Below are 57,032 nucleotides of genomic sequence, written 5' to 3'. Positions count from 1 at the left end.
ACAATGCCGTAATCTCGCGTCATCTCGAAGATCATGGTCACTGCGGTCATGACCGCCCCGGTTCCGCCGCCGACCATCGCCGCCATGCCGACCATCGCGAAGCTGGTGATGTCCGCTGGGCCCGCAAGATGCATCATTTGCATGATAGCCGCGAAAGCCCCGCCAATGGAGGCGCCCATGAACAGGGAAGGTGAGAAAATGCCGCCGGACGAACCTGAACCAAGGCACATGCAGGTGGCAAACAGCTTGGCGATAAACAGTAGCACCAGCAAACCTGCAAAGAAGGCCAGGCTGGCACCGGGGGCAAGCTGGGCAGTAAGCAACGCCTGGATCATCGCGTAGCCCACGCCCTCAACAAAATAATGCCCTGTGAATACCAGGATGCCGTAGATCAGCAGGCCCATCAGCAACATGCCAATGATGTGCCGGACATAGGGATTTCTGATCCGCTCGAACACGACCTCGGAGACGTAAAGCCCCCGAATGAACCCGCCTGACGCCAGACCAGCCAGCCCGCCCAGTGCCGCGAACAGGAACAAATTACCAACTGCATGCAGGTTGGTGCCCAAAGCCGGCAAGGGCGGCACAAAGAATGCTGGCTGACTACCCAGCAGCGCGCGGCCTATGAAGGTTGCGGCACCCGTGGCCAATGCAACCGGCAGGAAGGAGGAGACGCTGATCTCCGGCAGCATGAGTTCGAGTGCGAACATGACCCCGCCAATCGGCGTATTGAAGGTGGCGGCGATGCCCGCCCCTGCACCGGCCGCGACCAGAATAATGCGCTGGAAGGGCGGCATGTCGATGACCTGGCCGAGCGTGGAACCAAAAGCGGAGCCAATTTGGATGATCGGCCCTTCACGCCCCACCGCGGCCCCGGTGCCAATGGCAATGGCTGAGGCCACAGATTTAACCGCCGCGACAACCGGGCGGATGATGCCGTCCTTATAGAAAATCGCATCCATGACTTCCGGCACGCCATGTCCACGGGCTTCGGGCGCGAAATTCACGACCAGGAAAGTCACTATGAGGCCGCCTATGATAGGCACCAGTATAATGCCCGCCCCCCAAGGCGACGGCCCGGTGAACAGGCTGGCATTATAATGAAACGACCAATGGCCGAGAAACGCGAAATTATGGATCAGCCCGATAAGAAGGCGGAACACGACAGCGCCGCCGCCGGTGAAAACACCAAGCCCAAGCGCCAAGGCCGCAAGAAAAGGAAGCGATAACGGTTTGGGTTCATCAAACAGGACATGCGGCGGAGATGGGTCGTTTTCAGGCTTCATTCTGACGTGTCTGCTCTCTCTGGTCTGCGTTATGCTTGTTCCTTATGTAAGGAAATGTCAGCAAACGGCAAACATGTTGACAGAAAAGCAGCGGAATCGCCAGTGGGACAGCCTGCGCCTAAATCTAAAAATATTTTGAAAACAAGGGATTTTAGTGGGAAGTCGGGGCTATTGAAAGCCCTACGAAAAATGGTCGGAGCGGCGGGATTCGAACCCACGACCCCCAGTCCCCCAGACTGATGCGCTACCAGGCTGCGCTACGCTCCGGCCGTGGCGCGAGCCTGTAGCAGCCCCAGGCCGCGCCGCCAAGAGGCAAGATGCATTTAACCGCCACAGAAAACAAAACCGCCGCCCCGTAAGAGCGACGGTGATGGAAAAAACTTTGGCGTTTGGCCAAGTCTAGCCCAGTGTACGGCGCATAGCCTCCAGCGCTGACAAGGTCTCAAATAATAGGCCCCGTAAGCGAATGATTTCATCTTCCAACGCGGTGGGCTGCTCTTCTGGCGCGGGACTCGCGGGCGCCTCTGATTCTCGCGCCGAGGCATCTTGCTGCGACTCGGCTTCGGCGGGCAGGTCTTGGAGCAAGGCTGGTTGTTCCGGAGCCGGGGATTGTTCCGGCTCGGCTTGCGGCGGGTCTGCGACCACCACCGCACTATCACGCAGTAGGCGCTGCACGCCCTTGATGGTATACCCCTGGGTGTATAGCAGGTCCGCGACCCGGCGCAGTAGCGCCACATCCTCGGGCCGGTAATACCGACGCCCGCCACCGCGCTTCAGTGGCCGCACTTGGGGGAATTTGGTCTCCCAAAAGCGCAGCACATGCTGGGGCACGTGCAGTTCATCAGCAACCTCGGAGATGGTGCGGAAAGCATCTGCCGCTTTACGGATACGCGGGCGGCCCACCTCGCCGCTCAACTCAGACGGCGAGCCGTCTTCTAGCTCCGCGTTGTACTCTTCATCCACCATCAGATCCTTCGCTTAGTCAGGCTTTGGGAGCGGGTGTGGTTTCGTCGGCATTTACCGCATCCCGCAGCATCTGGCTCGGCCGAAAAACCAGAACGCGGCGGGGAAGGATGGGAACCTCAACCCCGGTTTTGGGGTTGCGGCCAATGCGGCGGCCTTTCTGTCGGACAGAAAACGTACCAAAACCACTGATTTTAACGGATTTACCAGCTTCAAGCGCATCCGCTATGCGGTTAAGCACGTGTTCTAGCAGATCAGCCGATTCATGCCGCGACAGGCCGACGGTCGCGTAGATCGCCTCGGTAAGCTGTGCACGGGTCAATGTGTTCATTTTTCAAGATTAGCACGGGCGGCTTACGGGTCAACAAGTTACTTGACCGATTCGCTGCAAAATCACCGCGACTCGATGAGTCGCCCTGATTTTAAAAAGAATATCAACTATGACGCACTCATAGGCGCAGCAGTGCGGCCCCCCAGGTGAGACCGCCGCCCAGAGCCTCTAGCAGCAGAAGCTGACCGGGCTTGGTGCGGCCCTCCTCCATCGCGCAGGCAAGGGCCAACGGAATGGAGGCGGCGGAGGTGTTGGCGTGCTTATCCACGGTCACGACCACGCGCTCCGGCGGCAGGCCGAGCTTTTTACCCACGCCATCAATGATGCGGCGATTGGCTTGGTGGGGCACCAGCAGATCAATATCCGACGCGGCGAGATTATTCTCGGCCAGTGCCTCATTGACCGCCCCAGCCAGAAGGTTCACGGCGTGGCGAAAAACCTCACGCCCGTGCATAACCAGATGGCCCGGCTTGTCCTTCTGGCCGACGGCGCCATCCACATAAAGAATGTCAGCCAGAGTGCCGTCCGCGTGCAAATGGGTGGAGAGCAGGCCAGGGCCGGATTTTTCCACCTCACGGGCCTCCAGCAGCACCGCCCCTGCCCCATCGCCAAATAGCACACAGGTGCCACGGTCCTCGAAATTCAGGATGCGGGAATATACTTCTGAACCGATGACCAGAACACTTTTGACCTGCCCAGCCCGCAACACCGCATCTGCAACGGAGAGGCCGTAGATGAAGCCTGAACAGGCGGCGGCAAGATCAAACCCAAAGGCAGACTTGGCCCCCAGCGCTGCCTGGATATGCACAGCTGTGGAGGGAAAAGCCTGATCCGGGGTGGAGGTGGCGACAATAATCGCACCCAGCGCCTCCGGGGCCAGTCCGGCCTGTTCCAACGCCTTGCGCCCAGCTTCTGCGCCCATATAGGCGGCGGTTTCGTGCGAGGCGGCGAAATGGCGCTGCTTGATGCCAGTGCGCTCGGTGATCCATTCATCCGAGGTGTCGACACGCTTGGCCATATCCTCGTTGGTAAGAATTTGCGCGGGCAAATAGGCGCCGATGCCTGTCAGCACGGCTCGTTTGAGGGTCGGCTGATCAGCCATGGCTATGATGCACCGGATCTTCAGAGAGAATGGCGCGGTCCATTTCAGTCAGGGCTTCGGCGATTCTGATGTTGAAATCGTACGTGACCATGTCGGCCGCAACATCCAAGGCGTGCGCGAAGCCTTCGGCATCCGCACCACCATGGGATTTCACCACCACGCCATTTAACCCCAGCAGCACCGCGCCATTATAGCGGCGGGGGTCTAATGTTTCCTTCAGGCGCTTGAGCGCACCACGGGCAAAAAGATAGCCCATTTTAGCGAAAGGCCCCGCGGAAAAAACCTGACGGAGCAGATCCCCAACCAGCTTGAGCGCGCCTTCGCCGGTTTTAAGCGCCACATTGCCCGTGAAACCGTCTGTCACCACCACATCCACCGTACCGGCGGCAATGTCGTGACCTTCCACAAAACCATGGAATTGCGGGGCGATGGGGCTTTCACGCAAGGTGGCGGCGGCGCTGCGCAGCGTGTCGTCGCCCTTACCTTCCTCGGAACCAATATTCAGAAGCCCAAAGCTCGGCGCGGGCAAACCCAGTACGATTCGCGCGAAGATTGTGCCCATGAGGGCGAATTCAACGAGGTTGCGGGCATCGTAAACAACGTTCAGCCCCAGATCGAGCATCACCACATCGCCCTTGGCAGACGGGGTGATGGCGGCCATCGCTGGGCGGTCGATGCCTTTCAGAGTTTTAAGGACAATTTTGGAGAGGGCCAGCAGTGCGCCGGTATTCCCCGCCGAGACCACACCCTGGGCCTCCCCCACGAGGACGGCGTCTATAGCGCGACGCATTGAGGAGTCGCGCAAACGCAATCCCACCGTCGGCTTCATGTCGCCGGTGACGACTTCCGTGCAATGTCGCAACTCATAGCGCCCAATCAACCGCTTGGAAGCAGCCAGGAGCGGCTGGAGACGAGATTCGTCCCCAAAGACCAGAAAGAAGGTACGCGGCTGGCGTTCCGCGGCAATGTTGAGCCCCGCAATAATTGCGTCCGGCGCGTGGTCACCACCCATGGCATCCACTGCCAGTTTACTGCTCTGGCTCATTTCATCCCTATTTTGGGTTTCTCATCACCGCTTTGCGCCAGCCGCCAACGCGGATTTAGACGCGAACGACGCCCTTGGCTTCCTTGCCGGCACCGACAACTTCACGGCCGTCATAATGGCCGCAATGCGCGCACACATGGTGGGGGCGCTTCAGTTCGCCGCAGTTCGAGCACTCGGCGTGCGCGTTGGCGGTGAGCGCATGATGGCTCCGGCGCATGCCCGCACGCGACGGAGAGGTTTTCTTCTTAGGAACGGCCATGACAAAACGCCTTACACAAACAGACTAAGTAAATGGAAGGCGCCGCGTAGCAGAGCCGGGGGTGCATCGCAAGTCATAGCTGCCAATTAGGACATAAAACAGCGTGATAGGCGAAGATATTATGACTTCTTGCCAATGCGCGCCCCCAGCGCGGCAAAGGGGTTGGCGCTGTTGTCCGAAGCGGCTTCGGGCAGGCTGGCGCCGGGTTTGCGCGGATATGGGTCCAACGCCAGGGCAAGTTGCTCGGCCAGGGCGGCGCCGAGGTCTATAATATCGTTCGCATACGGGATCTCATCCGGCGAATCGAGAGACTCGGGGGTGATATCTTCTTCATCCTCGGTTTCGCCGGGAACGTGACGCATTAAGGCCCCGGGCACAAAACGCAACACGGTCTCCTCACGGATTTTGGCATCGAAAGCCTCCAGCGTGACCACGCAGGTTTGGGTCAGCGTCGCGCGCATGGCAAGCTCGGCTCCGATAATGCCAGAGCGTTCATGCTTGAGCTTGAAATGCCCTTCCAACCGGGCCAGGCTAACTAGGCCGAAGCGTTGAGCCAGGGCGTCGCGCTCGGCTTCATTCGCCGCGAGGCGGAATTCCTGCGGTTGAGTCTTTATTTGTCCGGCCTTTACCGGGTGGCTGAATTCTTCGGTCATTCGTGCAATATAGAGCTTGCACATTGACACGTAAGCCCCTGCCATGAGACCCAACCCCGCGAGAGATCGCCTGCAACCCGAGGATTGACGCGTGCGCCTGACCAAGCTGCCCAAAAGCCTGCTGTTCTGTGCCATTTTGGCCTTGCCCGGCTGCGCCGTATTCTCGGACTCGCCGCATTATCGCGGCATCGCCGTGACTGCCAGCGAATTGAAGCAGCTGACCCCCGGCGTTTCGCAACAGGCTGACGTGCAGTCTTTGCTTGGCCCGCCGACCTTTGTGGAGCAGTTCAACCCGAATAACTGGGTTTATGTCGCCCAGGTCACGAGGATGCGCATTGCCCGGACGGAAGGGGTGAGCAGCCAGGACGTGGTTGTGGTGAGCTTTAACAGCAACGGCACCTATAAGTCTTATACCGAGAATACGCTGGCCAACGCCCTGCCCGTAAAGATGGACGGCAAAGAGACACCGGTGCCGGGTGGGACAGCCGGGTTCTTCCAGCAGCTTATTGGCGGCGTGGGCAGCTATAACCCGCTGGGCGTCACCGGCAATAATAGCGCGCTGGGCGGCACCAGCGGCAATATCGGCAGCGGCGGCAGCGGTAGCGGGTTCTGAACCATGCGCCGCCGCCCTCTCCTGCTTAGCGGTCTGGCCGCTTTAACGGCGGGTGGGGCCAAGGCGCAGTCCGTATATGCTGGGCCAAGCAATATTCAGAAACCCGCGTTGGACGACAAAATCGGTGCCGGGTTTTCCCGGCGCGTTATCGCCCGCTGGGGCGGGCTGTTGCAGCCCAATGCACCGCCCTTTACCCCCAACGCGCTGACAGTCAGCCAGGCCAGCAATCAATTTCCCTACGACGCGGTGATCGCCGCGCTTTTGTCTCCGCCTCAAGCGCAAGATGGGATTCCGCGTCTCGTGCTTGTAACCGCCAACCCCACCGCCCCCGCGCGCATGTTGTTTCCCGCTGGAACCGATAATGCCGCCGTGGCCGGGCGCGAGCAGGGCGTGACTGTGGTAAATTTGCAGTATCTCTCAGGACGCTGGGTTACCGTGGTGGGCGGTTACCAGACACGCCGCTTGTCTGACGGCACGCTCTGCCAGCTCTCCGGTCCAGCGGTCGGCCAGGTGGGCAGTACCGTGCAGGGTGTGCTGGCGGTGAATGGCGGCAGCCCTACCCCGTGGGGCAGCGTGTTGCTGGCGGAGGGTGATGCGTCGCACTGGCTTGCGCGCCTTGCCGATCTGGAGTTTGGCTACAGCGCCCCGGAAAACGCTTCCCGCTTTGGCTGGGTGGTGGAGTTCGACCCGCTGGATCCGCTTTCCATCCCCGTGAAGCACACCGCGCTAGGGCGCATTGCCCGCGCCGATGTGCTGGCCACCACCACAAAGGACGGCAGGGCAGTGGTGTTCTTTACCCAGGATAGCAAGGCGGGCATGATGTTTCGCTTTGTCGCGGACGGTACCGCTCTAGATTCTGGCACTATTTCCGTAGCGGTTCTTGGCGGTGATGGGATTGATTGGGTCTCGCTATCAAACGATGTGCCTAGCCTTGTAGGACTGGAAAATACTGGGGTAACGGTTGGGGGCGAGATATTCGACGCGCCGGGCGGGCTGGCGCTGAGTGAAGATGGCGGTAAGCTTTACTTGGCCTGCGGCGGCAATGCCGCCCGCACGGTCACGGATACGTTGAACCCCCGCACGGGGAGTGATGACGGGCATGTGGTGCAATTCACCCTGCCCGGCAGTGACCCTGCGGCGGAGCATTTTCCGGCCAGTCTGGTGCTGATTGCGGGAGACCCAGTCACGGCGCGGGGCACGCAATATGGCCCCGGCAGCCAGGCTTGGCTGCGCAAGCCGCGCAGGCTGGCGATCGATCCCGCTGGCAATCTTTGGATCGGCACCGACCAGCATGGCGACACCACGAAGACGGCGGACGGATTGTTCATGATGCAGACCAGCGGCCCGGCGCAAGGCGCGTTGGCTTATGCGTATCTCGCGCCGATTGGGGCTGCCGCGGGTGGCGCAGCGTTTGATGCCAACACCAAAACCGCCTTTGGGGCGGTGCGGCACCCTGGCGCAACACCAGAGGCGAGCTTTGCCAATCCCGCGACGCGCTGGCCGACCTTACGGCCAGACATGCCGCCGCAGACCACGATTATCAGCCTCACGACATAATCATGATCACGTTGATCCGCGCCGTGCATGGCTCGCCTGAACTGACTGCCTGTTTTGCCATCCGCATGGCCGTGTTTGTGGATGAGCAGAAAGTGCCGGCGGAGGAGGAAATGGACGCGCTGGATGCCGGTGCCTTGCATCTTCTGGCCATATGGAATGGCTCACCCGCCGGTACCGCGCGGGCGGTGGAAAAAACCCCGGGCATTTGGAAAATTGGCCGGGTGGCGGTTGCGGCGGGGTTCCGCGGGCACGGGATTGGCGTGGCACTGATGCGAGGCATCGAAGCAGCGTGCGCTGGCGATGTATTTGTGCTGGATGCACAAACACATGCTGTCGGGTTTTACGAAAAGCTCGGCTATGCGGCGGAAGGGCCGAAATTTCTGGATGCGGGAATTCCGCATTTGTTTATGCGCAAGGACGGGTCAGCCGGATAAGCACCGTGCGAGCAGCATCTGGCAGGGGGGCTGGGCGTTTGTCGAGCCCCAGATGCACCAGTACGGTTTCTGCCTTGGCTACGAGCGTTTCACCCTGGAAAACGGCTTGCTCCAGCCGGATGGAGCTGTTGCCTAGTTTCAGAACGGCAGTGCCGATCTCAACCCGGCCGGGCCAGAGAATTTCAGCGATGAAATCCAGCTCTTGCCTGACGATGACGATGGAACTGCCAGCCTTCCGCCAGCTAGCGCCAAAACCATTTTCCAGAAGCTCGCAACGGCCGGTTTCCAGAAACGTACCGAACACGGCGTTATTGATATGGCCCTGCCGGTCCGTGTCGCCATAGCGCAACTTGTCATACGCATGAACGGGAAAATCTGTGAGCTTCATCACGACTCCGGGATGGTTTTGCCTGGGTTAAGGCGGCCTTCAGGGTCAAGCGCTTGCTTGACCGCGCGCATCAAAGCAAGGTCAGTCTGGGACTTGTGCGCGGCCATGCCAAGCAGGCGAAGCTGGCCGATGCCATGTTCGGCAGAGAAGCTGCCTTGCATCGATATTGCGAGTGATTCGACATCACGGGTGATCGCGGCTTTGTGGTTTGCGATGTCTGCCATGGTCTGGCCCGCAGGCGGGCGGATGTTCACATGAAGATTGCCGTCCCCCACATGGCCAAAGATGTTGGGCCGGAGGCTGGGGTATGTGCGGGCCACCAGATCCTCAACCGCGCGCACCAAGGCGGGAAGACGGCTGAGGGAAACAGCGATGTCGTGCTTGACCGCACCGCCTTCACGTAACTCTCCTTCGGAAATAGCCTCGCGTAGGGCCAGGAAATCCAGCCGCTCACGCTCCGATTGGGCTATGGCTGCGTCCAGCACCCTGCCCTTCTCCAAAGCCTCCATCAGTACGGTTTCGAGCATTTCCCGTGGGTCGCGGGCACCTTCCAGGGCGGAGATTTCCAGCAGCAGATAGGCGGGGGCGATAAAGGGCAAACGGCCATTGGGGGTATGGGCTGCGCCCAGGGACAAAGCGGGCTGGGTGCAGAACTCGCAAAGCGTGAGCGCATTACCTGCCGCGTGCCGTATGGACGTGAAAATCCCAAGCCCTTGTTCAATATTTTCGATGCCCACAAGCGCTGAAGCCCGAGTGGCAACGGGCGGGTAGAGACGCAGCGTGGCGGCGGTGACGAGTCCCAGAGTGCCCTCCGAGCCGATGAAAAGCTGCTTGAGATCGTAGCCGGTATTGTCCTTCCGCAAGCCGGAAAGCCCATGCCAGATGGTGCCGTCTGCCAGCACGACCTCCAGCCCCAGCACCTGGGCGCGCATGTTGCCGTAAGAGAGGACTTGCAGCCCACCTGCATTGGTGGAGATGACACCTCCGATTTCAGCCGTGCCCTCAGCGGCGAGGCTAACGGGGAAAAAACGGTTCGCTTTCACAGCCTCTTGCTGAACGGTGGCGAGGGTTAGCCCGGCCTCAACGGTTATGGTGTCTGACAGCAGATCGACATCCCGTACCGCGCGCAGTCGGGAAAACGAGAGAATGACCTGATCCGGTCCTAAGATTGGCACCGCACCAGCCACCAAGCCGGTATTGCCCCCTTGCGGGACGATGCGCGCGCCATGGGCGGCACACAGCTTCACGGCCTCGGCCACCTGGGCAGTGGTTTTTGGCAAAATCACGGCCAGAGACGGGTTGTTCACCAGACCTCGCCAATCTTGCTCATAACGGGCGCGGTCAGCTTGTTGGGTGAGCACCGCGTTTTCACCAAGCGCAGATTGCAGGGCGTGGATCAGGCTCATTTACGGCAGCCTATTAAAAATCAAGATCGGTGTAGTGCGGCGGCGGAGTCATGCCATTAACGCGGTCAGCGAGAATTGCGCGGAAGCAGGGGCGGGACTTGATCCGGGCGTACCAGTCCTTGGCGGCGGGAGAGACGGACCAGTCGACATCGCCCATGAAATCCAGCGTGGAGAGCATGGCTGCGGCGGTGAAATCCGCGACTGAAAGCGTGGAACCCGCCAGCCAACGGCGATGTTCCGCCAGCCAACCGATATAAAGCAGATGCTGTTTGAGATTGGCATAACCAGCGCGCAAAGCGTTGCCATCCGGGGAGCCAAGCCGGAAGGATTGCTTCAGCGTCTTTTCCCAATACAGGTTACGCACGACCTCATTGTAAAATTTCTCATCGAACCAGGCGACGAGGCGGCGTGTCTCCACACGCTCCGGCTGAGCGCGGCTGAGCAGCGAGGTGTCGGGGTAGGATTCCTCCAGATATTCGCAGATGACCCGCGAATCGGGAATGACGAGACCATTATCCTCGATCAGGGTGGGAACGGTGCAGGCGGGGTTCAGCTCAAGATAGCTATCCTGACGGTCCCAGATTCTTTCTATTCGTAATTCGAAAGGAAGTCGCTTTTCGGCAAGGACCAAGCGGACTTTGCGCGCATAGGGGGAAAGCGGCAGATGATAGAGGATTCGCATGGCCGTGATTATGACATTCAAAAATGGCGGCAAAAAGATACTGCATTTTTGCGGGCAGCCACGCGTTCTGTAAAGCCACCCGCGAAACTTTACGAAAAGCAGCACAAAAATTTACCCCTGGGTTTGTGAACCCAGGGGCGGTTAGGATTAGGCTGATTGTGCTTCCACCGCGTCGTCCAGCGGCACGGCTAGGTACTTCATGTATTCCTTCGGCACGACCTGCCAGAAATGCGGAGCTTCGCGTTCCCAGTCATTCAGCAGCGTGGCAGCGTAAACGCTTTCCGTCTCGGCCACGTGGCGTTCAACCAGATTACGCAGCACCCCCGCCCAATAGGCCGAGTTGACGCGCTGCCAATACAGAGTTTCCTTGTTCATCCGCATCTCGAACTTCTGTGCGCGGTCGTACACAAAAGCCATGCCGCCAGTGAAGCCCGCGCCGAAATTGTCGCCAACTTCACCCAGAACAACCACCGTACCGCCAGTCATATATTCGCAGCCGTTGGAGCCGATACCTTCAACCACTGCGACCGCTCCGGAATTACGGACAGCGAAGCGCTCACCGGCCAAACCGGCTGCAAACAGGGCGCCGGAGGTGGCGCCGTACAGCACTGTGTTGCCGATGATCGCGTTCTCGTTGGTTTTGAGCTTCGAAGACGGCGCGGTGCGCACCACGATGGTGCCGCCTGACAGCCCTTTGCCCACATAGTCGTTGGCATCGCCAAAAACTTCGAGCTTCAGCCCGTTCACGGCAAAGGCACCGAGCGACTGGCCCGCGGAACCGCGCAGGCGCACGGTGACATGGTCCGGCTGCAGCTTCACCTTGCGGTATTTCGCCACGATCTGCGAGCTGAACTTGGTCCCGATGGCGCGGTGCGTGTTGCGGACATTGTACTGCAACTGCATGCGCTCGCCGTTCTTGAAAAAGGGATCGGCATCTTCAATCATTTGCGCGTCCAGGGTTTCGGGAACCTCGTTACGGCCATCACGGGTGCAATAGCGAGCATAGGGGCCAGGGTCGGCCTGGGCGAGAAGTGGGTTGAGATCAAGATCGTCAAGATAATCCGCGCCGCGAGACACCTGATGCAGCAGATCAGTGCGGCCGATAACCTCGTTGAGCGAGCGGAAGCCCAGGGAAGCGAGGATTTCACGCACTTCCTCAGCCACGAAGGAGAACAGGTTGATCACCTTCTCCGGTGTACCGTCAAACTTCTGGCGCAGCGCTTCATCCTGCGTGCACACGCCCACCGGGCAAGTGTTGGAGTGGCATTGTCGGACCATGATGCAACCCATGGCAACCAGGGACGCGGTACCGATGCCGAATTCCTCAGCGCCCAGCATGGCCGCGATGACGACGTCACGGCCGGTCTTCAAACCGCCATCGGTCCGCAACACCACCTGATGACGCAGGCGATTGAGCATGAGCACCTGATGCGATTCGGTAAGCCCCATCTCCCATGGCATGCCCGCATATTTCACCGAACTTTGCGGCGACGCTCCGGTGCCGCCGACATGGCCGGAGATCAGGATCGCATCAGCCTTCGCCTTGGCGACGCCCGCCGCGATGGTGCCGATGCCAGAGCGCGCCACCAACTTCACGCACACCGTGGCGCGCGGGTTGATCTGCTTGAGGTCATAGATGAGCTGCGCCAGATCCTCGATGGAGTAGATATCGTGATGCGGCGGCGGGGAGATCAGTGTGACACCAGGGGTGGAATGACGCAGCTTGGCGATGAGTTCCGTGACCTTGAAGCCAGGAAGCTGACCGCCCTCGCCAGGCTTGGCGCCCTGTGCGACCTTGATCTCGATTTCCTTACAATCATTCAAATATTCTGCCGTGACGCCAAAGCGGCCGGAGGCGATCTGCTTGATCGCGGAGGAGGCGTTGTCACCATTTGGGCGCGGCTCGGAACGTGCCGGGTCTTCACCGCCCTCACCCGAATCAGACCGTGCGCCGATGCGGTTCATGGCGATAGAGAGTGTTTCGTGCGCTTCCGGGCTCAGCGCGCCTAGAGAGATGCCCGGCGCCAGCAAGCGCTTGCGGATCGAGGTGATGCTCTCTACCTCGTCCACCGAGATCGGCTCCAGCCCCTTGGTGCGGAAATCCAGAAGGTCGCGCAGGGCGATCGGCTTCTGCTTGCGCACCATCTCGGAATATTTTTTGAACATCTTATAGGAGCCGGTGCCCACCGCTGTTTGCAGCAGGTGGATGGCATTGTTGTCGAAGGCATGTGCTTCGCCGCTGCGGCGCAGACGGTATAATCCGCCGACATCCAGCGGCACGGCATTGCCGTCCCAGGCTTTCTGATGCAGCTCCAGCACCTTATGCGCGATGCCAGGCAGGCCGATACCGGAAATGCGCGAAGGCATGCCGGGGAAGAACTCACCAACCAGCGCGCGGGACAGGCCGATGGCCTCGAAATTATACCCACCGCGATAGGAGGAGATGACGGAGATGCCGAGCTTGGACATCACCTTGAGCAGCCCCTTATCCACCGCCTTCTTGTAGCGGGCGACGCAATCTTTCAGTGACAGATTGCCGAACAGGCCGCGGGCGTGACGGTCAGCGATAGATTCCTGTGCCAAATAGGCGTTCACCGTTGTGGCGCCGACACCGACCAGCACTGCGAAATAATGCACGTCGAGACACTCGGAGGAACGGACGTTCAGCGAGGTGAAGGTCCGCAGAGACTGGCGCACGAGATGCGTATGAACGGCCCCGGTGGCGAGGATCATGGGGATCGGCGCGCGCTCGGGCGACATGGCTTCATCGGTGAGGATGACATGGGTGCAGCCAGCGCGCACACCCTCCTCAGCCTCACGGCGGATACGCTCAATAGCGCGGCGTAGACCACCCTCCCCGTTCGTGACCTTAAAGGTGGCGTCCACCACGCAGGCGGAAGCCCCCATGGTGCGGCGCATGGCCTCGAACTCAGCGGTAGATAGCACCGGGGATTCGAGCTGAAGCAGGTCACACTGCTCCTCGTTCTCATCGAGCACGTTACCAAGATTGCCAAGACGGGTCTTGAGCGACATCACCCGGGTTTCACGCAGGGAGTCGATGGCCGGGTTGGTGACCTGGCTGAAGCTCTGACGGAAATAATGATGCAGGCCGCGATAACGGTCGGACAGAACCGCGATCGGCGTATCATCGCCCATCGAGCCGGTGGCTTCCTGGGAGCCTTCCACCATCGGGTGCAGGATCAGTTCCATATCCTCAAGCGAGAAGCCAACCGCAAGCTGGTGACGGCGCAGCGCCTCGACATCGAAGCGCACGGGCTCCGGCGCGTCGGTTTTCACGATATGGTCGATGACGGTGATGCGCTTGGTCCAGGCGGCAAAATCCTGCCGGGCGGCCAGCATATCCTTTACTTCGCCGTCATGGTAGAATTTGGCTTCATCGAGATCGACCGCGATGGTCTGGCCTGGGCCAACAGCGCCCTTCTCGACGATGTCTTCTTCCTCAAACTTCACCATGCCGGTTTCGGAGCCGACCACCAGCATCTTGTGCTTGGTGATGGTATAGCGCAGCGGACGCAAGCCGTTACGGTCCAGCCCGGCGATTACGAAGCGGCCATCTGTGGCGGCCACAGCAGCCGGACCGTCCCAGGGTTCCATTACAGCGTTGCAGTACAGAAACAAGTCCTTATGGGCCTGCGGCATCGTCGCGTCATTAGCGATGGAGGGCGGGATCATCAGCGCCTTGGCCATCGGCGCGTCGCGCCCGGCGCGCACCAACAGCTCGAACACATTGTCCAGCGCCGCCGTATCGGACCCGGAGGCTTGCACCACCGGCTTCACATAATCCAGGAACTCATCCAGCCCCTCGGCACCCAGGCGGGTTTCGTGGCTCTGCATCCAGTTAATGTTACCCGCGACGGTGTTGATTTCACCGTTATGGGCCAACATGCGGAACGGCTGTGCAAGCTTCCAGGTAGGGAAGGTGTTGGTGGAATAACGCTGGTGATAAATGGCAAAGCGCGACACAAAGCGCTCATCCAGCAGATCCGGGTAGAATTCCGTCAGGCTCTCGGCCAGGAACATGCCCTTATAAACGATAGACCGGCAGGACAGCGAGCAGAGATAAAGCTCACCCACCTGGGCTTCTATGGCGGCCTTCTCAATCTTGCGGCGGATGATGTAGAGTTCACGCTCGAACTCATCCTCGGAGATGCCGCGCGCGTTCCAGAGCATGATCTGCTCGATCTCGGGACGGGTAGCGTTGGCTTTTTCACCAATGCAATCGACATTGATGGGCACCTGGCGCCAGCCATAGATGCGATAGCCGAAGTTCAAAATCTCGGTTTCGACGATCTGGCGGCAACGCTCCTGCGCGCTAAGGTCAGTCTTGGGCAAGAATACCATGCCCACCGCAATCGGCCCTTCACGCAGACGATCGCCGCCGCGTTTGACCTCCTCCGCGAAGAAATCCTGCGGGATTTCGATGTGAATCCCAGCACCGTCGCCGGTCTTGCCGTCGGCATCCACGGCTCCGCGATGCCAAACAGCCTTCAGCGCGTCGATACCAGCCTGCACCACATCGCGGCGACGCTTGCCATCCAGCGCCGCGACGAGGCCGACGCCGCAGGAATCATGCTCTTGGTCGCGGCTATAAGTGTCACGCAGGGCCTGCGTGTTGGCGTCCCAGGCGGAGAGAAATTCGGGGGCGGTTTCGTTGTTCATCATTGATTACTCCGCGGCCTGCGCCGGACGGGCGGCCTGAAATTGACGATGGATGGCGGCGGCGGCATCGCGTCCGTCGCGGATGGCCCAGACGACGAGGGAGGCGCCGCGCACAATGTCACCCGCGGCGTACACGCCGGACAGAGAGGTTTCAAAGCTGCGAGGATTCACCTTCAACGTACCCCAACCTGTGAGGGTGAGTTCCGGCTCGTTAAAGGCGGTGGGTAGGTCTTCAGGATCATAGCCCAGCGCCTTGATCACGAGATCCGCCTTGAGCGTGAAGGCTGACCCCTCGATCGGTTCGACGGACTGGCGGCCTGAGGCATCTGGCAGGCCCAGATGCATACGAACGGCGCGCACGCCGGTTACGTGCTCATCCCCCAGGAACGACTCAGGCGCGGAAAGCCAAGTGAAGGTGACGCCCTCTTCCTCAGCGTTCTTCACCTCACGCAGGGAGCCCGGCATGTTCTGCTTGTCACGGCGATAAAGGCAGGTAACGGATTTCGCATCCTGGCGGATGGCGGTGCGAACACAATCCATAGCGGTGTCCCCGCCGCCGATGACCACCACATCCTTGCCCGACGCATTCAGAAGGCCTGAATCATAGTCCGGCACCACATCGCCCAAGCTCCTGCGGTTCGAGGTGATGAGGAAATCCAGCGCCTTGACGATACCCGGCAGCCCGGAGCCCGGCCCTCCAATGTCACGCGCATTGTAAACGCCAGTGGCGATCAGCACCGCGTTATGTTTTTCACGCAGCGCGGAGAACGACGTCTCGCCGCCAATATCCGCGCCCAGGACGAACTTCACACCGCCCTCTTCCAGCCACTTCCAGCGGCGCAGCACAATCTCTTTCTCCAGCTTGAAGCCAGGAATGCCATAAATGAGCAGCCCGCCGACGCGGTCATGCCGGTCATAAACCGTTACCTGATAGCCAAAGCTGCGCAGCTTCTCAGCCGCCGCCAAGCCCGCTGGGCCGGCACCGATGATGCCAACGCTCTCAGAGCGCGCCGCGAGCGGGGCGATGGGTTTGACCCAGCCATTCTCGAAAGCAGTGTCCGTGATATAGCGCTCAACCGCGCCGATCGTGACGGACTCAAAACCCTTCTCGATCACGCAATTGCCTTCACACAGCCGGTCCTGCGGGCAGATGCGGCCGCAAATCTCGGGAAATGTGTTGGTTGCGGAGGACAGCTCATACGCTTCCTCAAGTCGCCCCTCGGCTGTGAGCTTCAGCCAGTCCGGGATATTGTTGGAGAGCGGGCAGTGCACCGAGCAGAACGGGATGCCGCATTGCGAGCAGCGGCTGGCTTGCGCGACGGCGGCCTCCGGCACGAAGGATTCATAAATCTCGTCAAAATCCTTCCGGCGCTCCTCGGCCGTGCGCTTTTGGGGCATTTGCTGGGGCAGGGAAATGAATTTCAGCATGCGCTCGGCCATATTTTTCGCCTCGTTCGTAAAGAAGACGCGGAACCGCAAGCGGAACCGCGTACCGGGAGATCACGGATGGGTGTCTTACAGAAATTTTTGGCGGTTGGCCAAGGTTTTTTTTGCAATAGGAATCAAAACGATACCTATTTTATCAAAACCCGTTCCAGAGGCTGAGGTTTATCATCCAATTTTTCCTATAATTAGGTCCGATTTTAATCCTATTCGATAAAAATGTCTGCTTGGCGGCGGCCCGAGATACGATAGCGCGCGAGATATTCCGGCAGCACAAGATCAAGCCGCGTGGGGGCGATGCCCAGCTCCTCCAGCCCCGGCATGCCCGGCGAGACGATATTGTCGGATTCCAGCAAAATGATCTGATCCGCCGTTAGGCCGGAAAAAGGGATCGCTGCCACCAACCGCGCCAGCCCGACCGGCATATCCCAGATGCAGGATTTACGTTCGATGATGGCGAGCATTTGCTCGATCAACGCCTTGAAGCTCTTTTGCTCCGGCCCGCCTAGCTCAAAGATCTTCCCCGCCGCATCAGGCTTCAGCGCCGCCAGGACGGCATCCGCAACGTTCGCGACCCAAACCGGCTGGAACTTGGTCCCGCCATAAACGATGGGCAGAATTGGCATAAGAGACGCCATGCTGGCGAAGCGGTTAAAGAACTGGTCTTCACGCCCAAAGATGATCGAGGGGCGGAGAATCGCCGCTTCAGGGTGCGCGCTTTTAACAGCTCGCTCCCCCTCACCCTTGCTGCGCGCATAAGAAGATGCGCTGGCCGGATTGGCGCCAATGGCCGAGACATGCACAAAACGCGCATGAGCTGCTCGCGCCAGCCTCGCCACCCTACCGGCCCCTTCAGCATGGGTGGCAGCAAAGGCGCCTTTCTGGGATTCCGTAAGAATTCCCGCGAGATTGATGACGATTTCAGCACCTTCAACGGCTCGCGCCACAAGCGCTTCCTCAGAAACCGGCGCGTAAAGCAGAACCACCTGCCCGACCGCGCCCATGGGCTTGAGGAATTTGGCCGATTCTGTGTCCCGCACGGCGGCACGGACAATGTACCCCCGGTCAGCGAGACGCTGCACAACATACCGTCCTAAAAATCCAGAAGCCCCGAAAACTGTAGCAATTCTGCGCTCGAACAGCATGCGATACCCTCTCTTTGTTTCGGTTCAGTTGTACGGCGCAAAAAAAACACGCTCAAGCCATGTTGACGTCCTGTGACGACATCGTTAAACGCCCGTCCACGATGCTTCAGCACCGTGACGGCAGCCCAGACGAAATTCTGGACAGCCCGAAAAAATGGTTAAGCCCAGGTGGCGGAATTGGTAGACGCACTAGCTTCAGGTGCTAGCGCTCGCAAGGGCGTGGAGGTTCGAGTCCTCTCCTGGGCACCATTTTTAATCTTACATGAAAATCAGGCATCACGATGAACCAGATTGAGCTTCATAAGCACGATCTGCCATCGGGTCTCGACTTTGGCCCGGTTGTGGCGGTGGACACCGAAACCATGGGGCTCAACCCGCACCGGGACAGGCTGTGCGTGGTTCAGCTTTCCTCAGGCAATGGGACTGCGCATTTGGTGCAGATCATCCCCGAATCCCTCGGCGGCCAAGGCCGAAATTGCCCAAACCTCAAGGCTTTGCTTGCGAACCCCGACATCACCAAACTGTTTCATTATGCTCGGTTTGACCTCGCGACTCTTTATAACGCGCTGGACGTGGTCACGGCTCCGGTTATCTGCACGAAAATCGCCTCCAAGTTGGTGCGGACCTATACGGACCGGCACGGGCTGAAAGAGCTTTGTCGCGACCTAGCCGGGGTGGAAATTTCAAAGCAGCAGCAGACAAGTGACTGGGGCGCGTTGACGTTAACGCAGGAGCAACTGAATTACGCCGCATCGGACGTGCTGTATCTGCACCGGATCTGGGACAAGTTGTGCACGCTTCTGGAACGCGAGGGACGCATGGAGATTGCTCAGGCTGCTTATGCTTTTTTACCCACACGCGCGAAGCTCGATTTACTTGGCTACGGGGACCCCGACCTTTTTAGCCATTAAAAACAGGTTACATAGGGTTGCGCATATCGTGTTGACCGGCGCTGCGACGCTGTTCATAGGATAAGCTATGATTCGCGCCAATGGACATCATCTCCACGGGCGGTTGTTGGCCTGGCCGGTTTCCGGCTGCCCTGCTCCCGCCTTAATTTCGTGGCAGGAGCACGCCATGGGCTTTCATCTGCTTTTTTCCATGACGCCGTGCGAGGCGTTTGCATGAATCACATGAATCGCGCCCCTCGCCAGTCAGTCCTCGATTCGATCCGTCGCCAGCGGCAGGATGCGCCGGCCGAGCTCGCCCGCCGGAGCCTTCGAGTCACGCTGCTGAAGCGCGCTTTGCCGGTGGCGGCGGTGGCGTTGCTGGTAGCACTAGCGTTGGCCCCCTCATGGCAGAACGGACCGGACGCGAACCGCGTGACCTATCATCTCAGCAAGAGCTCCGGCAGCGAAACCTCTCGCATGCAAGGCGCCACCTATCATGGCCGCGACCAGCAGGGGCAGCCTTATACGTTGACCGCGCAAAGTGCGGTACAGAAAGACGCGAATAATGTTGCCCTCATCGCACCCCAGGGCGATATCACGCTCAAATCCGGCGCGTGGCTGATGCTGAAATCAGCTAACGGCGATTACCACCAGAAAAGTGATAAGCTCGACCTTTCAGGCGGCGTCACGCTTTACCGTAATGACGGCGTGATCGTGACCACCAAGCAGGCATCGGTGGATCTGCATGCTGGGGATGCCTCCAGCACCAATCCCGTACAGGTTACCGGTCCGTTCGGCACCTTGAGCGCACAAAATGGCTTCACCTTGACCGGCCGGGGCAGCCAGATCACTTTCCACGGTCCGGCCACCATGACTTTGACCCAGGTTCAATGAAACTCTTCTTTATTCTGCCGGTCATGCTGTGCGCCGCCGCCCCCGCTTATGCCCAGAGTTTAAACCTTGGCGGCAAGCCAGGAGCTGCGCCTGAGCCGATCCAGATTACCGCCTCGCAAGGCATTAGCTGGTCTCAGGAAGCGCAAACAGTCACTGCCACCGGCAATGCGAAGGCCGTGCGTGGTGATGTAACCGTCACCGCCAACCAGCTTGTGGCACATTATGTGAAAAAAGCCGGAAGCGGGACGCAGACAGGTAAGGACAATGAGAGTTCCAATCCGCTGGACCAAGGCAATGCGCAGCTAACCGAGTTGGATGCCATTGGAAATGTTCATATCTACACCGCCACGGACAATGGCTGGGGTGACCATGCTGTTTACGATGTGGGCAAGCAGGTTTTGGTGCTGACCGGTAAGAACTTGAAGCTCACCACGCCTAAGGACACGGTCACCGCCAAGACATCCATCGAATATTATGCGGGGCAGCATAAAGCCATCGCGCGCGGGGATGCATTGATTGTGGCCAATGATGGGCGTTCCATCGCCGCGGATGTCATTACTGGCTATTTCGCGGACACCAACCAGAATCAAAATACGCCGGACCAGGGCGGTAATCTGAAAAAAGTCGAGGCTGTGGGACATGTGATCATCAAAACCACGACCGACACGGCTACCGGCGACCGGGGCGTTTATCTCCCCGGCACCGGGCAGGCCCGGCTGGGTGGCAATGTGCATATTATTCATGGGCCTAACGAACTGGCGGGTTCCGATGCGCTGGTGAATATGAAAACAGGCGTAGCGACTCTGCTAGCGGGTGCGGGCAAACAGGTTTCCGGCGTCATTCTGCCCGGATCAGGAAAGGCACAATGAGCGCTGTCATGGAAAAAAACACCTCCACGCCAACGCTGGAACAAGGCAGCGGGCTTGTGGCCAAGGGGCTTGGCAAACGCTTCAAGAAGCGCCCGGTGGTGAGAAACGTGTCGCTTTCCGTGCGGCGCGGCGAGGCGGTAGGGCTTCTGGGGCCGAATGGCGCTGGTAAAACCACAACCTTTTACATGATTGTTGGGCTAATCGGGCCTGATTCCGGAACGATTGAACTGGATGGGGTAGAAATTTCCAACCTGCCGATGTACCGGCGCGCACGGCTTGGGATTGGATATCTGCCGCAGGAAGCCAGCGTATTCCGAGGGCTGAACGTTGAGCAGAACATCATGGCGGCGCTGGATATGGTGGAAACCGACCGCGACAAGCGGGAGGAGATGCTGACCGAGTTGCTGGCGGAGTTCGGCATCTCTCATCTGCGCCGCACCCCTGCCCTCGCGCTTTCAGGCGGTGAGCGACGGCGTGTGGAAATTGCCCGCGCCTTGGCGACTGGGCCTAATTATATCCTGCTCGATGAGCCGTTGGCGGGCATTGACCCCATTGCCGTGGGGGAAATTCGCGATCTAGTGGCGCATCTGAAGCATCGTGGTCTGGGAGTGCTGATTACGGATCATAATGTCCGTGAGACGCTGGAGATCATCGACCGGGCGTATATTTTGTATGACGGTCAGGTGCTGATGGAAGGCAACCCGGAAGAAGTGGTCGCACATGAGGATGTACGCCGGGTTTATTTGGGCGAAAAGTTCAGCCTGTAACCAAACAAGCCCACTGCTGCAAAGCACTATGCAGTTTTCGCGCCAAAGCTCTTGGAGCCGGGTAAAAACCGCGCTAGCATTCTGGCATGGCTTTTGCTCCGTCTTACGCGCCGCGTTTGGATCTTCGCCAGTCTCAATCACTGGTGATGACCCCGCAACTGCGTCAGGCGATACAGCTTCTGCAATTCTCCAATATTGAAGCCAGCGCGTTCATTGAAGAAGAATTGCTTAAAAATCCGCTGCTTGAGCAGGATAGCGGCAGCGAAATCGTAACCCCCGTTGAAGAACCGCGGAATGCAGCCGAAACCGCGTTGCCGGAAGATCCGGTCAGCCTCGCGGCGGCGGGAATGCTGCCGGATGCTGCTTCAACCCCACTCGATATAGATACCAGCAATGTCTATGACGCAGGGACAGGGGCGGATGGATATGGCGCTTCTGGTCTTTCAGGTGATTCCGATGATGACTGGAATCCGCTTGAACGGCTGGGGGCTGAGCGCCCCTCTCTGCGTGAACATCTGGAGCAGCAGGCCCGGCTAGCTTTCCCTGAACGGACGGATTTGCTGATCGCCACTGCGATGATCGCGGCGCTTGAACCGTCTGGCCGTTTGGGGGACAGCGCTGAATGCCTCGCGGAGGCGCTGGGCGTGGAATTGTCCCGTGTCGAGGCGGTGCGCGCCATTATGATGCGCTTCGACCCGGTGGGAGTGTTTGCCATCTCCCTTGCGGAATGTCTAGGAGTGCAACTGGCCGAACAAAACCGGCTGGACCCAGCGATGCGGGCGCTGCTGGACCATCTGGAGATGCTTGGCCGCCGCGAAATGCGGGCCTTGCAGGATATTTGTGGGGTGGATGCCGAGGACTTGGCCGATATGATAGCCGAGTTGAAGCGGCTGGACCCGAAACCGGGGGCGCGTTTTGATTCCGAACCTCTGCGCCCGCTGATCCCGGATGTGTTGATGCGCCCTGCCCCGGTTAAGGAAGATGGCGGCAGCGACTGGCTTTTGGAGATTAACCCGGAAACGATGCCGCGCCTGCTGATCCGGCGTGGCTTCCATGCCCGTATACTGGCATCCGCTAACAAGGAAACACGCAGTTTTCTGTCTGAACAACTGCAAGGCGCGACGTGGCTGGTTAAAGCACTTGAATCCCGTGCCCAGACAATTTTGCGCGTCTCAGCCGAGATTGTACGGCGGCAGGATGGATTTTTCCGTCATGGCATCTCGCATCTGCGGCCTTTGACGCTCCGTGACATCGCCGCCGAGGTGGAGTTACACGAGAGCACGGTGAGCCGCGTGACCTCTAACAAATCCATCGCTACGCCAAGAGGGATCTTCGAGCTCAAATTCTTTTTTACCACTGCCTTGGCAGGGGCAAATGGGGAGACGCACTCCGCGGAAATGGTCCGCCACCGGGTGGGTCAGATCATCGCGGCGGAAAATCCGAAAAAAATCCTCTCGGATGATGCAATAGCCGCATTATTACAGAACGAAGGCATAGACATAGCACGGCGGACCGTGGCCAAATACAGAGAAGCGCTGCGCATTCCCGGCTCGGCGCAGCGTAAGCGGGAAAAAATGCCCGCCTAGGAGCAAGCGAATGGAGTGGCTTGATCCAACTGACAAAGTGAGCCGGTTTGTTCGGGAGAAGACCATGCAGTTAACGGTCTCAGGTAAGCAAGTTGAACTGTCCGACGCCCTGCGGGTGCATGTGGATACGCAGCTTGGCAATATCACGGCAAAGTATTTTGACCACGCGCTGGAGGCGCAAGTCACCTTCGGTCGAGCACGTAGTTTCTTCACCTGCGACATCAATCTTCATGCCGGGCGGGGGATTACCGTCCGTGGTGAAGGCGAAGCGGCTGATGCCCGGACCGCGTTCGAGGATGCAGCGGAACATATCGCCAAGCGTCTGCGCCGCTATCGCCGCCGTGTGTCTGCGCATCAGCGGGACCTGAATAAGATCAAGCCGGAAATGGCACGTGCCTATATTCTCGCGCCTGAGTCGGAAGAAGAGGAGCACGCCACCCCGAACGGCGTTGATACGGCAACGCAGGAATTCCACGCGACAGTCATTGCCGAGGATATGACGGCGATTGAGACACTTACCGTGCGGGATGCCGTCATGAAAATGGACCTAGCGTTTCAGCCCGTGAAGATGTTCCGTAATTCCAAAACCGGCGGGCTGAATGTTGTGTACCGCCGGACAGATGGCCATGTAGGCTGGATTGACCCAGAGGCATAACAGTTAGAGGTTAAAAATAGCCGCCTTTCCAAAAGAAAGGCGGCTATTAATTATTCGTAAGGCGGCTGCGTGTAGCCTTTGGGCGAAATCGTGAAGATTTCCACGCCCGTGTCCGTCACGCCGACCATATGCTCGAATTGCGAGGATAGAGAGCGGTCACGGGTTACGGCTGTCCACCCATCATCCAGAATTTTCACATCCGGCTTGCCCGCGTTCACCATAGGCTCAATGGTGAAGAACATTCCTGGCTTTAGCACTGCCCCTTCTCCGCGACGACCGAAATGCAGCACGTTAGGGGGCTCGTGGAAGCGCTGGCCGATACCGTGACCGCAGAAATCCCGCACCACGGAAAAGCGCTGCGATTCCACATATTTCTGAATGGCGTAGCCGATATCACCAAAGGTGGCGCCGGGCTTAACGGCCGCGATGCCGTGCATAAGCGATTCGTAGGTGACGTCAATCAGCCGACGCGCGCGGGTATTGGACGTGCCCGCTACATACATACGGCTGGAATCACCATACCAGCCATCCAGGATCACGGTAACGTCGATATTCAGGATATCTCCGTCCAACAATTTCCGGTCGCCGGGAATGCCGTGGCACACAACGTGGTTGATGGATGTGCAGATGGATTTCGGAAAGCCGCGATAATTTAACGGCGCCGGCACGGCGCCATGGGCCGTGATAAAGTCGTGGCACAATTCATTTAGGCGCTCGGTAGTGATGCCGGGCTTCACATGCTCGGTGATCATGTCCAGCGTTTCAGCCGCCAGGCGTCCCGCCGCGCGCATCGGCGCGAAATCTTCCGGTTTATAAATCACGATCCGGCGTGAATCAGCACCGCCATCCATCAGCTATCTTCCTCAAATAAACAGGCCCAGCCTAATAGCACACGCATCGCCCAGGCGGCAAAGCAGGACAGCTAAACGGCGAGCGGCCCCGTCATGGCCTGGGGTTTTACCCATTCATCAAACTGCGTCTGTGTGAGTATGCCGCTCTCCAGGGCCGCTTGCCGCAGAGTTAGCCCCTCACGATGCGCTTTGAGGGCGATTTCAGCTGATTTGGAGTAGCCGATATGCGGGTTAAGCGCCGTGACGAGCATGAGATTCCGGGCAAGGTTTTCCTCGATCCTGTCCAATGCGGGCTGGATGCCAGCGGCGCAATGGAGGCGGAAACTGTCCAGCGCATCGGCCAGAATATACACGGAATCCAGGTAGTTGCTCAGCATCACGGGTTTGAACACGTTGAGCTGGAAGTTGCCCTGCGAGCCGCCGAACGCAACCGCATGGTCATTGCCGAAAACCTGCACGACCACCATGGTCAAAGCCTCACACTGGGTGGGATTGATTTTGCCGGGCATGATTGAGGAGCCCGGCTCGTTCTCAGGAATATGGAGCTCTCCGATGCCGGTACGCGGGCCTGAGGCATACCAGCGCACATCATTGGCGATTTTCATCGCCGCACCCGCCAGCACGCGCAACGCTCCCGAGGCGGAAACCAGCGCGTCATGCGCGGAAAGAGCAGCAAATTTATTTGGCGCCGAGATGAATGGATGCCCTGTCTCCTCCGCCACGAAAGCCGCGACCGTGGCGCCGAAATTCGGGTGAGCGTTAAGCCCCGTGCCCACGGCTGTGCCGCCGATGGCCAGTTCATAAAGCCCGCCCAGAGAGGTCCTGATCAGATCCGCCGCATGCTCAAGCTGCGACTGCCAGCCGGACATCACCTGACCAAGCGTGACGGGCGTGGCGTCCTGAAGATGGGTGCGGCCAGTCATCACCACACCGCCGTACACTAGGCTTTTTGCTTTAAACACATCGGCCAGACGCTCAATGGCGGGGAGCAGCTTGTCTGCCACCGCTTCAACCGCTGCAATGTGCATCACGGTGGGGAATGTGTCGTTGGAGGATTGGCTATGATTCACGTCGTCATTCGGGTGAATGGGCTTTTTGCTGCCGACAACGCCACCCAACATTTGAATGGCACGGTTGGAGATGACCTCGTTTGCGTTCATGTTGCTCTGGGTGCCGGAGCCGGTTTGGAACACCACCAGGGGAAATTCATCATCCCATTGACCATCAATCACCTCCTGCGCGGCGGCGGCGATGGGCTTGGCTTTCTCCTCCGGGAGCTGTCCCAGCGCCTGATTGGCCAGGGCGCAGGCTTTTTTGAGGATGCCGAAGCCTCGGATGACATCGCGCCCCCAGACATAGCGATCCCGGCCAATACGAAAATTCTCCAGGCTGCGTTGCGTCTGCGCGCCCCATAAGCGCTTGGCGGGGACCTCGACATCGCCCAGTGCGTCATGTTCAATCCGTTTGTCTGACATTACCAATTCCCGTGCAAAAAGCCCAAGGCCGGTAGAGGTTTCCACCGCCGGGGCAGGTCCGTGCGGCGGATCGGCCTTATCATGTAACGTGGGGCTGGCTGGTCGGTTCTTTCAAGGAAGGTCGCGTATGCGTTGACCTGGGCTTCGCGCCACGCTTGGTCTTTCAGGGCCAAGGCGCGGCTGGGGAACACTTCCGCGATGCGGATGACCCGGCCGATAACGGCAACCACGGCCCAAAGGGAATCATCACTTCCACGGCGGCGTTCAGGGGCCACAAAATCCAAAACTTGTCTCCGCGTTGGATGAAACGGCGCTTTGTATCGTTATCCGCCGGAATGGCCCCAAATGAAAGGATTTTGTGCCAATGAAGCGAACACAACACGCTGGACGTGCCAAAAATAGCGGGACGCCGGGCAGCAAGGCGTGGGCCAGGTGCTCCTGCGTGGACGAACCATCGGCGATGAACGTGAACGCGGCCTTCGCCGTAAGAGCGAAATAAATAAAGGATCACCGCCTCCATGGCGACCGGCAATAGCAGAAAGAAATGCTCATGCTCCGCCTCAACCAAACGCGCGAACCATCCTAACGCCAACTCCACCTCCGATTGTTGGCGATCGTTAACCGCTTCCACCCGCTGGCACAACGCGCCGCAAGAGAGTAACAGGCGGACCATGAAAGTTCGTACCCGTTTCGCCCCTTCCCCCACCGGGTTGCTGCATATTGGCGGCGCCCGAACTGCGCTCTTCAACTATCTCTTTGCCCGGCATTATGGCGGTGAGTTCGTGTTGCGTATCGAGGACACGGACCGGGCACGCTCCACCTGGGAAGCCGTGCAGGTGATTCTGGACGGTATGGACTGGCTGGGGCTGAAATCTGACGAGCCGCCTGTGTTCCAGACCTCCCGTGAGGCCCGCCATGTGGAAGTGGCGAAGCTACTGCTGGACCAAGGTAAGGCGTATTATTGCTATTGCACGCCAGAAGATCTGACGGCGATGCGCGAACTGGCCATGAAAGAAAAACGGCCGCCGCGTTATGATGGGCGCTGGCGCGACCGTGACCTGTCGGAAGCGCCTGCTGGCGTAAAGCCGGCCATACGGCTGAAAGCCCCGCGCGAAGGCGATGTCGTGATCAATGATCTCGTGCAGGGCGAAGTACGGGTGAAAAATGCCGAGATGGATGACATGATCATCCTGCGTTCAGACGGCACGCCGACCTATCTCCACGCTGTAGTGTGCGATGATCATGACATGGGCATCACTCATGTCATCCGTGGGGACGATCACCTCACCAACACCTTCCGCCAGAGCCAGATATATGACGCGATGGGGTGGGAGAAACCGGAATTCGCGCATATTCCGCTGATCCACGGCGCGGATGGGGCGAAGCTTTCGAAGCGCCATGGCGCGGTGAGCATTCTGGAATTCCGCGAACAGGGCTTCCTGCCGGAAGCGTTGTGCAACTACCTTCTGCGTCTGGGCTGGGGCCATGGCGATGCGGAGTTCCTGACCCGGGACGAGCAAATTCAGCTTTTCACGCTCGAAGGTGTGGGCCGCGCGGCAAGCCGCATGGATTATGCCAAGCTGACGCATCTAAACGGCATGTGGTTGCGCCAAACCGATGACACACGGCTGCGCGACGAGGTGGTGGAGCGCTTGGCAAAGGCGGAAATCACCGTTGGAACCGCCGCGATGCAGCGGATTTTGCATCTGATGCCGGGCCTCAAAGAGCGAGCGAAGACCGTGGAGGAACTAACAAACGCTGCCGCCTTCCTGGCACGCGAGTTGCCCCTGCCCTTCGAACCGAAGGCCGAAGCGCTGCTAACTCTTGAAAACAAGGAAATGCTGGCGCGTCTGACAAAGATTCTCGAAGACACAGATTTTGAGGCAACGGCGATTGACGCGACGTTGCGGGCTTTCGCGGAGGCTGAAGGGCGCAAGCTCGGTCAGGTGGCGCAGCCACTCCGCGCGGCACTGACGGGCAGCACAATGAGCCCCGGGATTGACGCCACGCTAATTGCGCTGGGCAAGGATGAAGCGTTGAAACGCATTCACGCCGTGGCCGCTTAACACAAAAAATCCGGGTAAATCCGCTGGCTTTCCCGGGTTTTTTAAGGGTTACGCAGGGCGGATCAGAAATCCGCCACTGTGCAGGCAAAACCAGCGGCTGAGACTTCACTGCAGAACTGCGCGGCATCGAGCGTGTTTTCAAAACCATCCACGCGCAAGCGGTAAAAGTTCTGCCCCTTGACATCAGCCTCGATAATGTCCGGCGACTTGTCTTTGAACAGCTTGGGCGCAGCGGCGGAGATCTTGTTCCATTCACGTTGCGCCGCCGCCAGACTGTTGAGTGCGCCAAGCTGTATGGCGCTCCCGCCTGACTTGCTGGTTGGCACCGGTGCCGCCGAGACAGAAAGGGTTGGCTTTGGGATGGTTTGAGCAGCGAACGCAACCGGTCCAGGCGTGGAAGACGAGATGGCGCCAGGAATAGGTGATGGCCCTGCGTAAGCGGCATTCGGGTTGCTGCTGACCGGCGCATTCATGGTTGCGGGCTTGGCCGGGGCAAGCGTCGTGGGGGCTGGCGTAAAAACTGAGGTAGTAGCAACCGGCGGAGTAACAACGGTCGGCTGGGTAGGCGCCGGCGGTTTGGGCGGCGGCGGGTTTTGGATGGAACTGGAGATGAGCTGAGAAAACCCATCCATGGCTTTCTGCACCTGGTCTGGCGGGAGATCAATCTCCAACACCTGCCGGGCTTCAGCATCGCGCCCAGCGGCGATCAGGGCCGCTGCATAATTTTCACGGATTTTAGGTGTGGCGTATTTGCCGGTGGCAAGCGGTCCGAGATATTGCAGCGCTTCCTGCCCATGGCTGGAAAGCGCCAGAGATAGCCCCAAATTCACCTCGGTCGCGATACTGCCAGGGTTTATGCTCAGGGACTTCTGATAAGGCTCGACTGCATCCCTGAATTTGCCTTGCAGGTCACGCGAGATGCCAAGGTCGCTCCAGGCGGCGGCGTTGCCGGGGTCAGCCGCCACGGCAGCGGCAAAAGCCTGCTCAGCGGCGGCAGGGTCTGTTTTAAGCAAGCAACGCCCCAGACCTGTTTCCGCTGGGCTGGATTTGGAATCATATTTAATCGCATTTTGGTAAGCAGCCTCGGCAGGCAGGCAGCGGTTCAAGGCGTAATACGCATCTCCCTCATGCACCAACGCATCCACATTATTCGGGTCATCCTTGAGGATGGATTGGGAGATGGAGAGCGCCATGTTTGGGTCCCCGCCTGCGATGGCGGCGTCCGCCACGTTTAGCGTGTTTGGTCCCACAGCGCCCGAAGGCGCATTTGCCTGCGTGAAGGTTTCAGGACGCTGAGCACAGGCGGCAAGCGCCAGAACCAGCGCGGCGGAAACCAACTGGCGTGGCGCGCGGCGCAGGTTGGAAACTGACAGGACGGCGGAAACGTTCATAAGGTCACTTCTTCTGTCAAATATTTGATCATCAATGGTGATGACTCAGCGTGGCGAGAACATTGATGATAGCGGGGCCACCCACAATCAGGAACACGCAAGGCAGGATGAAAACGATCATGGGCAGCGTCATCAGCGTCGGCAATTTACCTGCTTTTTCTTCAAATCTGACCAATGCTTCCGCACGAAGTTCAGCCGATAGGCTGCGCAGCGCCTGAGTCAAAGGCGTGCCGAATTGCAAAGACTGCGTTAGTGTGGTGGCTAAACGCTTCAAGACCTCAAGATCCGTCCGCTGACCCAGCGAGGACAGCACGCTCCGCATATCCGCGCCGATCTGCAATTCACGCGAGGTTTGCAGCAATTCCTGCGCGAGGTCTGGATTGAGCATCTGGATTTCCTGCGCCACGCGCGCAATGCCTGCTTCCAACGCCAACCCAGCATCAGCGCAGATCACAAGCATATCCAGCGCATCGGGTACACCGCGCTCCACCTGCTCAAGATGGCGCTTGCGGATGTTAGTGGCGATGATTTCTGGCAACAACATCCCAAACACAGCACCGCCGCCAAGCTTGACGATCAGTCCCAGCCTGCCGGGCAAAAAACCATGCAGCAGCGCCAGCAACAGTAACGGCATGAGGAATAGCAGCAGGATCTTGGCTCCGACAAACAAGCCAAGCCCCTTGCCACCTCGAAACCCTGCAGATTCCAGCGTGGCAGTCATTTCCTCCAGCGTTTTACGGGAGAGCAGGCCCGAGCGTGCGATGAACATACCGAACGCCGAAACTGCGCGCAGCACAGGCGAGCCTGCAGGTTTCACGTCCTCTAGCTCGGCGGCTTTGCGGCCATGGATGGCGAGCTCCAAACGCCTGTTCATCCTTTGCGTGCGTCTGATGTCAGCTGCGAGCGCAAAGCCAATGGCCACGAGCGCAAGCAAGGCGGCCAGGAGGCCCACAAAAATATAAGCACTACTTGAGAACATTGCTGATCATGAACTGAATAAGGCCCATACCAATCACCATCAACAAGGCGGCAGCCCCCAGAATGGACTCGCCCGCCGAGCTTGTGAATAGAACCTTGATGTAAGACGGCTGCATCCAGAACAGACCGCCGCCAGCAACAAAGGGCAGCAGCGTGAGAATCATTGAGCTCATGCGGGCCTCAGCCGTTAGCGCATATCCCCGCGACTTAAGCGCAACACGCTTACGGATGACCTCCGCCAATGTTTCCAGCGTTTGGGTAATGCCGCCGCCGGACCGCGCCTGCAATGTAATGGCGGTAGCAAAAAACTGATACTCCGTGAGCTTCACACGATCCGACAATTCGCGCAGTGCTATATCGAGTGGAATCCCAATGCTTACCTTATCCGCCAAGATGATGAACTCGCGCTTTGTCGGCTCCATTGAATCGTTGGCAACAGTCCGCAACGCCTCAGCCATGGGAATGCCGACACGCACGCTGCGGACGATCATGTTCAGCGCATCAGGAAACTGCTCCACGAGCTGTGTGTTGCGGCGGTTTTTGAACCAGTTGAAAATAAACCGATCAACCAAATACCAAATTACCGGCGAACCAATATATTTAACAACAAACCACAGTTTGGCGTGATGACCCAGCGGGTGCGAAGCAAGCCACATGAGCACCAACGTAACCAGAAAAGCCAAAGGTGGCACCAGCCACCATTTGATTGGATAGGTTTCCGCCTGCTGCAAATCAACGCCGATCAAGGCGCTGGCGCGGTCTTTCAAAATATCCCAGCGCGATGCGGCACGGACGAGGCTCAGTTCCTCATCAACCGTGCTAATAGACTGAACTTTTGACGCCGTAATTTGGTTGATTCGGTAGACAAGCTTTTCCGCGCGATTGAGCTCGGAGAAAAAGCGAATCATCGCGAACATCGCCACCAACCAGATGAGCAAGGCACCGCCAAGAAGCGCGTAAAGTGTCATCCGCCCTCCTCTAATGCTGTCATCCAGGCACGGTCTAGCCCGTAATATTGTAAACGCTCCTGGAAGGAGGAGCGAATACGGCTCACCTCATAACGACCAACCAAACGGCCATTTGGTGTTTCACCTGTGATTTCAAGCTTGAAGATGTCGTTGAGGAGTTGCGTTTCACCTTCGATACCAGCCAGTTCCGTCACCTGCACCACACGGCGGCCGCCATCGCGCTGGCGTTCCACCTGGATGATGAGATTAACCGCCGCGCAAACCTGCTGACGGATGGCACGCGGCGTGAGGCCCATTGAGGACATCTGCACCATATTCTCAATACGCGAGAGCGCATCACGCGTGTTATTGGCATGGATCGTTGACATCGAACCATCATGGCCCGTGTTCATGGCCTGCAGCATATCGAATGCCTCAGCCCCACGCGTTTCACCGATGATAATTCGGTCAGGACGCATACGCAGTGCGTTTCTTACCAGGTCACGGGCTGTAACTTCGCCTTTCCCCTCCAGGCTTGGCGGGCGTGTTTCCAAACGCACCACATGCGGCTGCTGTAATTGCAGTTCGGCCGCGTCCTCAACCGTCACAATACGCTCAGTCGCATCGATAAAGCGCGACAATGCGTTCATCATCGTCGTCTTGCCGGAGCCGGTACCGCCAGAGACGATGATGTTCAGCCTGCAACGTGCCGCAATCTCCAGGACACGGGCAATTGGGGGCGTCATGGCGCCGAATTCAATAAGTTTTTTGAAATCAATTGGTTTTTTAGAAAATTTTCGGATCGAGATGGAGGGACCGTCAATCGCCAGAGGTGGCAGAACGATATTCACGCGCGAACCGTCTTTCAGCCGCGCATCGCACATGGGGCTTGATTCATCGACACGGCGCCCGACCGAAGCCGCGATGCGCTGACAAATATTGGTCAGGTGCGTCCAGTCCCGAAAACGTACCGAGACCTGCTGCAGCTTGCCACCACGTTCCACAAACACATGATCAGGACCGTTCACCATGATGTCGTTGATTGAATCATCAAGCAACAACGGCTCCAACGGACCGAGGCCCAGCATGTCATCAACCAGCTCAGTCGCCAGGGCGCGTTGTTCACGGGCATTTAACTGAACACGTTTGTCGGTGGCGATATCGGAGATCAGCCGCTCAACCTCGATCAACAACCGTTCAGCAGGCAGCGCAGCGACAGCGGTTGCGTCCATACGGGCTAGACACATATTGCGCAGTTCAGCGATTTCAGCCCGGACGGACGCACCCGTTTGCAGTGGAATCCGCGTGACGTCAGCAGGCTGAACCGGAACGGACGATGTTTCCGGCACTGGACGCGATGTTGAAGCGCCTTCGAATTCCTCACGCCGGCGGCGCCCGAAAACTGGCATAATATCAGACATTTCGGCTTATCCCTTCCGTAAGCCCAGAACTTTGAAGACCCCACCAAGAGACCCGCTTTGTATCAGAGCGCTGGCGCCTTCTTCATCACGCGTGGCAACAAAACCAATTTCACGCGCCAACTCGGTAACGGCCTGCCGGAAAGGCCCTTTTGCAATGACCGCCGGCTCACCAAAGCTGGCGCTCTCATTCAGCTGTTTCGGCATATCCGGAACACAGATGTCGATTTTGACCTTTAGCGCATCTTCAATCTGCTTACGGGTCAAGCCACCCGGGCGTCCTTGGCGGTTAAGCACAACTGTTGGGCTTTGTGGCTGCCAGGGACCGTTGGGCAAACTAAGCAACCGCAACGTATCACGTACCGAGGCCAGAGACGGATCCATAACAATGACGCGGTGATGCGCGAACTCAATAAGCTCACGATTGCAGTCAAGCGGCAAAAAAGGCACATCCATCACAATAAAATTATAACGAACCCGCAGCGCCTCCAGCAGCCGCCGCGCCGCGCCGGGCGCGTAAACCATCGGCTCTGTCAGCTTTTCTTCAGAGGACAGCACGTTTAGCCGTTCAGTTACAGGCTGCGCCGCACGTTCAACAAAAAGCGGGTCGATACGGTCTGGCATCTCCAACGCCATACGCAGACCCGGCCCGCTTTTGCCGCCAAGCAGCAACGCGCCAGAGCCCATGTGAATATCGGATTCCAAAAATACCGTATGGCGTTTTGCGATAACTCCCAGCATCCAAGCCAAATTACCAGCGAGCGTCGTAGCCCCCACGCCCCCACGCGCCCCCATAATTACGACCACACGCCCGCCACGCGCTGCATCCAGGCCGATGGTTTTACGGGTGATCAGCGGTGAAAAATGGCGTGCGACGGCTTCCCGCGTGAGGGGTTTGAACAGATATTCCATCACGCCCATGCCGCGCGTAATGTGCCGGTAGAAATCAACCTCCTGATTGTCACCAACAACCAGCACACGGACACCTGGCTCAACAACGTCAGACAGTTCGCCCAGTGCTTGTAAGGGTTGTTCCTCTCCGGCGATATCGACGATCAGCACTTCAGGCGTTTGCATCTTAGCCATGGCGGCAATCGCCGTGCGGACCGTGCCGCGCTTTATATCGACGCCGCCCGCTGTCGCTTCGCTCAGACTGTCACGTAAAACCTGCTCGCTAGCAGGATCGTTGATAAAGGCAAGGACAGTTAGGCGGTCTGGCCGGCTGGCCATTGCGCCACCATCAGAGAACCCGCCTACCGCACCCCGGCTGCTCATGTCCCCCCCTTTATTACCAAATGCCACAAGGCGCCCATTAGTTTCCTCCGCTAATGGAAGTTGCCACGGCGGTTGTTGTTAAGGTTTTCTGGATACCCGCGGCCGTGCCATTGGTGGTGGCTTGCTCAATACCTCCTACCGCGAACACGCCATTGCTACCCGGTTCCGACTGCCCCTGAATCAGATCGGACTTGTTTGCAACCTGCTGTGCCAAAGCCTCATTAGCCGCTCCCGTCTCAGACCAGTCACCTGGACGGTTAAAGGGGTTGAAAGCCCCTTGGCACCCCGCCAACGCCACCAAGGCGAGGAAGGCGCAGAGAGTTAGGCTGTTTTTCATGGCACATCCTTCCTTCATTGAACGATGAACCCGGCATCACCAGGGATGCTGCCCTTTGCGACGTTGGTGCCGTTGTTACGCAAAAGCAGAATCCTCTGCAGGTCGTTCGGCGGCGACCAGCCATCATCTGGCGATGCAATGCTGTTGGGGTTATTGACTGGGTTCACGATGTAAGGCGTAACGGTGATAACCAACTCTTGCTGCTCGCGCTGGAAGGCATTTCCACGGAACAAGGCGCCAAGGATGGGGATTTCAGACAGGCCAGGCACGCCGTTGCTGACTTGGTTCGTGGTATCCTCCAGCAATCCGGCAATCGCCATGCCCTGTCCTGAGCCCAGAACCACGGTTGAAGTAGCGGCGGTAACAGTTAAAGACGGTACAGAAAAGCTTTCGGAACTGGCGCCGGAGCTGATTAACGCGGAATTAGAACTGTCGATCGTGCTGATCTGCGGCGAAACCTTCAAGGCGATCCGGCCATCCGAAAAGACGGTTGGGATGAAGGACAGCAGCACACCGTAATTCTTGAATGAGACCGTGGTCGATGACCCGCTGCTGGTGCCACTGGACACCGGAACAGGAAACTGCCCGCCAACCTGAAAGCTCGCTTGTGTGCCAGAAAGGGTGGTCAGTGTCGGTTCAGCGAGGATGTGGGCGAGGTTGTCCGTGGCCAGAGCGTCAATGACGCCCTCAAACGTGCCACCGGGAAAGGTGACGCCGATGCTGCCGGGCGTGGCTGAGGACAAAGAACTTGCCGCTGAAGCAGTTGTACCCGTGACAAGGAACTTCCCAATGGAGATTCCCGACGTGCCAACAGAGCTCCAATTAATCCCAAGCTCACGCGTCACCTGCCGGGACATTTGCGCAATGCGGACTTTTAATTCCACCTGAATGGGCTGCTGTACGGTTAGGTCATTGGTCACCTTACCATTAGGCGAGATCAGCTTGGCTTGATTGACAACTCGTTGGGCATCTTCCGCAGAATTCACAGTCCCACGAATGATCATGCCACCCGGTTCGGACTCGGCCGAGACGGCACCGCCGGGCGCCGTAGCATGAGACTGACTATCCACTCTGTCATCGCTATATTGCGACGGGTTCACGGTAATCGTGTATTGCGCGATCCGGTTACCCGCCGCATCGGTTGCCACCACATCCGTCTCGCCGGCTTTTTTGCCGAAGACGAACATCGTACTGGGGCTGGCAGGCCGGACAGAAGCGACGCTTTCATCCGCAACGAATAGGTTTGCGACCGGCCGGGGCAACTTGACCAGCTTTCCCCGCCCTTCGGAGATTTGCAAGGTACCGTAATGAGCGGGCGGAATAACCTGTGCACTCGCGTCGGCTTGTGTTGTTGGGGCTGAGTGACTGGCGCTACCGTCCATATTGGCGGTCTGCGCGAACGCGCTGGAGATACCTGTAAATAGCGTCAGGACCGACGCGGTGAAAAGGCCACGCATCAGAACTTAAACTCCCCAGAAGTGCCAGCGGAAATGACCTTCACCGTTGTAACTGGCTGTTCAGTCGGCTGTGTCGCGGATAAGGCTGGCGAAACCTGCCCCGCCCAGACAGGCGGCGGCGGCGCGGTGCTTACTTTCGCCTGAAGGCTCTGCGCTGAATGAACAATTAGTGATAGTTTACCCAGATTAACCGCCACCAGACAGCGGGCAGCCTGCTCTTGCGTAACCTCCAGCGTAACAGTTGAGGCAGACTGATTGTTATTATTGCCATTATTGCCTGGGCTTTTAATCAGCTCAGTTCCGGTGGCGATGACCCGTACATTGCTGAGCACAACCTCAGCCGCGATGCTCTTTGATTCAGGTGCGCCGGAGATGTTCTGTGTTAACAGCACGTCCACCCTGTCACCTGGCCAAATCAGCCCATCCGCACCGGTTACGTTATCAACAGCAACCGTGACCGCGCGCATGCCGGGCGACAAAACGGCAGCCAAAAAGCCATGATCTCCGGGCCGAATGATGCTAGCATTGGTGATTACCGCGCCCTGCGCGAGCGACGATTTGACCATAGCGCCCGTTATGGAGGTTCTGTTTTGTGGTGTATCCTGTATGGCGTCGGCCGGAACCTTGGCCACCAGGACAGTCGAGGTTGAAATATTATTGGGCTGGATCAGCGCCCCGCCGGAAAGTGGCGCGGCGGCAACGAGAATTTGCTCCGTCGGCGGCGGGGCAACGGTGGCACGCTGTGCCCGATGCCCTTGATCAAGAATGGAATAGCCGAACACGACCACCGCGGCCAGCGCGGCTATTAAAACGACGAATATGCCGAGACGAAAGACCATGTGCGACCTATGTTTGGAAAATTCGCGGAAACAACACCGTACAAACCCCACCCGCTATGGCGCAGGCATAAGGCAGCGCGGCGCGACGGCTGATCCGCCACCTTTCAACCCTTAGAAAACGCCTAAAACATGAGCCCGCACGGGAAGCCGCTGGGCTAGGCACCACAAAGGACATTAAAATATAAACAACCGCTAAAAAGCCGCCTATGAACAAGGTATTTGCGACAAAAAAGAGCATTGTCTGCCAAGACGGAGGAACCAAAAAGGCCGAGGCAGCCCATAACTTGACGTCGCCTCCACCCATAAGGCCAGCCAACCACACGCCAAACAGGAACAAAAACAACACCAAAACCGCGGTCAGGGAGGTGAGCAGGCTATGGTCAGCCATGCGAAGCCCAACACCTGAGAGCAAAATCAGTCCGGAAATCCAATTAGGAACAGTTCTCACAGCAACGTCATGCACGGCAGCATAAACAAGCAGCAACACCGCCAAAGCCACCAAAAACACGCTCACATCAGCCACGTTGTTCCGCGCCCCACCTCTGCTGCTTTAAGCAATCTTGAGATATTCCTTTGTACTTTCCGCTCCTGGAGCACAAAATACTCGAAGGACCGGTCCGTCAGCATGCTTACAATCACTTTGTGTAATATCAAAACAACGTGATGTAAAAGCTTAATTTCTATATGAAGACAAAACGCGTTAGTGCAGAGACAATAACGTTTCAGCAGAAAAACAACACAATAAGGCCGCCCGAAAAATCGGGCAGCCAACCCATTCCAACGAGGAACAAACGCGATTAAAGCTCAGACGCAACAGAATTGAAGGTGTTGGAAACACCCTTACCCAAGCTGGTTACGGCAGCAATAATCACCACGGCGATCAAAGCGGCAATAAGAGCATATTCAATGGCAGTGACGGCGCGCTTATCAACGTTAAATTGAGCCGCTTTATGAGCGACAGCGGTACGGATAAAGTTTACGAGCACAGCAGAAACCTTTCGAATGTTTAACAAACGACACACCCAGACGGCATTGAGAGCACAGAAAGTGGACACCAGATTACACTGCGTCCCCCTTCCTCTTTCAAGGCATATTTATAATACATGAAAATCAGTTGGTTCTGTCAAATATAGATTGACCACTAATCAACAATAAACCGTGATTTTATTGAAGATTTATTAAAAAATATCTAAGTTTTTTGTGGACATCGGAAAAAATATATCTTTTTTAATTTTTTTGGCAGCCATCCGCTTCCCTAAGAATGCACGTTAGACGCGCAAAAGAGCCGGCATCATCCGCCAAGAAAATTGTACAATAATGTTGTCTTTAAAGTTCGGAGGCTATCTGATTTAAGGGCGCCGCCACTTCACCGCCGATACGGGTAATTCCCCCGACAATGGCCAGTACAATAATCAGTGCGATGACCGCATATTCAATCGACGTTACACCACGGCGATCGCGAATAAATACGTGCAGGCTGTCCATAACTGCCTTAAATAAGCTCAAAGCCCGCATGGCTGCCCCTTTTGCCCAATCCTTAAAGCCTTACCCTGGTAAAGAGATTGATATACCGCCGGTCTGGTCCCTAACGCATCCTCCTGTATCCAGCCTAGTGCTGTAACACAAATGTGTTTCTTGTTAGTTTTCAGCCAAGTCCGTCCATGGTTCTTGCAGTTTCTTCTGTGCATGATATGACCGGCGCGGCTTACGCCCCCGTTGGCTAACTGGATAAGCTCCGATCCTTCTAAGTTCGTTTATGCAGGTTCGAGTCCTGCCGGGGGCGCCATTTTAAAAGTTAGCCTTATAAATCAACGTCTTACAAGAACCTCCCTAACACCGCATGTTCCTGGCCGTTACAGGTCTGCCGTTACAGTTTTGTCTTGCTTATGATATGGTTTGGCCATGGCGAATCTGATCCGACGCGGCCTCACTTGGTCAGCCCGACTACATATCCCAGAGGCACGATGGCACGACGTAGGGCGCGCGTTAGGCACCCGTTCCGGGGTTTGTCGTGAACTGGTCCGCTCACTCGGCACTAGAGACCACCGCGAGGCCACGCAACGCCGGGACACCATGCTTGCCGCCATGCGCTCTGAGATAGACGCAGCGCTCCGCAAAGCTGGCCTACGCCCGCTGACCGACTGGACCGCCGATCCCATGGCAAAAGCCTTACAGCGCCGCGCCGAGATGCAGGCCGGGCGGCACCGCATCATTGACTATGAGACCCGAGACTATGAGGAGCCCATACCCATATTCGAGTCGGACATAACCCGAGAGTTTATCGAACGAGAGGCCGATGAGGTGGCGGCAAGGCAAGGCGAAGCGGCGCGATTGCGCTATCTGAATGCCGCCCTGGGTGACGGAATGACCATAGCTGACGCTGCGCGGCGGTGGTTGAAGGATAAGACAGAGATCAAGGCCAAAACTGCCCAGGGTTACGAGGCCGTATTCCGGCTATTTGACGCCTACCTGAAAGACGAAACTGCCCTGGGTGGGTCTGAGGTGGCGGCATTATCCCAAGTCACCCGGCAGATTGCGTCAGGCTTCCTTGATAAGCGCCAAGAAAGCGTGTCCGCCGCCGCGATAAGTCGAGAATTCCCCGCCGTATCCGGTTTATGGCGCTGGGCCATCCGCAAAGGCCACACCGAGGCTAATCCCTGGTCTGACATGCGGGCCGACATAAAGCGCGCCAAGCCCGGCCATGTTGAGGATACCAAGCGCGCCTTCACCTCCGCCGAACTAGTTGCACTCATCAGGGCCGATGCCACCCAACTAGCCCCACGGCAGGGCGGCTATGGGCCTGCTATGTTCGATCTGATCCGTATCCTTTTACTCACCGGGGCGCGTCCGCTCTCAATAATGAGTCTGACGTGCGGGGACGTATTCAAGGCCGATGACGGCGCTATGGCCTTGGTCATACGCAGCGATAAGACGCCAGCCGGGCAGCGCATTATCCCATTGCACCCGTTCGCTGCCCAGGTGGTGACGCAACGCCTTGCCGCGCTGCCTGACACTGCCTCAAGCGCGCCGCTATGGCCAGAAGTCCCAGCTCAAGGAGCCGATAAGGATCGCGCTAAGACCATATCCTCCCGGTTCATACCGCTCCGCCGCCGCATACTGGGTGATATAGACGCAGTAGAACTCTATTCATTCCGTAGAACATTCGCCACCGCAGCGGATACGGCGCGCATGAAGGGTGGCCAAATAGACACCGAGATGACCAAACTGCTCATGGGGCATGAACGCGGCGCGCTGGCCTATGATGTTTATTCGGACTGGGGCAAGATGACCGCCCCTGCCCTACGCGCCACCGTGGCAACCCGTCTGGCACCGCTCAGGACAGCGCTGGATGACGTGGTGCGGCTGGGTCTGGATGAGGAGGTATTAACCGCCCTGGCGGAGACGGCAAACAGTAGGCCGCCGATGGCCCGCTTTGAGCCATCACAGCGACGGCGTAGGAGTGGATGAGCAATCCGCGATGCTATCACCGGCCACGCCAGGAAGACCACAGGACGGCAATACGGGATACGCGGTGAAGACCTGCGTCGGCTGTCAGATGCCATCAACAGCATTCCGGTGCCGGATTGTGTGGGTAGCGGAGAGAACTAACGATAGAAAGCCGATGGTATGCTTTGCCCGGGCACAAAGAAGGCGTTGAAAATGATCGCCAAAATAGAGAGAAAGCAGACTGCTTGCCTCAAAGTTAAATGCCGTAAAATCAGACAGACCGCACCCGCTCATAGTCAGCGCTAGCCGACTGGCCAAGTTTCAGTCTAAAATCCTAGAAGTTTCACTGTTGGCGTTTTAGATGATCCTTGAATCTAAGCAGGTTGCCGAAAATGTAGCTGGGCTACTCAACAGCTATGCCGAAGGTAAGAACGCCTCCACAGAGGTCGTCAAGTCACAGGTGATGGCACTTATTTTTTCGAATGTCCCTTCGCTTGACCAGGCCGTCGCCTCATATAGGATTAACTGCGACGATTTTCTGGCAAAAACTATTGCCGTGAAGGGCATGCCAACAAGAACAATTATCGGAGGGAGCACTGGTGAGATTGTAAGTTCTAGCGGAAGATCGGTTGCGGATAATTTCCAAAAACTACTCCCCTTGATTAAGAAATGCCACGCATCGTGCATTGAAAATTATAGAACGCAGGCAAAAATATGTTTTGAAAAATACGTTTCCGACATTAACCAACTGATTGATCAGTTTCTTGCGGAAGTTCCCCGCACTGCTAAAGAACGCGCGCCCTATATTGCCAGGATAAAAAGAGAAATTAGATATTTCTCAAAGTGGAACCAGCTGTTTTACACGCATAAGGCAATGAGTTTCCCGAGTGAGGTTGAATATATTTTTATTATGAGCGGAGAGCCTCTTGCCGCCGTGTGGGAATACTCATCGCTGGATGAGGAATGCGAATTTCCTCCAGACATGGATCACAAGCAACGAGATGGGCGTGTCTATGCTGTTCGCCGAAACTGGGCTGAGGCTAAAAGTCTAATGGTCGTTGGCTCGGATGGATACATCGACGAGATCGACCGGCCGCACCAAGAGACAGGTTGTATGTGTCATCTTCATTGGCTTTACTCCATTTCTGACCTGCCTGAGGAAATGCTGACTGCCAAGGGGAAAGCCTCTCTTGAAAAAAGCACCACCACGCAGGTGGGTGCTTCGACACCACCACGAGCAACAAAGAAGCCTTCCGCGCCAGTCGCAAGGAAAAGTTGGTTGTCGAGATTGTTTAGTAAATCATGACCCTGCCTGACTTTTAGGTCTAAGAATTCTAAAATCGGCATCGAAATATACAAACTAACCAATGACTGCTACGTTAAGAATAGGTGGTTGTCTAAAATGTTTAATTTTAAATGCTTCGCCAACAAGTAGGTCGTGTGCTACACGTTGGAGAGCAACAAGCATAGCTTCAAGGGCGTAAGTATCACTCTTGAACTCCCGGATGGCTCTTGATGCATCATAGGAAGTTCGTTCCCTAGGTTTCATCACCGGACGGACAGAGCGATCAAAGTGTGGGCGGTGTGACATTTTGTTCCGGATGCTTATTCCCTTCTCGATGAGTAGAACATATTCGTCGACAAGTGGCTTGGCTTCCATACGACGTTCCAATTCCTCGCGCAGCCAATCCATCCGCGACACCTTATGGTGGCGCGGAGGCTTCCTTCCACAGCTTTTGCATATAGCAGGCTCAGCTTCGCAGTCTGGTGGAACGCCAATAAGCTCCTCGATGAGAATTATCATATGCTGCAAGCCCCAATATCGACCATAGAGGGGATCAAGACGACGTGGGCTTGGTGGCTGCGAAACAAACCATTCGATCGCAGACCGCATCCTTGGAGATAGATCCAGGAATGCCTGATACAGGTCTGCGTACGATCTCGCAGGCAATCCCTCAGGTTTCCCGGCATGTGAACCTACAAGAAACGCAACCACATCGGAATAGTCTACGGCATTGCGCACATTGCAGTCATCGTCTGGGTTGTCGATGACTTCAAAGACATGACGATTATCATCATAGTGTGCCGCCCCGTGACTGTTCATCATTACAAAGCAATCAAATATCAACCAGTCCCTAAACTGTTTCATTACAACATCATCTGGACAATCCGACTGTGCAACGAAATGCGAGCGTGACATCCAATGGGACGCGCCACCATGCATTGGAAGCATGAGCCCTCCCGACGGGACCACAACAATGCCGCCTGCTATGGCGTAAGGTTCGGTCGGCTTAAATGGGCTGAAGTAGAGCACGCCTCTGCGCCCGTTGAAACTGGATATCATAGCTGGAGCATCCTGGAATAGCGAGCCTTTCAGAACAATCTGGATTGTGTCAGCGCAATTTTTACTGCGTCAGCTAACGGGAAGCAGAAACTGACCTGTTATGTCCAGGACGGGTCCGCCTAAGACATAGGGCGTCTTGATCTTAAAATTTCACCCCTCCGGCGCTGAACGCCCGAAAAACCCAGGCAAACCGCCATTATTTCGAATTTCAGCCCTATATAGAGATGAAATCTGAAACTGTTACACTGCTTGGACACCCTATTGGATGCCCAAGCCCGTATCGTGATGCTAATCCTGCTTAGAAGTCAGCACTGTCATCTTCAGCCTCCTCTGCGGCAACCTTCATGCACTCATTCCACGCAGCCCTCGAAATCAGTCCGCCTTTTATGGCTTTGTCTTTAAGGCGCGTGACCTCGACAGGGCTCAACTTCAGAGCCTCACCCAGAGCCTTTTGTGTTCGATAGCGCCCTGACTGCACTGCTTCCACCACGTTCATCATTACGGTGCTCGCGGCGGCCTTAACGCTCCACTTAACGCGCTGCTCTGCGCCCTCCCCGCTATCTAGCCGCATCTCAGCGTTTCTCGTGGCAGCGTTTGGCTTCCCTCGGTACTTCGTCCATTCCACCTCAAAGGCCGCTCCATGGTCCACCTCGTGCCCCTCAAGGCGCTTCAGACCAATGATGACCTCGAAGGTGGTGGCCAGCTTGCTGCTACCCCGATAGGACTCACCGCTTTTCCCGGAGTGATGCACCAGGATACACGCCACCCCCGCCTGTTTCAGCCGCATTAGAAATGTCAGAATGGGGTTCATGGCCGCCGCTTCGTTCTCATCAGCCACCTCAGCGAGCGTGCTGAAGTTATCCAGGATGACCAGCTCCGCGCCCGTCTCCCGGATTCTCCCCATAATACCCTCCTGTCCCGCCTCGTCGGCCAAATTAGGAAACTTAGTGTCTGGCCCCTGGTCCTGCCGGGAGAGGATGACGAGATTGCTCCTCGCCGCCTCCATGTCGATACCCTCCACGGCATCACCCAGCAGCACCATGCGATCCTTCAGGTCTTCAATGTGCATCTCGCCGTCCACCAGCAGCACCTTACGGGGCTTGTCGGCTTCCCATCCGGCCACCTTACCGCCGCCCGCTACGGCCAGCGCCAGGGTGTTCACCAGCATGGTCTTACCTACCCCGGTCGGAGCCCAAAGCAGAACGCTCTCCCCGGAACGCAGCCAAGGCGATACCAGCACTTCACGGGGAGGAAACTCGCGGTCCAAAAGGGAGGCGAGCGTAGTCATACGCAGGTTATCCGCCTGCGTGGTTTTCTTTGTCATATTATGTCTCTGAAAATAGAAAGAGCCCCGCAGCGTGTCCGCCCGGGGCTCCATGTCAGTCTTGGATTATTATCGGTGGCAGTACGCCGCGTGGCTCAGCCTTGCGGCCCGTTAGGACCGTACACCACGTGACGGGCGAACATCTCCGCCACCACCCGCCACCAGCGCCGTTCCGCTTCATCATCACAATTCAGCAGGCGCTGGAGTATTGCTGCGGTAAACTGAACGGCGAACAACTCTGCGTCACAGGGCAACAACTTGCTAGTCGCCTCCGGTGGAAGTACGCTGCGCATAACCTCGGCAATGGCCAAAAGCTCCCGCTCTCCGTTCCACACCGAGGCATAATTCGTCTGATATTTCATTTTACTCTCTCGAATATTTGTTTTGCTAAGAGAAAGTCGTTTCTCTAGGCGAGAGCGTACTTTTAGAGTTACGGAAAGCTTCCTTATCCCGCCTTCGTTTTCACAAGAAAACCGCCTTTACGTACGGCATCAGAACGATATCTCGTCGGCGTCAAATCGGTCACACGCAGCGCCACCAAAGGCTTCGCCTATGTCTCTTTACGCCGCATATAGACTCGCTCAGGCGGGTCTGCATGTCTCGCGGCGGGATTGCCGCAGCGATGGCACAAGGGCCTTGTACGGCATCCTAAATGGCTCTGTTTACTTGGTCAGTATTTTAAAACTTAGGCCACGCCTCGCCGCTCTGCTTTGCCGCGCGGGGAAAACGTGACGCCAGTCATAGAGTTGTACGCGCGTTTTTCTTTCAAAGACACGACAAACATAAACCAACAAATCCGGCTTAATTAGAATCTGTCTCTGTTTTTGAGACAACCCATTCTGCCCGCTCAGCCTCCTTTCCGTCACCGTGCGGCGGCCTAATGCCCGCGTTTGGTTGTCTTTACGGTCAGCACTACGGCCAGAACTGCAACTAAGGCCACCACCACAATGCCCAAGGCCAGCTTAAGACGGCGCATCACGCCACCGCCTCGCCGCCTTGAGTTTGCCGGTCCAGAACACGCTTGACGCTCATTGCAGCCCATGTTCCGCCCCGCGCCGTGCGTATCTGGCGGGCATTAAGCTGCTCAGCGATGGCGGCGAAGCTGAGACCCTGGGCGCGCATGGTCCCGATTATCGGCCCTACCCTGGCTGCGAACTCATCCGCCTTGCGTACCAGCGCCTTTGTTCCCTGGGCGTGATCCACCTTCGCACCACCACGGAAACCGCCCAGCACCGTTCCGCGTTCCTTCGCCGCCGCCAGGGCTGATTTAGTACGGGCCGAGATCATCCGCCGTTCCTCGTCAGCAACCACCGCCATAATACCGATGGTCAGCCGATTAGCGTGGGGCATATCCACGGCCACGAACTCCACCCCAGCCTTTTCCAGACCGAGGAGAAACCCAGCGTCCCGGCTGAGTCTATCCAGCTTGGCAATCAACAGCTTTGCTCCAGTCAGACGGCAAGCCTCAAACGCCGCCGCCAGCTTGGGCCGCTCGCTGTTCTTGCCGCTCTCCACCTCCACGAACTCCTCCAGCAGCGTCCAAGCGCCACCATTGAGATACCCAGCGATAGCGCGGCGCTGCGCCTCTAAGCCGAGACCGCTCTGCCCCTGTTTGGCCGTCGAAACCCGTAAGTATGAGATGAAATTCCCGTCTGCCATAACGCCTCACAACTGAGTCACCGTTCGTTGACTGGTTTGTGACACGGCAGACTCGGCTTTACCCGAGTCGATTAGGAATCGGTGGGATTCCGGGAACGCATAGCATGGGAACGCATAGTGGTGGACTTACGGCTAACCATGGCGACATCGCGCCGTTGTCCGCTGTTCACCAGCAACCAGTCATACAGCGCATGACAACGCACTGTTTTCATTCGTCAAACGCATTAAGCGCCAATTGATCGCGCAAAGTTGACACAAGAAAAACGTGCGGTCATGCGGTATGGGGTGGGGGTAGTTTTCGAGGACTTCAAGAAGTCGCCATTTGGTTGTTCTTATTATTGTTCTACGCGCCGGGTTTCTTCTCACTGCGTCTTCTGCATTATTTGAACCAAATTGATGACTGCATCCAGAATCTGGTAGTTAGAATGCTTCTCGCAGAAATTAGCGATATATGCCTTTTGGGCACTCTCAGGGAACGATGCCGGGTATAGGTCGAGTGGGCTTTTGTTGAGCATATTCACGCGAACATCGTTCCAAGCCGCCATGTAACCCTGCGTCCACGGCATGATAATGGTCCATGCCGAACGCGCCTTATCCGGCCCATCGTTCAAAAACTGCGAAAACTCTGAGCACTTAGTTGCACCTATCGCTGACACAAACTCCGGTTGAGCGTCCTGGGAATCAGCTAAGGCGGGGGAACATGACAATAAGCTCAAAGTAGTCACTGCGGACAGAAGACACAAACGCATGAAGACTCCAAATCGTTGCGTCTCTGCTCATAGCCGAAGAACTTTATTCCGCCAAATCAATGGCATGGCGGTTCTCACTAAGACAAATACCTTCCTATTCCTACCATGTGTAACGGGCGGTAAAATAACTAGCCGTTACAGGTTTGACGCAAAATAATCAATATATTTCAGATGTTTATGACACAAAAAGCAATACAACGCTCCCCTCCTGCCGGGGGCGCCATTTCCCTAGACTGTTGCCTCTTGACGCCCCGCCCAGCATCCGCGACGGGTGCGCCATGACACCCGCCGGACAGCTAGCCGCAGCCATTGACCTTCTCGGCCTCATTGAAGCCGATTCCCGCCCCGCTGACGCGGTGGCCAACCATTTTTTTCGCACCCGCCGTTTTATTGGCGGTGGAGACAGGCGGGCTATCTCCAGCTTGGTCTGGGGCGTGCTGCGCACTAGGCGGCATCTTGGCTGGTGGCTGGATTATTGCCGCGCCCCGCATACGCCACGTTTGCTGCTGGCTCTCCAGGCGCTTTTTTCCGGTCAAACGCCCAATAAAATCGCCACCGCCTTCCTCTCCGGCCGCTACGGCCCTACTCCGCTGGAGGCCGCGGAAATGACGGTGCTGGAAAAGCTTTCCACCCGCACTCTGGAACACCCAGACATGCCTGAAGCGGTGAAGTTCGAAATTCCAGATTGGATACTGCCCAAACTGCGCGCCCAATATGGCTCCGCCCTTGCCGCTGAAATGCAGGCGATGAACGAGCCCGCCCCGCTGGACCTACGCGTGAACCTGTTGAAGACGGACCGTGAAAGCGCCCTGCGCGCACTTGCGGCGGAGCGGCTGACCGCTGAGCCTACAGCATATTCGCCTTGGGGCCTGCGCCTGCGGAACCGCCAAACCATCACCACTGGCAAAGCTTTCCAAGAAGGGCTGGTGGAAATCCAGGATGAGGGCAGCCAGCTCATCGCTCTGGCGCTCGATGCCCAGCCCGGCATGCGCGTGGCGGATTTCTGCGCCGGCGCGGGCGGAAAGACGCTCGCCATTGCCATGGGCATGGGCAATAAGGGCCATATCGTTGCGTGTGACGTATCAGAGCCACGGCTGGAAGGCGCCATCAAGCGCCTGCGCCGCGCAGGTGTGCATAATGCCGAGCGCCATTTACTGGAGCCGGGTGATAAATGGTTGAAGCGCCAGGAGAAAAAGTTTGACCGCGTGCTGGTGGACGCCCCTTGTACGGGCACCGGAACCTGGCGCCGCAACCCGGATGCCCGGCTACGCCTCACCGAACAGGACCTGGCTGAACTCGCTGTAAAACAGGCGGAAATCCTCGACCGGGCGCAAAAATTGGTGAAGCCCGGCGGGAAGCTTGTTTACGCCACATGCTCCGTGCTGCAAGATGAGAACGAGGCACAGACGGAGGCTTTCATGGCACGTCACCCTGACTTCACTCCACTGCCCTTGGAGGCGCCGGAGGCGCTGCGCGGGAGCCTCAACCTAAGGCTTTCTCCCGCCCAGCATGGCACGGACGGTTTCTTTGCCGCCGTGATGGTGCGGGCGCGTTGATCTCTATCCGCCGCGCCCGATTGTCCGACGCCAGCGGCATTGCCGCCGTGCATGTCGCGACTTGGCGCAGCACTTATGCAAACGTGTTGCCTGATGATTTTCTGGCGAACCTCTCCGTGACCCGTCTTGCCAGATATTACGAACATAGTATCCGGCTGGGGTTGGGGCTGCATGTTGCGTCCTGTTACGGGGAGCGCGGCGCGCCCCCGATTCTCGGCTTCTCCTCCGCTGTGCGGTGCCGAGACCCGCAACTTGGCGAGGGCGAGGTCGAAACGCTTTATGTGCTGGATGATTATCGCGACCGCGGCCTTGGCGGCTTATTGCTGCGCGCTTCCGCCAAGCATCTTGCCCAGCTTGGCTGCCGCTCCGCCTTTGCCTGGGTCTTGAGCGAAAACCCCTCCCGCTATTTCTATCAGCACCTTGGCGGCAAGCAGATCGCGCGCGGCACCACCTGGGTTGGCGGTATGGATATTCCGCAAACCGCCTTCTCCTGGGACCCGATCGAGACATTACTCGACGTGAATGCCTGAACTCCGCCTGGACTCTGTTGCAAAAGCGGGGCCGCCGCTCTAGTTGGGCGCATGAACCAGCAAAAAATTCTGATCCTGGATTTCGGCAGCCAGGTCACCCAGTTGATCGCCCGGCGCGTGCGCGAGAGCGGGGTCTATTGCGAGATTCTCCCTTTCAACGCGGATGTGCAACGTATGCGCGATTTCGGTGCCGCCGGCATCATCCTCTCCGGCGGTCCAGCCAGCGTTTCTGAGGAAGGCAGCCCCCGCGCGCCAGACTGGGTATTCGAATCCGGCCTGCCGGTTCTGGGCATCTGCTACGGCCAGATGTGCATGTGCGTACAGCTGGGCGGCGAAGCCAAGGGCGCTGAGATTCGCGAATTTGGCCGCGCCCATGTGGATGTGGTGGCCGATTGCGAGCTGTTTGAAGGCACCTGGAGCGTTGGCGCGCGTGAGCAAGTCTGGATGTCCCATGGCGATCACATCTCCGCCCCACCGCCAGGCTTTAAGACCGTCGCTGTGTCTGAAGGGGCTCCTTATGCCCTCATCGCCAATGACGAGCGCAAATATTACGGCATGATGTTCCACCCGGAGGTGGTGCATACTCCTCACGGCGCCCGACTGATCAAAAACTTCACCCACAAGGTCTGCGGCCTAACCGGGGACTGGACGATGGCGAGCTTCCGCCAAGCCGAGATCGAGAAGATCCGTGCCCATGTGGGCAAGGGCAAGGTGATTTGCGGCCTTTCCGGCGGTGTTGATTCCTCCGTCGCCGCGGCGCTGATCCATGAGGCGATCGGCGACCAGCTTACCTGTATCTTCGTGGATCACGGCCTGCTGCGTTCCGGTGAGGCGGACGAGGTAGTCAAGGTTTTCCGTGACCGCTTCAACATCAAGCTGGTTCACCGCGACGCCTCCGATTTGTTCCTGGGTGAACTGAAAGGCGTCACTGACCCAGAGAAGAAACGTAAGATCATCGGCAAGCTGTTCATCGACGTGTTTGACGAGGAAGCGGCGAAGATCGGCGGGGCGGAATTCCTGGCTCAGGGCACACTCTACCCAGATGTGATTGAATCCGTCTCGGCGCTTGGCGGGCCTTCGGTTACCATCAAGTCGCACCATAATGTGGGTGGCCTGCCGGATTATATGAAGCTCAAGCTGGTTGAACCGCTGCGTGAACTGTTCAAGGACGAGGTCCGCGAACTGGGCCGTGAGTTGGGCCTGCCCGAGACCATCGTCGGCCGCCACCCCTTCCCTGGCCCTGGCCTTGCCATCCGCGTACTGGGCGAGGTGACGCGGGAAGCCGTGGCGGTACTGCAAAAGGCCGACGCGATCTATCTGGAAGAAATCCGCAATGCCGGGCTTTATAACGCTATCTGGCAGGCCTTCGCCGTGCTGCTGCCGGTGAAGTCCGTAGGCGTGATGGGAGATGGCCGCACCTACGACCAAGTCTGCGCGCTGCGTGCCGTGACCAGCACGGATGGCATGACGGCGGATGTCTATCCGTTCGACGTTGCTTTTTTAAGCCGCGTTGCAGGGCGGATCGTAAATGAAGTACGCGGCATCAACCGTGTCACCTACGACATCACGAGCAAGCCCCCCGGCACCATCGAGTGGGAATGATTTTTGCCCATCCGGGCATATCCAAAACCACGCTAACGTACGATCTAACTCACTGATAAAAATAAATATTCCTGTCGACATTTATCGATGCCTATCGGTGGGCAGAGATCGCGGCCGTCGGCCCCGCTGACGGGCCTCGGCCATATTGATCACGACGAAATTTGAAAGTACCGTCAAGGGAGATGAGGCTCCTGACGGTACTTTTTTGACGCTAAGCTGCTGACAATACGCAGACTTTTCCGGCGAGAGCCCCCCAAAACCGCGCGACGGTACTTTTTTGGAGGTGGCATAGCATGTTGACGGATGCAGCGATCAAAGCGCTGAAACCCAAAGAGAAAATGTACAAGGTGACGGACCGTGACGGCATGTATGTGCGCGTCGCGCCATCTGGCGCGCTCTCGTTCAGGCTGGACTATCGGCTCAATGGACGACGCGAGACGGTCTACCTGGGCAAATACGGGCGAGATGGAATCTCGTTGGCGCGAGCCCGGGAGCTCTGTCTGGATGCCAAGCGAACGATCAGCGAGGGCCGATCGCCAGCCATTGAGAAGCAGCGCGAAAAGCGTCGTATCAAGGAGGCCAAGAGCTTCGGTGAGTTCGGCGAGAAATGGCTGGTGAACGCGCCCATGGCCGACAGCACCCGCGCGATGCGTCGTTCTATCTTTGAACGTGAGCTATTGCCGATTTGGCGCAACCGCCTACTGACGGAGATCACGCCAGATGACCTTCGCGCCCAATGCGGAAAGATCGTCGATCGCGGCGCTCCGGCGACGGCGATCCATGTCCGGGACATACTGAAGCAGATTTACGGCTTCGCGATCCTGCATGGCGAGAAGGTGGCCAACCCGGCCGATGACGTCGGACCGGCATCGATCGCGACTTTCACGCCAAAAGATCGAGCTCTGTCGCCCGCCGAAATTCGAGTAATGCTGAAAGAGCTTGAAAAGGTGGCCACACTACCGACGATCCGTCTCGGGATGCGGCTTTTCTTGTTGACGATGGTGCGCAAGAGCGAGCTGCAGGACGCGGTATGGGATGAAGTTGACTTCGAGAACGCCGTTTGGACGATTCCCAAGGAGCGAATGAAGCGGTCGAAGGCGCATAACGTCTATCTGTGTCGCCAAACACTGGATATCATGATCGCGCTCAAGACGTGCGCCGGTAACTCACGTTATTTACTGCCTTCGCGGTACGACGCCGATGCTCCAATGTCCCGTGCGACGTTCAACCGTGTCACCTATTCGGTTGTGGAGCAGGCCAAACAGGATGGACTGCCGCTCGAACCATTCACGGTTCACGATCTGCGGCGGACTGGATCGACCCTGCTGAATGAGTTGGGCTTCAACCGTGATTGGATCGAGAAATGCTTAGCGCATGAAGACGGCCGATCGTCGCGCGGCGTCTACAACAAAGCGGAGTACGAAGTTCAGCGTCGTCATATGATGCAGGAGTGGGCGGACATGATCGACGCGTGGATTGATGGCCGGAAGCATGTCCCCACTCTCTTGCCGCCGGCTATGTCGCTGGTCGCGCTTGATCCCGCTCTTTGATCGGACGCGACTTCCGTTTTGATACGTCGGGATGTTTTGCGCGGCGGATTGGAGCGGCCCGCCGCGCCATCAGCCAGGCTTCCACCTCCGCCAAGTCCCAGACGATACAGCGCGGAGATAGGGCAAACCGTCGCGGGAATTCGCCACGTTGCTCCATCTCATAGATGGTGCTGTCGGCAAGCGGAACCATCTCGCGCAGTTGTTGGCGTCGGATTGTCCGGCGAATTTTCAGGTGTTCGATTCGAGTCATCTATTTCTCCTTTCTCGCTGACGCGATTGAGGGCGATAGATGTCGATACTGGAAGTCCCCTTGAAGCGCCGTGCGGTCCTTTCGGGCTATGGCGTACACATCGGCGGGTTTTCTTGTGGCATATCCCCTCGTCAGACCATTCCCATTCCATGCTTGATCGGGAGACTGAATGAGCATCTGGGCCACGGACGATCGACGGAAAGTGCATATTTCTACCCGGGCGTAATTGACAATAAATTTTATCCGGGTATTAATCTGGCGATCCATAAGTGAGCACCCCATGTCCGATCCTACTCTCAAGACCTGCACGGCATTTGTCCGGGATCGATTGCTCCTCTCAGGCCCCCTTCCTGACGTGGCCCTGGCCGTTCGGCAATCGACCGGCGTGGCGGACATGGTTCTCGTTTTCGACGACGCAACGGGTCGCATTGTCGATCTCGATCTGCGTGGCAGTGACGCCGACATTCTTGAACGGATTTCCCAGCCCCCGACGACCTATGCTGGGCGCTATCGCCCCAAAATAGATGCGGTGTCGGCCCTGCAGGGATCGGACGAAGCCCCGAGCCAGAAAACCCGAGGCCGGCCGAAGTTGGGCGTCGTCGCCCGCGAGGTGACCTTGCTGCCCCGGCAGTGGGAATGGCTGACGGACCAGCCCGGCGGAGCGTCCGCGACGCTGAGGCGTCTCGTGGACGAGGCGCGCAAAGCGGCGAACCCGCGCCAGCAGAGGCGAGCCGCTCAAGACGCCGCGTACCAGTTCATGCAGGCCATTGCGGGAGATCTGCCCGGTTACGAAGACGCGACCCGGGCCCTCTTCGCCGACGACCGGTCCTCATTGGAACAAAGGATCGCTGCGTGGCCTGAAGACATCCGCACCTATGCGCTGCGTCTCGCCTTCGGCGCTGGCGAGAACCAAAGCGCTTAACCCGCCATTCAACGGAACACCGATGACCAGAACCGACCCCATTTCCTACCTGAAACCGACACAGGAAGCCGGCCGCACGTTCGTTCAGCGCGATCTTGCCGGCCCCGTCGTGATGCTCAACCTGCTGCGCTTCAGGGCTGTCGCCGATTATTCGGGCCACCCTGAGCTGGCACCTGCCAGGCCGATCAGCGGTGCTGAGGCTTTCAATCTCTATGTCGAGCACACGCTGCCCTTCTTACGAGAAACCGGCGGCGATCTCCTCTTTTTCGGCCATGGCGGTCCCTTCCTGATCGGCCCGGCCGATGAACATTGGGATCTGGCGATGATGATCAGGCAGGCCAGTGCTGCGTCCTTCCTCTCCTTCGCCAGCCATAAGGGCTATCTCGCTGGACTTGGTCACCGCACAGCGGCGGTGATGGATTCTCGACTTCTGCCATTGTCCGAAATGGCGCTACCCGTCGCAGGAGCGAGGCCATGAATATTGCAAAGGCCAATGGCATCGAGCTCGCGTGGGACAGTTTCGGCCATGCCGATGCGGAATCGGTACTGCTGATTTCGGGGCTTGGAACGCAGATGATCCGCTGGTCCGAGCCTTTCTGTACGGGGCTGGCTGCACGAGGCTATCGCGTGATCCGTTTCGACAACCGCGATGCGGGCCACTCGACGCATTTCAGCGCTTCGCCCGCGCCGGATTTCGGCGCGCTCGCAACTGCCCTGATGGCCGGGCGCAGACCTGATGTGCCGTATACGCTTGACGACATGGCAGCGGATGCGATCGGCCTGCTTGATACGCTCGGGATTGCCAAGGCCCATGTCGTCGGGCGCTCAATGGGTGGAATGATCGCGCAGGTTCTCGCGAGCGAACATGCGGATCGGGTCCTTTCGCTGACGTCGATCATGTCGAGCACCGGCAATCCGGTCCTGCCGCAGGCGGCACCCGATGTCATGGCGATGATGATGCGCCCTGCGCCTGATCCTATGATCGATCCGGAAGGCTTTCTCGCGGTGCGCCTCGCGTTCGCGCGCAGAATCGCCGGGACGGGTTATCCCTTCGATGAAGAGGCCCATCGCGCCATTCTCCTTGATGAAGTAAGGCGTAGCTACGATCCGGGAGGCACTGCGCGGCAGATCGCTGCCATGGCGGTGGCTGGAGACCGGCGAGCACGCCTCGCAAACATCACGGTCCCGACACTCGTCATCCACGGCGTCGATGATCCATTGATCCCGCCCGCCTGCGGTCAGGACACGGCGCGCTCCATACCGAACGCGGTCTACCTGCCCATCGAGGGCATGGGTCATGATTTGCCACGAGACGTTGAAGAACGGACCATCGACGCGATCCGCAAGGTGATGGCAGGCCAATCGTCGGCTGAAGGCACCTGACCATGTCACAGGGAATGGAAGGATGACGCCGGGCGTCACCTTCCATTCCCTGTGACTGTAGACTCTACGAGGTCACAACCGGGCCAACAATGGCCTGGCCAAATGTTTCGCAGACGGACTGGACGTCGTTGAGGTCATGCGGAACCGGCAGAGCATCCATGGCCTGGAAAAAGCGGTCATGGCGTGCGGGTGTCGATACCAACATCACGCGCGCCACGCCTCCCATCGCGGAAAAGCCATGGGTGACGCCCTTCGCAACGAAGAGCCGATCTCCCGCCTTTACCTCAATCTTCTGCGCGCCGATCAGGAACAGCAACCGCCCTTCGCTGATGCAGAAGACCTTATCCTCCTCAAACGAAATGTGCGCCGGTGCGCCCTGATCCGGTTGGACCGTCATCGCCATGACGGTCATGGGAGCTGCTTCACCACCGAGCAGGATTTCGGCATCGATACCCGAGAAGCGTGCGGTTGCGTGAGAGGAGAGTACGCCGCTTGCAGGCGCAGCGGGATGCGGGGTGATGTCCATGATGTGGTCTCCTTATGATCCGGACCCACGGTACCTCATCAGAGCAAGAACGATTATCTGGCAAGTTCTGCCATCATCATCTATTATTCTGGACAATGATGAAGCTTGATCCGATCCAGACCTTTGTAGAAGTGGTTCGTGCTGGCGGGTTTACCGCAGCGGCCCGGCGCACGGGCACGCCGCGTTCGACGGTGAGCCTTCAGGTCAGGGCGCTCGAAGAAACGTTAGGGGTTCGGTTGCTCAAGCGCTCGACCCGTTCTTTTGCCCTAACGGACGAGGGACAGCGCCTCTATGACAAGGCGTCGGGTCCGGTAGATGTTCTCGTCCGGGCGCTTGATGACCTGCAAGCGGGAGATGGCGTACTGGGCGGTCTGATCAGGCTGACCGTCCCGGCGGATTTCCCCACCGCGTTGCTGGCGAGCGCAATCACCAGCTTCACGCAGGCCCACAGGGCAGTCCGCTTCCAGATCATGTCGACAAATACCGTGATGGACCTTGTCGAGGACAACATCGACATTGCGGTCAGAGTCGGCGCGAACCCTGCCCAGACTGCAATCGAACGACGCTTACTCGACATCGAATGGGCTTTCTATGCGAGCGCATCGTGGCTGAAGCGAAAGGGGCGGCCGGAAAATATCAGCGAGGTGGAGGATTTCATCTCCCCGCAACCAATCTTACGCGCCTACTTGGAGAAGCATGTGCTTGGTGGTGTTTCCCTACCTACCGGTGCGATCGAGGTTGATAGCCATGCCATGGCCCGGGATCTGATGTTGAACGGCTTTGGTGTTGCTCTGTTGCCGCAAGGCTTGTGCCAGGATGCCGTTATGACCGGCAACGCCGAACCGCTCCTCCCGCACGCAGGGCTCCGCCCGACGCGGCTCAATCTAACGTTTCCAAATCGAGCGGACATGGTGCCAAGGGTGCGAGCCTTCGCTGATCACATATGCGCCCACTTTCGTTGAACAGATGTGTACCGCGGCCGGCGTTCATTGCAATTCAGGAGCGCATTATTGGGGCAACACACCGACTTTCCCGACCTGATGCCCGACCCCGAACCATTGAGGCAAGGGAACAGAAGGTCCGGAGAATAGTGAGACAACAGCGGCATAGCCGGGATATGAGCGACCTGGCCTCCTGCCTCGTCTCAGTCGTAAAAGTCCGGCGCGAGCCTAAACTGCGACCACATCTCCGGGTCATGGCCTGGGACAAGAGTGGCTCCGACCTGCTCGGCCAGCATTCGCAATTTTCCCACCGAGCGCACGGTATCCACGGCAGAGGCGAGGAAGCCGGGCAGTGCCCTCTCGTGCCAGTGGTCCATCGTACACACCGCGTCGGCGGCCAGCAGGATGGAGCCATTGTTGGGAAGGGTCACGAGGATGGATTGGTGACCAAGCGTATGTCCCGGGGTGAAAACCGTCTGAAGGACACCGTCGCCGAATAGGTCATAATGGTCGCTCGCTTCACCTTCCAGGAATTGCCAGCTCAGACCGGGGCGGTCGAAGTCCTTGCGCGCATACGCACCGGCAGCGAACCAATCGGGCGTGAAGGCATACTCATATTCCCGTCGCTGAACGATGTGCTTTGCGCGGGGAAAGCGTCCAATTGCGCCGGTGTGATCCGAATGAAGATGAGAAAGCACGACAAAGCTGACGTCCTCAGGCATTAACCCGAGCGTCGCCAATTGCGAGACGCAACCCTGGCTTTCGGCCATGACGGGTTTGTAGGAATCGACGGAGGCGCCCCAGTAGCCGCGCGGATCGGCCAGTCCCTCGGCCGCCAGGCCGCCGTCTATGACGACGTTGCCCTTGGGATGAACGAGGAGAAACCAGGGGACCGGTATTTCGTAATCGGCACCGTTGCCCCGGTTCATCTTGATATCGTGCACCTTGCATTGCTGAGTGCCCGACTGAAACATGTAAAGCTTGATGTTGCTCATGAGCCTGCCATCCCGTGATCGGTTGAAGTTGCAGAGCGCAATTTGCATGATGGAAGGCCCGATCGGTAGGTAGCTCAATCTGCTTTCATTTATCGGATAATCCGATAAAATATCGATCATGGATTATCTGGCGGCAATGCGGGTTTATGTGCGGGTAGTAGAGCGCGGCAGCATGTCTGCAGCCGCTCGCGATCTCGGTATCGGCCAGCCTGTTGATTTCCACTGAGAAGTGACCCGGGAATTCCATCGAGATTTGGCTCTGACTCACTTTTGCTGCTGTTTAGGTGATATTGTTTGGCCGCGTCATTGGGAGTATCCGCCATGCACGGTCGATTTCAGCGCGCAAACCTCGCACCTGACGGCTTCGTTGTTGTCTCAGTCCAGAATGTCGGCGAGAGTGTCGAAATCCTGCTGCGCGCACGGCATGGCTCTGGGACTTGTCCCGATTGCGGGCGGCGAAGTCACCGGATTCAGAGCAGATATATCCGTCGACCATTGGACCTCCCTCTGGGTGGTCGCCGCGCCGTTCTTGCGATCATGGCGCGCCGGTTCTGGTGTGACACGGCTGTTTG

56 protein-coding genes and 3 tRNA genes (1 of these 59 running past the window's edge) are annotated in these 57,032 nt (G+C 57.9%); 24 read left to right on the top strand and 35 right to left on the bottom strand.

The window, feature by feature from the left end:
• From BUB54_RS02350 to BUB54_RS02315, 8 genes are all read right to left on the bottom strand, one after another.
• On the bottom strand, positions 1-1,286 hold the 5' portion of the coding sequence (locus BUB54_RS02350) for a chloride channel protein (protein ID WP_048877150.1). Its footprint begins 550 nt before the window's first position; the window shows 1,286 of its 1,836 coding nt (coding positions 1-1,286); its start codon is at positions 1,284-1,286; its stop codon lies beyond the left edge, outside the window.
• 190 nt (positions 1,287-1,476) lie between these two features.
• Positions 1,477-1,553: transfer RNA gene (locus BUB54_RS02345), tRNA-Pro, on the bottom strand.
• A gap of 132 nt (positions 1,554-1,685) precedes the next feature.
• Entirely contained in the window at positions 1,686-2,252 is a 567-nt protein-coding gene (locus BUB54_RS02340; RefSeq protein WP_048877149.1) for a MerR family transcriptional regulator, read from the bottom strand.
• Positions 2,253-2,268: 16 nt separating this feature from the next.
• Positions 2,269-2,580: an integration host factor subunit alpha gene (locus BUB54_RS02335; RefSeq protein ID WP_048877148.1), complete on the bottom strand. Its 312-nt coding sequence runs from the start codon at positions 2,578-2,580 to the stop codon at positions 2,269-2,271.
• A 118-nt stretch (positions 2,581-2,698) separates the two neighbouring features.
• Complete coding sequence (locus tag BUB54_RS02330) at positions 2,699-3,682, bottom strand: beta-ketoacyl-ACP synthase III (RefSeq protein WP_048877147.1); 984 nt, start codon at positions 3,680-3,682, stop codon at positions 2,699-2,701.
• Complete coding sequence (gene plsX, locus BUB54_RS02325) at positions 3,675-4,727, bottom strand: phosphate acyltransferase PlsX (protein ID WP_048877146.1); 1,053 nt, start codon at positions 4,725-4,727, stop codon at positions 3,675-3,677. Before plsX ends, BUB54_RS02330 begins: the two co-directional genes overlap by 8 nt.
• A 55-nt stretch (positions 4,728-4,782) precedes the next feature.
• On the bottom strand, positions 4,783-4,986 hold the full coding sequence (gene rpmF / locus BUB54_RS02320) for a 50S ribosomal protein L32 (protein ID WP_048877145.1): 204 nt from the start codon (positions 4,984-4,986) through the stop codon (positions 4,783-4,785).
• Between the two features lie 119 nt (positions 4,987-5,105).
• Entirely contained in the window at positions 5,106-5,639 is a 534-nt protein-coding gene (locus BUB54_RS02315) for a YceD family protein (RefSeq protein ID WP_073211225.1), read from the bottom strand.
• Between the two features lie 91 nt (positions 5,640-5,730).
• Here BUB54_RS02315 and BUB54_RS02310 point away from each other — a divergent pair, with 91 nt between their 5' ends.
• The 3 genes from BUB54_RS02310 to BUB54_RS02300 are packed head-to-tail and all read left to right on the top strand — an operon-like array spanning position 5,731 to position 8,243.
• Positions 5,731-6,252 carry an outer membrane protein assembly factor BamE gene (locus BUB54_RS02310; RefSeq protein ID WP_048877143.1) on the top strand — a complete coding sequence of 174 codons (522 nt, stop codon included), beginning with the start codon at positions 5,731-5,733 and terminating at the stop codon, positions 6,250-6,252.
• 3 nt (positions 6,253-6,255) lie between these two features.
• Positions 6,256-7,809 carry a PhoX family protein gene (locus tag BUB54_RS02305; RefSeq protein WP_048877142.1) on the top strand — a complete coding sequence of 518 codons (1,554 nt, stop codon included), beginning with the start codon at positions 6,256-6,258 and terminating at the stop codon, positions 7,807-7,809.
• Positions 7,810-7,811: 2 nt separating this feature from the next.
• A complete protein-coding gene (locus tag BUB54_RS02300; protein ID WP_048877141.1) occupies positions 7,812-8,243 on the top strand; it encodes a GNAT family N-acetyltransferase in 432 nt (143 codons plus the stop codon).
• Here BUB54_RS02300 and BUB54_RS02295 read toward each other — a convergent pair.
• From BUB54_RS02295 to BUB54_RS02270, 6 genes are all read right to left on the bottom strand, one after another.
• A complete protein-coding gene (locus tag BUB54_RS02295; RefSeq protein ID WP_048877140.1) occupies positions 8,215-8,631 on the bottom strand; it encodes an acyl-CoA thioesterase in 417 nt (138 codons plus the stop codon). The two genes, BUB54_RS02300 and BUB54_RS02295, sit on opposite strands and share 29 nt — an antisense overlap.
• Positions 8,631-10,037 (bottom strand): FAD-binding oxidoreductase, encoded by a 1,407-nt coding sequence (locus BUB54_RS02290; RefSeq protein WP_048877139.1) that lies wholly within the window; start codon positions 10,035-10,037, stop codon positions 8,631-8,633. The genes BUB54_RS02295 and BUB54_RS02290 overlap by 1 nt, the downstream gene beginning before the upstream one ends.
• A gap of 13 nt (positions 10,038-10,050) precedes the next feature.
• On the bottom strand, positions 10,051-10,719 hold the full coding sequence (locus BUB54_RS02285; RefSeq protein WP_048877182.1) for a glutathione S-transferase family protein: 669 nt from the start codon (positions 10,717-10,719) through the stop codon (positions 10,051-10,053).
• A gap of 147 nt (positions 10,720-10,866) precedes the next feature.
• Positions 10,867-15,399 carry a glutamate synthase large subunit gene (gltB, locus tag BUB54_RS02280; protein WP_373318309.1) on the bottom strand — a complete coding sequence of 1,511 codons (4,533 nt, stop codon included), beginning with the start codon at positions 15,397-15,399 and terminating at the stop codon, positions 10,867-10,869.
• Between the two features lie 6 nt (positions 15,400-15,405).
• A complete protein-coding gene (locus BUB54_RS02275) occupies positions 15,406-16,839 on the bottom strand; it encodes an NAD(P)-dependent oxidoreductase (protein WP_048877137.1) in 1,434 nt (477 codons plus the stop codon).
• 209 nt (positions 16,840-17,048) lie between these two features.
• Positions 17,049-17,987: a complex I NDUFA9 subunit family protein gene (locus tag BUB54_RS02270; RefSeq protein WP_048877136.1), complete on the bottom strand. Its 939-nt coding sequence runs from the start codon at positions 17,985-17,987 to the stop codon at positions 17,049-17,051.
• Between the two features lie 162 nt (positions 17,988-18,149).
• Between BUB54_RS02270 and BUB54_RS02265 the strand changes: the two genes are divergently transcribed.
• From BUB54_RS02265 to hpf, 7 genes are all read left to right on the top strand, one after another.
• A tRNA-Leu gene (locus BUB54_RS02265) sits at positions 18,150-18,236 on the top strand.
• Positions 18,237-18,268: 32 nt separating this feature from the next.
• Positions 18,269-18,898 carry a ribonuclease D gene (locus tag BUB54_RS02260; protein WP_048877135.1) on the top strand — a complete coding sequence of 210 codons (630 nt, stop codon included), beginning with the start codon at positions 18,269-18,271 and terminating at the stop codon, positions 18,896-18,898.
• A gap of 213 nt (positions 18,899-19,111) precedes the next feature.
• Positions 19,112-19,771, top strand: coding sequence for an LPS export ABC transporter periplasmic protein LptC (gene lptC / locus BUB54_RS02255; RefSeq protein WP_048877134.1), 660 nt, complete (start codon positions 19,112-19,114; stop codon positions 19,769-19,771).
• Positions 19,768-20,640 (top strand): LptA/OstA family protein, encoded by an 873-nt coding sequence (locus BUB54_RS02250; protein ID WP_048877133.1) that lies wholly within the window; start codon positions 19,768-19,770, stop codon positions 20,638-20,640. Before lptC ends, BUB54_RS02250 begins: the two co-directional genes overlap by 4 nt.
• Positions 20,641-20,648: 8 nt before the next feature.
• Positions 20,649-21,407: an LPS export ABC transporter ATP-binding protein gene (gene lptB / locus BUB54_RS02245; RefSeq protein ID WP_241869274.1), complete on the top strand. Its 759-nt coding sequence runs from the start codon at positions 20,649-20,651 to the stop codon at positions 21,405-21,407.
• Positions 21,408-21,493: 86 nt separating this feature from the next.
• Positions 21,494-22,993: an RNA polymerase factor sigma-54 gene (gene rpoN, locus BUB54_RS02240; RefSeq protein WP_048877131.1), complete on the top strand. Its 1,500-nt coding sequence runs from the start codon at positions 21,494-21,496 to the stop codon at positions 22,991-22,993.
• A 64-nt stretch (positions 22,994-23,057) separates the two neighbouring features.
• The gene (gene hpf / locus BUB54_RS02235; protein ID WP_048877181.1) at positions 23,058-23,648 is read left to right on the top strand and encodes a ribosome hibernation-promoting factor, HPF/YfiA family; all 591 of its coding nucleotides are present in this window, start codon (positions 23,058-23,060) and stop codon (positions 23,646-23,648) included.
• 50 nt (positions 23,649-23,698) lie between these two features.
• Here hpf and map read toward each other — a convergent pair whose 3' ends face one another.
• From map to BUB54_RS02220, 3 genes are all read right to left on the bottom strand, one after another.
• Complete coding sequence (gene map, locus BUB54_RS02230) at positions 23,699-24,499, bottom strand: type I methionyl aminopeptidase (RefSeq protein WP_048877130.1); 801 nt, start codon at positions 24,497-24,499, stop codon at positions 23,699-23,701.
• A 71-nt stretch (positions 24,500-24,570) separates the two neighbouring features.
• Positions 24,571-25,974, bottom strand: a complete 1,404-nt coding sequence (gene fumC / locus BUB54_RS02225) for a class II fumarate hydratase (protein WP_048877129.1) — start codon at positions 25,972-25,974, stop codon at positions 24,571-24,573.
• Positions 25,974-26,249: a hypothetical protein gene (locus BUB54_RS02220; protein WP_306309084.1), complete on the bottom strand. Its 276-nt coding sequence runs from the start codon at positions 26,247-26,249 to the stop codon at positions 25,974-25,976. Before BUB54_RS02220 ends, fumC begins: the two co-directional genes overlap by 1 nt.
• A 396-nt stretch (positions 26,250-26,645) precedes the next feature.
• Here BUB54_RS02220 and gltX point away from each other — a divergent pair, with 396 nt between their 5' ends.
• The gene (gene gltX, locus BUB54_RS02215) at positions 26,646-28,040 is read left to right on the top strand and encodes a glutamate--tRNA ligase (RefSeq protein WP_048877127.1); all 1,395 of its coding nucleotides are present in this window, start codon (positions 26,646-26,648) and stop codon (positions 28,038-28,040) included.
• 62 nt (positions 28,041-28,102) lie between these two features.
• Here the strand turns inward: gltX and BUB54_RS02210 are convergent, their stop codons facing one another.
• From BUB54_RS02210 to BUB54_RS02160, 11 genes are all read right to left on the bottom strand, one after another.
• Complete coding sequence (locus tag BUB54_RS02210; RefSeq protein WP_048877126.1) at positions 28,103-29,431, bottom strand: SPOR domain-containing protein; 1,329 nt, start codon at positions 29,429-29,431, stop codon at positions 28,103-28,105.
• Positions 29,432-29,462: 31 nt separating this feature from the next.
• Positions 29,463-30,305, bottom strand: a complete 843-nt coding sequence (locus tag BUB54_RS02205) for a type II secretion system F family protein (RefSeq protein ID WP_175556453.1) — start codon at positions 30,303-30,305, stop codon at positions 29,463-29,465.
• Between the two features lie 91 nt (positions 30,306-30,396).
• Positions 30,397-31,326, bottom strand: a complete 930-nt coding sequence (locus tag BUB54_RS02200) for a type II secretion system F family protein (RefSeq protein WP_241869277.1) — start codon at positions 31,324-31,326, stop codon at positions 30,397-30,399.
• Between the two features lie 47 nt (positions 31,327-31,373).
• Positions 31,374-32,777: a CpaF family protein gene (locus tag BUB54_RS02195; RefSeq protein ID WP_139284760.1), complete on the bottom strand. Its 1,404-nt coding sequence runs from the start codon at positions 32,775-32,777 to the stop codon at positions 31,374-31,376.
• 6 nt (positions 32,778-32,783) lie between these two features.
• Positions 32,784-34,049 carry an AAA family ATPase gene (locus tag BUB54_RS02190; protein ID WP_048877123.1) on the bottom strand — a complete coding sequence of 422 codons (1,266 nt, stop codon included), beginning with the start codon at positions 34,047-34,049 and terminating at the stop codon, positions 32,784-32,786.
• A gap of 37 nt (positions 34,050-34,086) precedes the next feature.
• Positions 34,087-34,386 (bottom strand): hypothetical protein, encoded by a 300-nt coding sequence (locus tag BUB54_RS02185; RefSeq protein ID WP_048877122.1) that lies wholly within the window; start codon positions 34,384-34,386, stop codon positions 34,087-34,089.
• A gap of 14 nt (positions 34,387-34,400) precedes the next feature.
• Complete coding sequence (locus tag BUB54_RS02180) at positions 34,401-35,843, bottom strand: type II and III secretion system protein family protein (RefSeq protein ID WP_048877121.1); 1,443 nt, start codon at positions 35,841-35,843, stop codon at positions 34,401-34,403.
• Complete coding sequence (gene cpaB, locus BUB54_RS02175) at positions 35,843-36,682, bottom strand: Flp pilus assembly protein CpaB (protein WP_048877120.1); 840 nt, start codon at positions 36,680-36,682, stop codon at positions 35,843-35,845. Before cpaB ends, BUB54_RS02180 begins: the two co-directional genes overlap by 1 nt.
• A gap of 7 nt (positions 36,683-36,689) precedes the next feature.
• The gene (locus tag BUB54_RS02170; RefSeq protein ID WP_048877119.1) at positions 36,690-37,205 is read right to left on the bottom strand and encodes an A24 family peptidase; all 516 of its coding nucleotides are present in this window, start codon (positions 37,203-37,205) and stop codon (positions 36,690-36,692) included.
• A gap of 274 nt (positions 37,206-37,479) precedes the next feature.
• On the bottom strand, positions 37,480-37,737 hold the full coding sequence (locus tag BUB54_RS02165) for a Flp family type IVb pilin (protein ID WP_241869273.1): 258 nt from the start codon (positions 37,735-37,737) through the stop codon (positions 37,480-37,482).
• A gap of 271 nt (positions 37,738-38,008) precedes the next feature.
• On the bottom strand, positions 38,009-38,197 hold the full coding sequence (locus BUB54_RS02160; protein WP_073211170.1) for a Flp family type IVb pilin: 189 nt from the start codon (positions 38,195-38,197) through the stop codon (positions 38,009-38,011).
• 194 nt (positions 38,198-38,391) lie between these two features.
• Here BUB54_RS02160 and BUB54_RS02155 point away from each other — a divergent pair.
• The 3 genes from BUB54_RS02155 to BUB54_RS02145 all read left to right on the top strand — a co-directional run bounded on the left by BUB54_RS02155 (position 38,392) and on the right by BUB54_RS02145 (position 41,435).
• A tRNA-Arg gene (locus BUB54_RS02155) sits at positions 38,392-38,468 on the top strand.
• A 116-nt stretch (positions 38,469-38,584) separates the two neighbouring features.
• Positions 38,585-40,150, top strand: coding sequence for a site-specific integrase (locus BUB54_RS02150; RefSeq protein WP_139284759.1), 1,566 nt, complete (start codon positions 38,585-38,587; stop codon positions 40,148-40,150).
• A gap of 340 nt (positions 40,151-40,490) precedes the next feature.
• Positions 40,491-41,435: a hypothetical protein gene (locus tag BUB54_RS02145; protein WP_048877117.1), complete on the top strand. Its 945-nt coding sequence runs from the start codon at positions 40,491-40,493 to the stop codon at positions 41,433-41,435.
• 54 nt (positions 41,436-41,489) lie between these two features.
• Here the strand turns inward: BUB54_RS02145 and BUB54_RS02140 are convergent, their stop codons facing one another.
• From BUB54_RS02140 to BUB54_RS02125, 4 genes are all read right to left on the bottom strand, one after another.
• Positions 41,490-42,473 carry a hypothetical protein gene (locus BUB54_RS02140; RefSeq protein WP_048877116.1) on the bottom strand — a complete coding sequence of 328 codons (984 nt, stop codon included), beginning with the start codon at positions 42,471-42,473 and terminating at the stop codon, positions 41,490-41,492.
• Between the two features lie 298 nt (positions 42,474-42,771).
• Entirely contained in the window at positions 42,772-43,797 is a 1,026-nt protein-coding gene (locus BUB54_RS02135) for an AAA family ATPase (protein WP_158320050.1), read from the bottom strand.
• Positions 43,798-43,892: 95 nt separating this feature from the next.
• Positions 43,893-44,159, bottom strand: a complete 267-nt coding sequence (locus tag BUB54_RS02130) for a hypothetical protein (protein ID WP_048877114.1) — start codon at positions 44,157-44,159, stop codon at positions 43,893-43,895.
• Between the two features lie 613 nt (positions 44,160-44,772).
• Positions 44,773-45,456, bottom strand: a complete 684-nt coding sequence (locus tag BUB54_RS02125; protein ID WP_048877113.1) for a recombinase family protein — start codon at positions 45,454-45,456, stop codon at positions 44,773-44,775.
• A gap of 1,027 nt (positions 45,457-46,483) precedes the next feature.
• Here BUB54_RS02125 and BUB54_RS02115 point away from each other — a divergent pair.
• The 4 genes from BUB54_RS02115 (at position 46,484) to BUB54_RS02100 (ending at position 51,443) form a co-directional block, all read left to right on the top strand.
• Positions 46,484-47,761 (top strand): RsmB/NOP family class I SAM-dependent RNA methyltransferase, encoded by a 1,278-nt coding sequence (locus tag BUB54_RS02115; RefSeq protein ID WP_048877111.1) that lies wholly within the window; start codon positions 46,484-46,486, stop codon positions 47,759-47,761.
• A complete protein-coding gene (locus tag BUB54_RS02110) occupies positions 47,758-48,291 on the top strand; it encodes a GNAT family N-acetyltransferase (protein WP_048877110.1) in 534 nt (177 codons plus the stop codon). Before BUB54_RS02115 ends, BUB54_RS02110 begins: the two co-directional genes overlap by 4 nt.
• Positions 48,292-48,342: 51 nt before the next feature.
• Complete coding sequence (gene guaA, locus BUB54_RS02105; protein ID WP_048877109.1) at positions 48,343-49,893, top strand: glutamine-hydrolyzing GMP synthase; 1,551 nt, start codon at positions 48,343-48,345, stop codon at positions 49,891-49,893.
• Between the two features lie 293 nt (positions 49,894-50,186).
• Positions 50,187-51,443 (top strand): tyrosine-type recombinase/integrase, encoded by a 1,257-nt coding sequence (locus tag BUB54_RS02100; RefSeq protein WP_048877108.1) that lies wholly within the window; start codon positions 50,187-50,189, stop codon positions 51,441-51,443.
• On the opposite strand, the gene BUB54_RS02095 is transcribed toward BUB54_RS02100, so the two are convergent.
• The gene (locus BUB54_RS02095; protein ID WP_048877107.1) at positions 51,409-51,693 is read right to left on the bottom strand and encodes a helix-turn-helix transcriptional regulator; all 285 of its coding nucleotides are present in this window, start codon (positions 51,691-51,693) and stop codon (positions 51,409-51,411) included. The two genes, BUB54_RS02100 and BUB54_RS02095, sit on opposite strands and share 35 nt — an antisense overlap.
• A gap of 280 nt (positions 51,694-51,973) precedes the next feature.
• On the opposite strand from BUB54_RS02095, the gene BUB54_RS02085 reads away from it, so the two are divergent.
• The 3 genes from BUB54_RS02085 to BUB54_RS02075 are packed head-to-tail and all read left to right on the top strand — an operon-like array spanning position 51,974 to position 53,998.
• Positions 51,974-52,615, top strand: coding sequence for a DUF2239 family protein (locus BUB54_RS02085; protein WP_048877105.1), 642 nt, complete (start codon positions 51,974-51,976; stop codon positions 52,613-52,615).
• 22 nt (positions 52,616-52,637) lie between these two features.
• Entirely contained in the window at positions 52,638-53,093 is a 456-nt protein-coding gene (locus BUB54_RS02080) for a hypothetical protein (RefSeq protein WP_048877104.1), read from the top strand.
• Positions 53,090-53,998, top strand: a complete 909-nt coding sequence (locus BUB54_RS02075) for an alpha/beta fold hydrolase (RefSeq protein WP_048877103.1) — start codon at positions 53,090-53,092, stop codon at positions 53,996-53,998. The genes BUB54_RS02080 and BUB54_RS02075 overlap by 4 nt, the downstream gene beginning before the upstream one ends.
• 64 nt (positions 53,999-54,062) lie before the next feature.
• Here the strand turns inward: BUB54_RS02075 and BUB54_RS02070 are convergent, their stop codons facing one another.
• Positions 54,063-54,524 (bottom strand): cupin domain-containing protein, encoded by a 462-nt coding sequence (locus BUB54_RS02070; protein WP_048877102.1) that lies wholly within the window; start codon positions 54,522-54,524, stop codon positions 54,063-54,065.
• Positions 54,525-54,619: 95 nt separating this feature from the next.
• Here BUB54_RS02070 and BUB54_RS02065 point away from each other — a divergent pair, with 95 nt between their 5' ends.
• Positions 54,620-55,486, top strand: a complete 867-nt coding sequence (locus BUB54_RS02065; protein WP_048877101.1) for a LysR family transcriptional regulator — start codon at positions 54,620-54,622, stop codon at positions 55,484-55,486.
• A gap of 182 nt (positions 55,487-55,668) precedes the next feature.
• Here the strand turns inward: BUB54_RS02065 and attM are convergent, their stop codons facing one another.
• Positions 55,669-56,580, bottom strand: a complete 912-nt coding sequence (gene attM, locus BUB54_RS02060; RefSeq protein WP_241869272.1) for an AttM family quorum-quenching N-acyl homoserine lactonase — start codon at positions 56,578-56,580, stop codon at positions 55,669-55,671.
• Here attM and BUB54_RS20140 point away from each other — a divergent pair.
• Together BUB54_RS20140 and BUB54_RS21985 are read left to right on the top strand one after the other, a co-directional pair.
• On the top strand, positions 56,579-56,686 hold the full coding sequence (locus BUB54_RS20140) for a helix-turn-helix domain-containing protein (protein ID WP_306309079.1): 108 nt from the start codon (positions 56,579-56,581) through the stop codon (positions 56,684-56,686). The genes attM and BUB54_RS20140 overlap by 2 nt on opposite strands.
• 95 nt (positions 56,687-56,781) lie before the next feature.
• Positions 56,782-57,032: transposase family protein (locus tag BUB54_RS21985; RefSeq protein ID WP_139284758.1), on the top strand; the 251-nt coding region annotated here is incomplete at its 3' end.

The sequence above is a fragment of the Acidocella aminolytica 101 = DSM 11237 genome, from assembly GCF_900129125.1.
Lineage (GTDB): Bacteria > Pseudomonadota > Alphaproteobacteria > Acetobacterales > Acetobacteraceae > Acidocella > Acidocella aminolytica.
The sequence above is the reverse complement of the archived record's forward strand: the minus strand, read 5'-3'. Positions and strand labels throughout refer to the sequence as shown.

Bases quoted from the DNA above. Each gene is read 5' to 3' on its own strand.
- BUB54_RS02340 (WP_048877149.1), bottom strand. From the start codon at position 2,252: ATGGTGGATGAAGAGTACAACGCGGAGCTAGAAGACGGCTCGCCGTCT.
- BUB54_RS02335 (WP_048877148.1), bottom strand. From the start codon at position 2,580: ATGAACACATTGACCCGTGCACAGCTTACCGAGGCGATCTACGCGACC.
- BUB54_RS02330 (WP_048877147.1), bottom strand. From the start codon at position 3,682: ATGGCTGATCAGCCGACCCTCAAACGAGCCGTGCTGACAGGCATCGGC.
- plsX (WP_048877146.1), bottom strand. From the start codon at position 4,727: ATGAGCCAGAGCAGTAAACTGGCAGTGGATGCCATGGGTGGTGACCAC.
- rpmF (WP_048877145.1), bottom strand. From the start codon at position 4,986: ATGGCCGTTCCTAAGAAGAAAACCTCTCCGTCGCGTGCGGGCATGCGC.
- BUB54_RS02315 (WP_073211225.1), bottom strand. From the start codon at position 5,639: ATGACCGAAGAATTCAGCCACCCGGTAAAGGCCGGACAAATAAAGACT.
- BUB54_RS02305 (WP_048877142.1), top strand. From the start codon at position 6,256: ATGCGCCGCCGCCCTCTCCTGCTTAGCGGTCTGGCCGCTTTAACGGCG.
- BUB54_RS02300 (WP_048877141.1), top strand. From the start codon at position 7,812: ATGATCACGTTGATCCGCGCCGTGCATGGCTCGCCTGAACTGACTGCC.
- BUB54_RS02295 (WP_048877140.1), bottom strand. From the start codon at position 8,631: ATGAAGCTCACAGATTTTCCCGTTCATGCGTATGACAAGTTGCGCTAT.
- BUB54_RS02290 (WP_048877139.1), bottom strand. From the start codon at position 10,037: ATGAGCCTGATCCACGCCCTGCAATCTGCGCTTGGTGAAAACGCGGTG.
- BUB54_RS02285 (WP_048877182.1), bottom strand. From the start codon at position 10,719: ATGCGAATCCTCTATCATCTGCCGCTTTCCCCCTATGCGCGCAAAGTC.
- gltB (WP_373318309.1), bottom strand. From the start codon at position 15,399: ATGAACAACGAAACCGCCCCCGAATTTCTCTCCGCCTGGGACGCCAAC.
- BUB54_RS02275 (WP_048877137.1), bottom strand. From the start codon at position 16,839: ATGGCCGAGCGCATGCTGAAATTCATTTCCCTGCCCCAGCAAATGCCC.
- BUB54_RS02270 (WP_048877136.1), bottom strand. From the start codon at position 17,987: ATGCTGTTCGAGCGCAGAATTGCTACAGTTTTCGGGGCTTCTGGATTT.
- BUB54_RS02260 (WP_048877135.1), top strand. From the start codon at position 18,269: ATGAACCAGATTGAGCTTCATAAGCACGATCTGCCATCGGGTCTCGAC.
- lptC (WP_048877134.1), top strand. From the start codon at position 19,112: ATGAATCACATGAATCGCGCCCCTCGCCAGTCAGTCCTCGATTCGATC.
- BUB54_RS02250 (WP_048877133.1), top strand. From the start codon at position 19,768: ATGAAACTCTTCTTTATTCTGCCGGTCATGCTGTGCGCCGCCGCCCCC.
- lptB (WP_241869274.1), top strand. From the start codon at position 20,649: ATGGAAAAAAACACCTCCACGCCAACGCTGGAACAAGGCAGCGGGCTT.
- rpoN (WP_048877131.1), top strand. From the start codon at position 21,494: ATGGCTTTTGCTCCGTCTTACGCGCCGCGTTTGGATCTTCGCCAGTCT.
- hpf (WP_048877181.1), top strand. From the start codon at position 23,058: ATGCAGTTAACGGTCTCAGGTAAGCAAGTTGAACTGTCCGACGCCCTG.
- map (WP_048877130.1), bottom strand. From the start codon at position 24,499: ATGGATGGCGGTGCTGATTCACGCCGGATCGTGATTTATAAACCGGAA.
- fumC (WP_048877129.1), bottom strand. From the start codon at position 25,974: ATGTCAGACAAACGGATTGAACATGACGCACTGGGCGATGTCGAGGTC.
- gltX (WP_048877127.1), top strand. From the start codon at position 26,646: ATGAAAGTTCGTACCCGTTTCGCCCCTTCCCCCACCGGGTTGCTGCAT.
- BUB54_RS02210 (WP_048877126.1), bottom strand. From the start codon at position 29,431: ATGAACGTTTCCGCCGTCCTGTCAGTTTCCAACCTGCGCCGCGCGCCA.
- BUB54_RS02205 (WP_175556453.1), bottom strand. From the start codon at position 30,305: ATGAACAGGCGTTTGGAGCTCGCCATCCATGGCCGCAAAGCCGCCGAG.
- BUB54_RS02200 (WP_241869277.1), bottom strand. From the start codon at position 31,326: ATGTTCGCGATGATTCGCTTTTTCTCCGAGCTCAATCGCGCGGAAAAG.
- BUB54_RS02195 (WP_139284760.1), bottom strand. From the start codon at position 32,777: ATGTCTGATATTATGCCAGTTTTCGGGCGCCGCCGGCGTGAGGAATTC.
- BUB54_RS02190 (WP_048877123.1), bottom strand. From the start codon at position 34,049: ATGAGCAGCCGGGGTGCGGTAGGCGGGTTCTCTGATGGTGGCGCAATG.
- BUB54_RS02185 (WP_048877122.1), bottom strand. From the start codon at position 34,386: ATGAAAAACAGCCTAACTCTCTGCGCCTTCCTCGCCTTGGTGGCGTTG.
- BUB54_RS02180 (WP_048877121.1), bottom strand. From the start codon at position 35,843: ATGCGTGGCCTTTTCACCGCGTCGGTCCTGACGCTATTTACAGGTATC.
- cpaB (WP_048877120.1), bottom strand. From the start codon at position 36,682: ATGGTCTTTCGTCTCGGCATATTCGTCGTTTTAATAGCCGCGCTGGCC.
- BUB54_RS02160 (WP_073211170.1), bottom strand. From the start codon at position 38,197: ATGCGGGCTTTGAGCTTATTTAAGGCAGTTATGGACAGCCTGCACGTA.
- BUB54_RS02150 (WP_139284759.1), top strand. From the start codon at position 38,585: ATGGCGAATCTGATCCGACGCGGCCTCACTTGGTCAGCCCGACTACAT.
- BUB54_RS02145 (WP_048877117.1), top strand. From the start codon at position 40,491: ATGATCCTTGAATCTAAGCAGGTTGCCGAAAATGTAGCTGGGCTACTC.
- BUB54_RS02140 (WP_048877116.1), bottom strand. From the start codon at position 42,473: ATGATATCCAGTTTCAACGGGCGCAGAGGCGTGCTCTACTTCAGCCCA.
- BUB54_RS02135 (WP_158320050.1), bottom strand. From the start codon at position 43,797: ATGACAAAGAAAACCACGCAGGCGGATAACCTGCGTATGACTACGCTC.
- BUB54_RS02130 (WP_048877114.1), bottom strand. From the start codon at position 44,159: ATGAAATATCAGACGAATTATGCCTCGGTGTGGAACGGAGAGCGGGAG.
- BUB54_RS02125 (WP_048877113.1), bottom strand. From the start codon at position 45,456: ATGGCAGACGGGAATTTCATCTCATACTTACGGGTTTCGACGGCCAAA.
- BUB54_RS02115 (WP_048877111.1), top strand. From the start codon at position 46,484: ATGACACCCGCCGGACAGCTAGCCGCAGCCATTGACCTTCTCGGCCTC.
- guaA (WP_048877109.1), top strand. From the start codon at position 48,343: ATGAACCAGCAAAAAATTCTGATCCTGGATTTCGGCAGCCAGGTCACC.
- BUB54_RS02100 (WP_048877108.1), top strand. From the start codon at position 50,187: ATGTTGACGGATGCAGCGATCAAAGCGCTGAAACCCAAAGAGAAAATG.
- BUB54_RS02095 (WP_048877107.1), bottom strand. From the start codon at position 51,693: ATGACTCGAATCGAACACCTGAAAATTCGCCGGACAATCCGACGCCAA.
- BUB54_RS02085 (WP_048877105.1), top strand. From the start codon at position 51,974: ATGTCCGATCCTACTCTCAAGACCTGCACGGCATTTGTCCGGGATCGA.
- BUB54_RS02080 (WP_048877104.1), top strand. From the start codon at position 52,638: ATGACCAGAACCGACCCCATTTCCTACCTGAAACCGACACAGGAAGCC.
- BUB54_RS02075 (WP_048877103.1), top strand. From the start codon at position 53,090: ATGAATATTGCAAAGGCCAATGGCATCGAGCTCGCGTGGGACAGTTTC.
- BUB54_RS02070 (WP_048877102.1), bottom strand. From the start codon at position 54,524: ATGGACATCACCCCGCATCCCGCTGCGCCTGCAAGCGGCGTACTCTCC.
- BUB54_RS02065 (WP_048877101.1), top strand. From the start codon at position 54,620: ATGATGAAGCTTGATCCGATCCAGACCTTTGTAGAAGTGGTTCGTGCT.
- BUB54_RS20140 (WP_306309079.1), top strand. From the start codon at position 56,579: ATGGATTATCTGGCGGCAATGCGGGTTTATGTGCGGGTAGTAGAGCGC.
- attM (WP_241869272.1), bottom strand. From the start codon at position 56,580: ATGATCGATATTTTATCGGATTATCCGATAAATGAAAGCAGATTGAGC.